Origin of the sequence: Bacillus sp. A01H (assembly GCF_045277205.1) — a bacterium.
In the GTDB taxonomy this organism is placed as follows: Bacteria; Bacillota; Bacilli; order Bacillales; family Bacillaceae_G; genus Bacillus_A; species Bacillus_A paranthracis.
Map to the genome: position 1 here is coordinate 5,112,038 of NZ_CP117702.1, position 57,671 is coordinate 5,169,708.

Consider the following 57,671-nt stretch of genomic DNA (forward strand, 5'->3'; position numbering starts at 1 on the left):
ACAGCGGCAACAGCACAATCTGCTGAGAAAAAAGTCGTTACGATGAATGAGATGACACAAACAGCTAAACAAATGAAACAAACAGTTGAAGAATTAGATCAACTCGTATCTCATTTTAAAACTGAATAGCCATTCCAAAAATATTCCTCTTCCAAGAGGAATATTTTTTTGAGCTCATTTCCTGCACTTTATGTATATATCCGTTATAATGAGAATCGATATCATTAATATGTAGGGGGTGCTACACATGTCACAACAAGCATTTGAAGAAAAGTTATATGCAAACTTAGAAGCTGTTATTGACCCTGAACTCGGTGTTGATATTATTAATCTTGGATTAGTTTATGACGTTACAGCAGATGAAAATAATAATGCTGTCATTACGATGACTATGACTTCTATCGGTTGTCCAATGGCTGGGCAAATTGTATCAGACGTAAAAAAAGTATTATCAACGAACGTACCTGAAGTCAATGAAATAGAAGTAAATGTCGTATGGAATCCGCCCTGGTCTAAAGAACGTATGTCACGTATGGCGAAAATCGCATTAGGTATTCGCGACTAAATACAGAAAGACCTGACATCCTAGTCAGGTCTTTTTCTCTTATTATTTTACGCCTACTGCATCATAAGCTTTCGTTACAGCTTGTACAGCTTTAGAGTTTTTACCATATAAATCTTCAGCTGACTGAAGTGCTGCTTGGCGCATCATCTTAAAGTCAGAGTTTGCAGTTAAATATTTCGTAAGAGCACGGTAATAAATTTTTTCTGTCGCTTCACGGCCTACTCCTGTTACTTTCACGCCGTAATGCTCCCCGCCTTCAGATACTAAGTATGCAGCTTTATTGTTAATACTACTGTTAATATGAACGCCGCCGTTATCAGCTGTTCCAGTGTAGCGTTTATTATAATGATCTGGGTAACCTTCACCTGGTTTTAATGGATTTGGAATAGACGCTGGATCTTTCAGAGAACGAAGTGCATCACCAGGTTTTCCAGGTGTATAAATGTCAGCACCTAAATCCCAGCTCTTCTTCTCAACCATGACACCCATAATATCAGATAACGATTCATTTAACGCACCTGACTCATTTTTATAAACAAGATTTGCTGTATGTTCCGTTACAGCATGCGTTAATTCGTGACCGATAACATCTAGTCCAGCAGATAATGGAATAAATGTCGTACCATCGCCATCACCATACATCATTTGTACACCATTCCAAGCTGCGTTATTCCAGCTTTCTCCAACGTGAACAGTCGAAATAAGCTTCGCGCCTTTATCATCGAAAGAGTTACGATTAAATGTCTTTTTGTAGTAATCATATACTTTTCCTGCGTTTACATGCGCATCAACTGCAGCTTTATCTTCGAAGAACTTAGATTTACTTTCAACTTCTTCTCCTGTATATCCAAGCCATTGTGAGAATAAATTAAACAAGTTTTCATCCATATTTTCTGCATCAAACGTATGGATACCTTGTCCTCGTTTACCATCAAACAAGTTGAATTGTCCTGTTTTCTCATCTTGAGCAATTTCAAATGATTGTCTAGCTCCTAGTACTCCGTAACCAAATCCTGTAATGTGATCTACAGCATTATATTTCTCAATCACATTTCCATTCGTTGCATCAACAAAATAATGCCAATATCCTGGAGCTGGCTTTGAAATCGATGCTTTCACTAAATATGCAAGATAGTAATTTCCATCTTTTTCATACACAAATAAATCTTTTTTCACACCGTCATAATTCTTTACTTTACCCACTTCTTTTTCAATATCTGCCTTTGCAATTGTTTCTGCTTGCTCTGCACTAATCTTTGCAAACTCAGGAATATTTTTATCCTCTAAATTCGGAATAACTTGTCCGAAGAATGCTTTTACATTATTCTCTTTATCTAGTGTAACTGTTTGATCTGAACCGTACACAGGAATGTTATTATGTTTCTCAACTAGCTTCACGTGTGTTGTACCGGATTCAGCATCTTTTTCTTCCCCAACGACATTAAAGTGTTTATCAATATTTCCTGCTAATTTGAACATATCTTTCTTACTCTCTAAATATTGAAAGACCGTTTCTTTTTTATCTAGTCCTTCCGGTGCTTTCCATTCTTCACCTATGTATGCAGGCGTTTTAAATTCTTGATGATATTGAATTTTTTGTTCTTCCGCTTTCGTTGTCGTTGCTCCAAATGTTCCAAATCCCCCGGCGATAACAGTTAACGCTAATGCTGATGAAATGACTTGCTTTTTCACTATAACATTCCCCATTCCCTAAAGATTTTTGACACTTTTATACAGTTCTTGGTTTTCAAGTGGATACCTTTACCTAAAATTTGAGAAAGTTTTTTCTGACAATTCTACTCAAAAAAAGAGGACATCCTATCGGACGTCCTCTTTTTTATAAACATTTTATTGCTTTTTCAATTCAATTGCTAAATAGTGTGATTGCTCTTTCGCTTCAATATGAATATCTTCTTCAATCGCTTCTGCTGCATCACGCATAACAAGTGTCTCACCATTGATTACACTACTACCTTCAATTTGTACAACATACAATTGACGGCCTTCTTTCACTGGAAAATGAATTTCTTTTCCTGCTTCTAACGATAAAGAATATAAATTCGCATCTTGATGAATTTGAATTGGTGCCCCGCCTTCTACTTGAGATACCATATGAAACCATTCATTTTCACGCTTGCTCCAATCAAATGTAAACTCACCATAGTTTGGCTTATGATCCTCACGGTCTGGTAAAATCCAAATTTGTAATAAACGTAATGTTTCATTTCCTAAATTATGCTCACTATGAAATACACCTGTGCCAGCACTCATATATTGAACATGTCCACGCTCAATTGTTCCGCGGTTCCCCATGCTATCTTCATGTGTTAAAGCACCGTCTACAACGTACGAAATGATTTCCATATCGCGGTGTGGATGCATATCAAAACCAGTTTGCGGTGCTACTAAGTCATCATTAATTACACGTAATGCACCAAAGTTCATGTTATTAGGATTATAATAATTGGCAAAGGAAAAATGAAAATGTGTATTTAACCAACCGTGATTTGCTCTTCCCATATTTTTATGATCAACTTTTCTAAACATACCGTTCACCTCATATTATCTCGAATTCAAGATTTATTTTAAAATTTTTCTCACTGTAACTTTTTTAGTAATTGTAGTAATTGATGTTGTTCTTCTACATTTAAATTTTGAAACTGCTCCGCTTGGAATGTTTCTTGAGGCGGGACGATTTCTTCATATAAAGCTCTTCCCTTTTCTGTTAACGAAATATATTTTGTAGTACCTTCTTGTTCACGACGAATCCACTCAAGCTGCTCCATTTTATTTAAAAGCTGCGTAATATTTCCTTTCGTAACAAATAGCTTATTTCCAAGCTCTTGCTGCGTTAAACGATCATGCCCTCCAACTTGAGCTAGTACATCAAACTGAGCGGCAGATACATTCCATTCTTTCAAATGCTGATTCGTCTCACGAATACTTTTGTTATAAAAACGTGATAAACGAAACCATAGGAGTAAACCTAGTCTATCTTCTGTTTTCATTTCATCACCTCGCTCGTTTTATACCATTAGTTTAGAACTAAACTTTATAAAAGTCAATTACTTATTTTTAGTAAGAAGCAAAGAAAGCACAGCGTCATTTCTCCACTATGCTTTACATTAACTTTCTATTTTTATATTCATCTAACTTCCTCTCCGCGAATTTTCTCGCATCTTTCTCAATCCATCTATCTTCGTACAATTCACTTCCAACATGCAATACTTCGCTCTTATGTTGCATTGCATGACGAAATTCATGCAGTAGTGTTTTAAGGACTTGCTCATACTCTTCCCACATACAAACAAAAATTAATTGTTTTTCTTTATGATAAAAACCACCTACCGGGAATAAAAATTCCTCTTCTTCTTCTCCTAGTGATAAAAGGACATGATTCGCATCACACGTATCACAAAAAATAACCGGTGTTTTACATACTTCAATCAGTGAAAATAAATCGTCTCTAAGCCTTTTGACATCCCAAGGAAGCTCCGAATCCAACACATACCAATTTTCCACCTGTTGATATACATTTTGAAACTGGAGTTCCATTTCTCTTTATTCCCCTTTCCAAGCATCCTTTTTCTATATGTATGCCACAATATGGTAAATATTAAACGTATTCTTTCATCCTTGAAAAAATGCCAATCAAAAAGGAATCTATATCGACATAGATTCCTTTTCCGTAATCACTTTTTCATACATATCTTTTACTTTTATTTTTTTAATTTAGTTAGTCTTCGTATCCCACTTAAAGACTTTATTTAAAAATTTATATACATTCTTTGACTCTTTCGTCAGAAGTGGACCTAAGATAGATAGTATAAGCACGTATAGTGCTGAAAATGGCTTCAAGACTGACATTAAACCACCAGCGATACCGATATTGGCCATAATGATGGAGAATTCTCCTCTTGAAACGATTGTTAATCCAATATTTGTTGATGCTTTATGAGATAATCCAGCTTGTCTCCCAGCAATCATCCCTGCTATAAAGTTTCCGATGATTGTAAGAAGGACAGCACCTAACGTTAACCATATCGCTCCGCCCAGTGAGAACGGATCAATGCTTAATCCGAAACTGAAGAAGAAAATAGCTCCGAAAAAGTCTCTAAATGGAACAACGAGATGTTCAATTCTGTCACTATGCTCTGTCTCAGAGAAAACTAACCCTAAAAGAAGTGCTCCAATTGCTTCAGCAACGTGAATTGTTTCCGAGAATCCTGCAATAAAGAATAATGAAGCAAATACTACAATAATGAAAATTTCATCTGAACTAATATTGAGCAATTTATTTAATAACGGCGTCGCCTTTCTAGCTACAATAAAGAATAGAAGCATATATCCTAAAGCAATTCCGATTGAAGTAAGGGCACCTAAGAATGAAGCGTGATCCCCTAGAACTAATCCAGAAACGACTGATAAATATACAGCCAGGAATATATCTTCGAACATGATAATTCCTAAAATTAATTCGGTCTCATTATTACCAGTTCTTCTTAAATCCACTAACACCTTTGCAACGATAGCACTAGAAGAAATCGTAATAATCCCCGCAATAATTAAGATTTCTAGTAAAGGGAATCCCATGATAAATCCGTATAATAACCCAAGTGAAAAGTTAATTAAAATATAGATCGTTCCACCAATCGCAATAGAACGTCCAGATTTAATTAGTTTTTTCATTGAAAACTCTAGTCCTAGATAGAACAGAAGAAACAGAACGCCAATCCGTCCAAGAAACGAAATTACATTTGCACTTTCAATAAATTTGAAATCGATCACACCTATTGTCGGCGCATGTGGTCCCACTAGCATCCCAAGAACAATTAGAAACGGAATGACTGAGAATTTAAACTTTCCAGCAATTACTGCCGCAATTGCAACTAATACTAACGCTGTACCAACTTCAAAAATTAACGTATCCATCTAGTCAGTCCCCCTATTCGAAAGTAACTCATTAATAATTTTTTTAATTTCTTCTCTCTCGCCTGAAACTACAAGCATATCGCCTTCTTCAATTACCGTGTCTGGTCCTGGATTAAATAGCTTTTTCATATTCTTTTTCATAACTGCAATAATCGTTACGCTATATGTTTTTCTTATTTCCAGATCGCCGATTGTTTTTCCGATTGCTGGCGCTGCATTCTCTACTTTAAACCACTCAATCGCTAAACCTTCAAAGACCATTTCAACATTTTCTAATGCTCTAGGTTTATACACCATTCCACCTAATATTGCTGCAATTTGTCTTGCCTCTGAGTCGCGTAATGAAATACTTGAGATACTTTCTTCATGGTCTGAATCAAAATGATACATTTCTCTACGTCCGTCATCATGAATAACAATTACCATCTTTTCATTACCTTTCGTAACGATTTGAAATTTATAGCCAATACCCGGAAGTTCACTTTCTCTAATATTCATCTTTAGCTCCTCCTCGAATTTTATTTAAATTTTCTGTTTTTCTATCTTTTGTTCATCCAATCCATTTTAGAAATTCTAACCATTCAGGATACCTGTGATTTGGAAATCTTTTATTGTAATAATAAGTGGCTCCTAAAAAGATACTAAAAGATGTAATGATAAAACATATATTACTTCTCATTTTCAAACTCTCAAGGCTTACTTTCCATAAAGATTCTTCTTTCAAATCATCCCCTCTTTCTCGCTTTACATTTAGTTTTTTAAAATGTAAATAATTCTAAAAATATCATCATGTAACATAATCATAACACAAAATAGATTTAAGTAACATGATTTTTTAGAAAAATTGATTCTCGTATATTTTTTGCATATAATTTTCTTATTACGGAAAAAAGGAAGTGTATTATATGGTTGATATCTTTAGCAGATTCCTTGAGGTAACGAATAATATTTTATGGTCATATATTCTTATTGCAATGCTAATCGGCTTCGGTCTTTATTTCTCTTTTAAATTAAAATTTGTCCAAATTACTCATTTCGGTGAGATGGTCGGTTTAATTAGTAAAGGATTTAATCGAAAAGAAAAAAAGAAAGATAGCATCTCCCCGTTCCAAGCATTTTGCTTAAGTGCAGCTGCACGTATCGGTATCGGAAACTTAGCTGGTGTAGCATTAGCTATCTCAATGGGCGGACCTGGCGCAGTATTTTGGATGTGGTTTATCGCTATCCTTGGAGCAGCTACTAGTTTCGTAGAATGTACGCTCGCGCAAATTTATAAAGTAAAAGATGGAAGCAGATTCCGTGGTGGCCCAGCATATTATATGGAAAAAGGATTAAACAAACGCTGGATGGGTGTTTGGTTCTCACTTCTTATTACAGTTGCGTACGGATTAATTTTCAACTCTGTACAAGCAAACACAGTAACAATAGCATTTGAAAATGCTTTTGGACTAGAGCGAACGATCGTAGGAGCTCTATTAGCTTTATTAGTTGCAGTTATTATTTTCGGTGGTATTAAGAGCATTTCACGTATTACGGAAATGATTGTTCCTCCAATGGCAATCATTTATATTGGTGTGGCTATTTTTGTTGTTATTAACAACTTTACTATGTTACCAAGCATTTTTATGGAAATATTTAATGGCGCATTCGGTTTAGACCAAGCCATCGCTGGTGGTATTGGAGCAGCAATTAAATTCGGAATTCAGCGCGGTCTATTCGCAACAGAAGCAGGTATGGGTAGCTCCCCTAACGCAGCCGCAACATCAGATGTATCTCACCCTGTCAAACAAGGACTTGTTCAAGCGTTAGGTGTTTTCGTAGACACGTTCTTAGTATGTACATCAACAGCATTTATCGTATTATGTTCGGGCCTTTACAAAGGAACAAACTTACAAGGTATCGAATTAACACAAAATGCATTAAGTTCACAAATCGGACCATGGGCAAGCACTTTCTTAGCAATTATTATTTTCCTATTCGCGTTCAGTTCTTTACTAGGAAACTACTATTATGGTGAAACAAACATCGCATTTATTAAAGAAAGCAAAACTTGGTTAATGATTTATCGCGTTGCAGTTGTCGGAATGGTATTCTTCGGATCGATCGCTGCCCTTCAAACAGTTTGGAGCTTAGCTGATTTATTCATGGGACTAATGGTATTGACAAACTTAATTGCCATCTCATTCCTAAGCAAATTCGCCTACGCAGCATTAGTAGACTATATGAAGCAAAAGAAACAAGGAAAAGATCCTGTTTTCGTTGCAAGTTCTATCCCTGGCTTACAAAATACAGAGTGCTGGGATGGACAGGATGTAGAAGAGAATAAAAAAGCTGTATAACAGCTAAAAGCGGAAGCGGCTCGTTCAGAACAAGAGCTATATATCAAACAAAATCCCTATTACTCTACAGTAATAGGGATTTTTATTTACACAGTTCATAATTTGTTCAAATTAATTCCAGCAAAAGGGTTGATTTATATGAATTCCTAGATTATAATAATTATAAATTAGTAATTGATATCACATAACAACTCAAAAGGAGATTGATCATAATGAACAAACAAGTAATCGAAGTATTAAACAAACAAGTAGCAGACTGGAGTGTTTTATTCACAAAACTACACAACTTCCATTGGTACGTAAAAGGACCTCAATTCTTCACATTACATGAGAAATTCGAAGAACTTTACACAGAATCAGCTACTCACATCGATGAAATTGCAGAACGTATTTTAGCAATTGGTGGTAAACCAGTAGCAACAATGAAAGAGTACCTAGAAATATCTTCTATTCAAGAAGCAGCATACGGAGAAACTGCAGAAGGGATGGTCGAAGCAATCATGAAAGACTACGAAATGATGCTAGTCGAACTGAAAAAAGGCATGGAAATCGCTCAAAACTCTGACGACGAAATGACATCTGACCTACTACTAGGCATCTACACAGAACTAGAAAAACACGCTTGGATGCTACGTGCGTTCTTGAATCAATAATAGACTTTAAAGCGGAGGTGACTTGCTCAGAACAGGAGGGCATTGGAGCTCCTGACGAAGAGGCGTTTTTTGCCTCACAGGAAGGCGCGAAATGACCGACTGTTCTAGTCACCGGAGCTGGATATCACCTAAAAGCGGAAGCGGCTCGTTCAGAGTCGCTTTTTTCTATGGAATGGTCGCTTTTGTTGGTACATGAAATTTATATCAGCGATTTCCCAATTATATCGGCGATTCTATCCAATATATCAACGATTTTTCAATTATATCGGCGATTCCATCCAATATATCAGCGATTTTTCAATTATATCGACTTACCGACAAATCACGACAATATCAGCGCTCCTCTCCCCCACTTTCATCAATATATTACAATCTCTTTTATGCTAAAATATAGGTAACACCCTTTAGTAACATAGATTCAAAAAAAGCTTTTCCATATTCATCATTTACTACTTAAATGGCGGGAGTGGTTCAGTTGAAAGACTACTTAATTAGAGCATTTTTTGCATTAATAACAGTTGGGATTGTCTTACTTATAGCTAATATTTTCAACATACGTATCGAGGTGAAAGACTACGCTTTCCTCGTTGTAGTAGCAATTGGTGGCGGCTGGGGTGGCTGGTACTTGTATAAAAAACAAAGTAATCAAAATGATAAAGGCATTCCAAAGTAATACGGAATGCCTCCTTTTTATTTCCGCCTATAATAAATAATGAAATTCAAACCGCTAATACAAACTATCCCAATAAACATATCAAACGACACCGAATCTCCACCTAAATTATACTCATCAACAATAAACCCAGACATAAACAACGTGATCGCGGAAACACCGATACATAGTATCGAAATAAACCAAAGCGAAAACGCATTAATCAGCTCTTTCTTCTGTATTGAAACAATTAGCATAACAAGAATAGATGCTGCTAAAATACATTTAAAAACCGGCCTTAAAAATACGAATTCCTCCATCTATTTCTCCTTTTCCCAAAACATTACACCTTAACATTAACATATTTAACCAAATTAAAAACACATGTCTTTTGAAGATAAAATGACATGTGTTTCCAAAAATCTCTATACAATTGTATTATAATAGTTGCTTCCACTTCGTTCCTAAAACAGGACGCTCGTAATTTTGTATCTTATGAATGAGTGCATCTGCCGTCTCAGCGGCAACGATTAACTCTTTATTCGATGGATTCATGAATCCCTCTTCTGCTGCACGTTCAACCATTTGCAGAATTGGTCCATAAAAATCTTTTATGTTCAATAAACCAACTGGCTTATTATGTATACCAATTTGTGACCAACATACTGCTTCAAATAGCTCTTCAAACGTTCCATATCCGCCTGGTAGTGCAATAAAAGCATCCGCAAGCTCTGCCATTTTCGCTTTACGTTCATGCATCGTTTCTACTTCAATTAATTCTGTTAACCCTGTATGAACGATCTCTCCTCGGAATAGACCGCGCGGCATAACACCTGTTACACGACCACCTAAGCGAAGAACTTCGTTTGCTACTTCTCCCATTAATCCAACGCAAGAACCACCGTATACAAGCTCATAATCATTCTCAACAAACATTTTACCTAATTCAATTGCCTGCTCTTTGAACTCTGGTCTCTCCCCTAAATTGGAACCTGCAAACACACAAATCTTTCTCATCCTTACACCCCAAAACTATATATTGTTATGATACAATGAACATTGTACAACATATTGAGGGGATGAGAAAGAAATGGATATTGTCGCATTTGAAAGATGGGTTGAGGAATTTTACGAAAAACGAAGCTGGTCACAGTATAATGCCTTTATTCGGTTAAATTTCTTAACAGAGGAAGTTGGGGAAGTTTCACGCGTTGTTCGCGCAATCGAAATCGGTCGGGATCGTCCTGATGAAAACGTGAAAACAGAAGAAGAGCTAAAACAAGAACTAAAAGAAGAACTTGGTGATGTACTATCTAATCTTATTATTCTTTCGCAAAAATATGATTTGGACTTACAAGACATTATGGACGCACACGTCACAAAGCTTTCGAAAAGGTTCGAGACATCTAAATGAGAATATTATCAATTATGGTATAATATTCTTGTCACAATACTAAGGGGGATTTTATGTTATCAAAAAAATTGCACGACGCACTAAACGATCAAATGAACTTTGAATTTTACTCTGCCCACGCTTATATGGCAATGGCTGCTTACTGTACAGCCGAGAGCTACGATGGATTCGCTAACTTTTTCCTTGTACAAGCTGAAGAAGAACGTTTCCACGCAATGAAGCTTTACAACTACATTAATGACCGCGGTGAGCGCGCTATTATTACTGGATTTGATAATCCAAATAACGAATATGACTCTGTACTGAATGCTTTTGAAGTAGCACTTGAGCACGAGCGTGAAGTAACGAAACGTATTTACAACCTATCTGATATCGCCTGGGATGAGCGTGAACACGCAACAATTACATTCTTAAAATGGTTCGTCGATGAGCAAGTAGAAGAAGAAGCTTCATTCGATAGCATTATCCAAAAATTAAAACGTATTACAAGCGATTCAAACGCATTATTTATGCTAGATGCTGAATTAGAGAAACGTACATTTACGCCTCCAGCTGAGTAGTATTTCAATCACCTTAATGAATGGATTAAGGTGATTTTTTTATTTCTTCTCTAAGTTGAATAACCCTCGCCACATCCTTTTTATAGAGCCCAGAAACCTTTTCAACAAAGTCACTATGAGTAAAAGTTCCATCTCCTTCTTCTACTATGCTCAAATATCCATGTATAAATTTCAAAAACGCTCTAGCATCTTCTCCAGTTAAACGATTAATGTTATCTATAACCTCATCAAATTCCTTTAAACTATTCTGTTCTTTCACCCTAATTCCCCCTCTCCACACTATTTATCATACCAAAATAAAAAAGCCGTTCATCCCTCTAGGCGAGAGATAAACGACCTCTTTACTATTTATTAAAGCATAACCCCAACGATAACCGCTGATAATATACTTACTAACGTTGCACCGTATACAAGTTTTAATCCGAATGATGATACAACATTTGCTTGTTTGCCATCGATACTCTTCGTTGCACCTGCGATAATTCCGATTGATGAGAAGTTCGCAAATGATACAAGGAAGATAGATAAAATACCTACTGTACGAGCTGATAAATCACCAGCTACTTTACCAAGGTCAAGCATTGCAACGAATTCGTTCGTTACTAATTTCGTTGCCATAATTTGTCCTGCTGTTAGCATCTCTGATGTTGGGATACCCATTACGAATGCTAATGGTGAGAAAATGTATCCTAAAATGCTTTGGAATGTGATTCCGAAAATTGAATCGAACACACCATTAATTGCTGTAATTAATGCTACGAAACCAATTAACATCGCCGCTACTGTTACAGCGATAGAGAAACCAAGCATAATATATTCGCCTAACATTTCAAAGAATGTTTGCTTTTTATCTTCTTGTAATTCTAAAATGTCGTCTTCTTCTTTCACGTCATATGGATTAATAATATGAACGATAATGAATCCACTAAATAAGTTTAATACAAGTGCCGTTACTACATATTTTGGATCAATCATTTTCATATAAGAACCGACGATTGACATCGATACTGTAGACATGGAAGATGCACAAAGTGTGTATAAACGATTTTTCGGTAATTTGCTTAATTGATCTTTTACTGTAATGAATACTTCCCCTTGACCAACAATCGCAGCTGCTACTGCATTATATGATTCTAGTTTTCCTAAACCGTTCACTTTACTTAATAGGAAACCGACTGCACGAATGATAATCGGTAAAATTTTAATATGTTGTAAGATCCCAATTAATACTGCTAAGAAAATGATTGGTAATAATACCGTTAAGAAGAATGGTGCTTGTCCATCATTTGCTAGACCACCAAATACGAAATTAACCCCTGCTTCCGCAAATTTTAAAATAGCGCCAAACCCATCTGCAATCCCTTTTACTAATACAAATCCGACTTTTGTATTCAGTAAGAAATATGCAAGTACCAATTGAATGACAAGCATAAGTGCAATTGGTTTATATTTAATTTTCTTGCGATCTGAACTGATAAGGAACCCTAGTACAAATACTACAAGTAAACCGACTAGAAACATTACTATTTTCATATGTGAATCCTCCACTTCTCCCACGAGTTATTGGTCGTATAACGTATAACGAATGACGTCTGACCATTGATGTTAAAAAAAATTTAAAACCCCTAAATACTATTCAACTGTTATCTAAATCAGTAAGCGTTTACATAAATTGCAATTTATTAAAGGTGGCCTCTTCTCTCCTACCATACTTGAAAGTCTGAAATTGATACCACCTACAAATCAAATTGTAAGCGTTATCTAACTGAAAAGCAATATAAATTTAAAAAGATTTTTATATGTTAATATATTCCTAATTAATTGGTTTTTCTATGCAAATTTACCATAAAAAATAGCCCTAGCTATGAGCTAGGACCATCTTTTTTATAACATAACACCAACGATAATCGCTGATAAAATACTTACTAATGTCGCACCGTACACAAGGCGTAGACCGAATGATGATACAACATTTGATTGATTTTCATCGATACCTTTCGTTGCACCTGCGATAATTCCGATTGATGAGAAGTTCGCAAATGATACAAGGAATACAGAAAGAATACCAACTGTACGAGCTGATAAATCACCAGCTACTTTTCCAAGATCAAGCATCGCAACAAATTCGTTTGATACTAATTTCGTTGCCATAATTTGTCCCGCTGTTACCATCTCTGCTTGCGGAATACCCATTACGAATGCTAATGGTGAGAAAATGTATCCTAAAATAGCTTGGAATGTAATACCGAACATAGAATCAAACAAGCTATTGATTGCTGTAATTAATGCTACGAAACCAAGTAACATGGCTGCTACTGTTATCGCGATTGTGAAACCAAGCATAATATATTCGCTTAGCATTTCAAAGAATGACTGTTTTTTCTTATTTTCTAATTTCAGTGTATCTTCTTCTTCTGTAATATCGTACGGGTTAATAATATGAATAATAATGAAACCACTAAATAAATTTAATACAAGTGCTGTTACTACATATTTTGGTTCGATCATTTTCATGTAAGAACCGACGATTGACATCGATACTGTAGACATGGAAGATGCACATAATGTATATAAACGGTGTTTTGGGATTTTACTTAATTGATCTTTTACTGTAATAAATACTTCCGCTTGCCCAACAATGGCAGCTGCTACTGCGTTATATGATTCTAGTTTTCCTAGACCATTTACTTTACTTAACAACGTACCAATAGCACGAATAAATATTGGTAAAATTTTAAAGTGTTGCAGAATTCCAATTAAAACGGCAAAGAATACGATTGGTAATAACGCTGTTAAGAAGAATGAAACCTCTCCTTTATTAACAAGACCACCAAATACGAAAACGATTCCAGCTTCCGCATATCCAAGAAGTGCGCCAAATCCATCTGAAATTCCTTTTACTAAAATATAACCAACTTGTGTATTTAATAAGAAATAAGATAAAGCTAGCTGAATAATAAGCATAATTGCGATTGGTTTATACTTAATCTTCTTTCGATCGGAGCTTATAAGAAAACCGAGTACAAATACAACGAGTAATCCTACAAGAAACATAACAAACTTCATTAATAAAATCCTCCATTTAACTCTTCATTAACGTTGAACGTCTGACTACTAAAACAAGAAATAACCCGAACTTTCCATTTCCCCTCCAAAATCTTCAATCAGATAGGAAAAATCATAAAACCTCTTGTTTTAAAGGCATTTTCCATTCTAACATAAATCACAACTCATATCCGCAATTTTCTTTAAAAAATTACATTTTATTATAAAACATCTATTAATGTTCGTCTTTTACTATCTGCAAATAGCTGAATAAAACAAAAAAATGAGCATCAAGTTTCACTTGATGCCCATTCCATTATACCGCTTTTTCTTTATCTGCTACTTGCTCTTCCCAGCACTCTGTATTTTTCAGACCTGGAATTGAATTCGCATAGAAGACTGGATCTTTTCCTTGTTTCTTTTGCTTTACATAATCTGATAATGCCGCAAAAGCGTACTTAGAAAGGAATACGATTGCCACTAAGTTAATAACAGCCATAATACCCATGAATAAATCTGCTAAATCCCAAACGATTTGAATTGTTGCTACAGAACCTAACATAACCATACCAAGTACAGCAATGCGGTAAGCTGTTAATAGCACTTTACTTCCATTTAAGAATTCAATATTCGTTTCACCATAGTAGTAGTTACCTACTAATGAACTAAATGCAAACAAGAAGATTGCAACTGCTACAAATATAGAAGCCCATGGACCGATATGTTGACTTAACGCTTGTTGCGTTAATTGAATACCATTTAAATCAGCTGCATTATGCACATCTGATAAAAGAATGATAAATGCTGTACAACTACAAATTAATAATGTATCTGTAAATACCCCTAAAGTTTGAATGAAACCTTGTTTAACTGGGTGCGTTACGTTTGCAGTCGCAGCTGCGTTCGGCGCACTACCCATACCTGCTTCATTTGAGAATAATCCGCGTTTTACCCCTAATAAAATCGCAGCACCTAATCCCCCGCCTACTACTTCTTTAATTCCGAAAGCATGTAAGAAAATTTCTTTAAATACATACGGAATTGCCGTAATGTTTGTTACAACAACGAATAATGCTACTGCTACATAAATAATCGCCATTACTGGAACAATCATTTCAACCGCGCGTGCAATTCGCTTTACTCCGCCAAAAATAATAACTGCAAGTAAACCAGCCATTACAAGACCTACTAATCTACTATCTGTTTTGAATGCCCCATCAAAAGCAGCCGCTACAGTATTAGATTGTACAGCATTAAAAATTAATCCAAAACTTACTGTTATTAATACAGAGAAAATAGCTCCAAGCCAGCGCTTATTTAAACCCTTTTCCATATAATACGCTGGGCCACCACGGAACGTATTCCCATCTTTCACTTTATAAATTTGCGCTAATGTGCTCTCGACAAATGCAGAAGCACCCCCAATTACCGCGATTAACCACATCCAAAATACTGCGCCTGGACCACCTGCTGAAATTGCAATAGCTACACCAGCTAAGTTACCAGTACCTACACGAGAAGCTGTACTCATACAAAAAGCCTGGAATGATGATACACCACTCTTCTCTTTTTGTGCTTTCCTCGTTTTCGAACTCGCCCCATCCCCAAGCAATCGAATCATTTCACCGAAGTAACGAACTTGGACAAATTTCACACGAAATGAAAAGTAAAGTCCTAACCCAATTAACATCGCAATAATGATATATGACCAAAGGACATTATTTATATCCCCAATTACCTTAGCTAAAAAATCCATAATTGCATTGCCCCCTCTTCCTAACAATAAGAAAATTATATTCTAAAAACTCTTAGTAATCAAGAACTTTATGTTAGGTTTTCTAACATAAGTAGGTTAACTTTCTTAACACATGTGTTTTTTTACGCAAAATTATAACTAGTACGCGCATTTATCCAATACTAAATCACTCATCCTATGTGACCAGCCATACCTTTAAGACAGTACGTTCCCTACAAATAATATGAGAAATGAACAAACAAAAATTATATTAACAATTACCTCTCATCCTTTTCATCCTTTACTACAACAAAAAAAGGCGAGCATCGAATTCAACTCGATGCTCGCCTTTTCATTTACACTGCTTTTTCTTTATCCGTTACCGCTGACTTATCCCAACACTCTGTATTCGTTAAACCAGGAATAGAATCTGCACGGAAGACTGGATCTTTTCCTTGTTTCTTTTGCCTTACATAGTCTGCCAATGCCGCATACGCAAATCGGCCAAGAAGTGTAATCGCAATTAAGTTTGTGATTACCATTAGACCCATAAATAAGTCTGCCATATTCCATACAACTTGAAGCGTCGCAACAGAACCGAATAATACCATTCCCACTACCGCAATACGGTAAATTGTTAACCAAGTTTTACTTTGTTTAATGAATTCAATATTCGTTTCACCATAATAGTAGTTTCCTAAAAGTGAACTAAACGCAAATAAGAAAATAATAATCGCTAAGAAGCTACTTGCCCATGGGCCAATTTGTGAACTTAATGCATTTTGTGTTAGTTCAATACCTTCTAAATTCGTTGCTTTATATGCACCAGAACATAGTACGATAAACGCTGTTGATGTACATACTAAGAATGTATCTACTAATACGCCAATTGTTTGAATAAAACCTTGTTTTGCTGGATGCGTTACATCAGCTGTTGCTGCCGCGTTCGGCGCACTACCCATACCTGCTTCGTTCGCAAATAATCCGCGCTGAATACCATATTTCATCGCAGCACCGATACCACCACCTACAGCTGAATCTAAACCGAATGCACCTTTAAAGATTTCTGTAAACACATCTGGTATTAAATAGAAGTTTTTAATGACAACGAAAATAGCTACCGCAATATAAATAAGCGCCATTGGCGGAACAATCATTTCCGACATACGTGCGATACTTTTTACACCACCAAAAATAATAACTGCAACTAATACAGCTAATACAATCCCAACAATATAACGTTCTAAACCAAATGCATTTTTAAACGCTAATGTAACTGTATTTGCTTGTACTGAGTTGAAAATTAAACCGTAACTAACTGTAATAAGGATAGAAAACCAAATTCCCATCCAACGTTTATTTAAACCTTTTTCCATATAATAAGCAGGACCACCACGGAAGCCACTGCCGTCTTTTACTTTATAAATTTGGGCAAGCGTACTTTCTACAAAACTTGAAGACGCCCCAATAATCGCAATAACCCACATCCAAAATACTGCTCCAGGTCCTCCCATAGAAATCGCTAAAGCTACCCCAGCTAAGTTACCGATACCAATACGGGCTGCTGAACTCATACAAAATGCTTGGAAAGAAGATACACTACCTTTTTTACGCGTCTTTCCAGTTAATCCATCACTCATTAATCGAATCATTTCCCCTAAATGAGTAATTTGTACGAATTTCAATTTAATAGAAAAATAAAGACCTAAACCAATTAACATTGCAATAAGAATATACGACCAAAGAATTGTATTCGTCGATGAAACGAATTGTTCCAAAATATTCATACAATTAACCCCTCCTTTTCTCCATAAAACGAATTATATTTAAAAAATATTTAAAAATCAACATTTTTCGACAATTTTCGATTTCCAAATATTAGAGGTTTCATGACTCCTCTTTTTAGCAAATGTACATACTAAAACAAAAAACAAATTCCTAAACAACCCATTGACAAAAATACCAACCTGTAACTATAATGATTACAACAGGTTGTAACAAACCTAATTACAATACATTCATTCACTTTCAGATATACACTTTAACAAAACACTTTGGAGGGATTTATTATGAAAATCGGAATTATTGGAGCAACTGGTAAAGCAGGAAGTCGTATTTTAAAAGAAGCATTGGATCGCGGACATGAAGTAACTGCAATCGTAAGAAATGCTGCAAAAATTACAGAAGAAAACGTAAAGGTTTTAGAGAAAGACGTATTCTCTCTTACATCTAACGACTTACAAGCATTCGACGTAGTTGTAAATGCATTCGGCGCTCCAGCAGGCGAAGAACACCTTCACGTAGATGCAGGAAACGTACTTATTGAAGCTATGAAAGGTGCACCAAATACAAAATTACTTGTAGTTGGCGGCGCTGGAAGCTTATTTGTAGACGAAGAGAAAACAACACGTGTATTTGAAACGCCAGGTTTCCCAAAAGAATACCTTGCAACAGCTCAAAACCAAGGTAAAAACTTAGAAATTCTGCAACAAACTAACGATATTACTTGGACATTCATCAGCCCTTCTGCACTATTCGCATTAGGAAAACGCACAGGTTCTTATACAGCTGGCAAAGACAATCTTCTTGTGAACGCAAAAGGTGATAGCTACGTAAGTTACGAAGACTTCGCAGTAGCAGCACTTGATGAAATCGAAAATCCAAAACACGTAAACGAACGCTTCACAGTTGTTTCTGAAGCTGAATAATAAAAAAAGCTCGTAAAACATAGTGTTTTACGAGCTTTTTATTATTGTACTTGTTCTAAACCATTTGGAGTAATCTTGAAGGAAATCTCTTTAAATTTCTTCGCATCTCCTTTTCCAAGTAACTCACCAGTTTTATACCAACTTAAACGATCAGATTCTGCATGATACACTTTTATCGTATCCCCATACTGGAATGGCGTACCGTTTACTTGCTCAGCAAAATTCTTTGAAGTTTCTTGTCCTTCTGCTGTTACATGTTTTTTCTCTTTTCCATTTCCATCATAAATTGTAAGACCTATATACTGTTCATTTACAAAACGGTAATGGATCGTATCATTTGTAAATGTTGCATGTAATTTCTTTTCATCATGGTTTAATGTAACAATCGAACGCGTTACATTGGACACACCTTGATATACTATACTATCTCCATATGTAACTTCTACAGGAACTTCTGTCACTTTCTTATTTCCAAAGCGATCTTTCGTTTCTACTTTCGCTGTTTGTTTACTAATCTTCGATGTATCTAGCATCCCTACAAAACCGACTACTTCTCCACCTTTTACTTCAACAAACTTCTTCGCATCTAATGTTTCACTGTTTGTTCCGATTACCACTTTTTGTGGCAACGCTTTTACTTCTTGCTGCGCTCCCATTTGTTCAAAACCGTGCGCTGTCACTTTAAAGAACACTTCGTTAACACCATACTTCGCATCAATGAATTCATTCTTTTTATACACTTTAAAACGATCAAATTCTTTTTGATAAATTTTTACTATATCACCATATTCAAAAGCCATACCATTGAATTGCGCTGCAAATTCTTTTGTATTTTCAGATGCTTTTACTGTTACTTCTTTTTTCTCTTGCCCATCTTTATCATATACAGCCATCGCCATATACTTTTCATCTTTAAATGAAGTATGCATTGGACCTTCTGAATCTGTTGTACTGAATTTCTTTTCTTCATGATTTAATGTAACAATCGATTTAATATTCGTTCCGTCGTGCCATGTACCGAAGAACATAATGCTATCTCCGTAAATCACTTCTACTGGCACTTCTGTTATTTGCTTATTTCCGAAACGATCTTTCGTTTCTACTTTTACTGTTTGTTTACCGATTTTTGTTGTATTTGGTTTCTCCGCAAATCCAACTACTTCTCCGCCTTTTACTTCAACAAAGTTTTTCGCATCTAGCTTTTCAATTTCTGTTCCGACTACTACTGTTTGTGGCTTTGCTGTTACTTCTTGTAGCATGTCCATTCTCTCAAAACCTTTTTCTGTCACTTTGAAGAATAGTTCTTTCGTTCCTTGTTTCTCACCTTGACCAATAAGATTGTTATTTTGATACCATTTCAAACGATCTGGTTCCGCATGAAATACTTTCACTACATCTCCATACTCGAACTGCATACCATTCACTTGCTTCGCAAAGTCCTTTGAAGTTTCTTGCCCTTCTGCTGTTACATGTTTTTTCTCTTTTCCTTCTCCATCGTATAACGTCATTCCCATGTATAGCTCTTTATTAAAATATTTATGGATTTGACTATCCATATCAGTCGCATGGAATTTCTTATCATCATGCTTTAAAGTTACGATTGAAGCAATGTCATTGTTATATCCCACATATGCGATACTATCTCCATACGTCACTTCAATGGTACTTCTGTCACTTTCTTATTTCCAAAACGATCTTTCGTTTCTACTTTTACTTTTTGTTCACCGATTTTTGTTGTATTTGGTTTTTCTACAAATCCAATTACTTCTCCGTCTTTCACTTGAACAAAGTTTTTTGCGTCTAATGTTTCACTGTTTGTTCCGATTACTACTTTTTGTGGCAACGCCTTTACTTCTTGCAACATATCCATTCTCTCAAAGCCTTTTTCTGTCACTTTGAAGAATAGTTCTTTTGCCCCTTTTTTCTCACCTTGACCAGTAAGGTTATTATTTTGATACCATTTCAAGCGATTCGGTTCTGCGTGGAATACTTTCACTACATCTCCATACTCGAACTGCATACCATTCACTTGCTTCGCAAAGTTCTTTGAAGTTTCTTGCCCTTCTGCTGTTACATGTTTTTTCTCTTTTCCTTCTCCATCATATAACGTAATCCCCATGTATAGCTCTTTATTAAAATACTTATGAATTTCGCTATCCATATCAGTTGCATGGAATCTCTTCTCTTCGTGCTTTAAAGTTACGATTGAAGCAATATCATCGCCATATCCTGCATATGCAATACTATCTCCATAAACCACTTCTACTGGAACTTCTGTTACTTGCTTATTTCCAAAACGATCTTTCGTTTCTACTTTTGCTGTTTGTTTTCCGATTTTCGTTGTAGTTGGTTTTTCTACAAAGCCAATTACCTCTCCGTCTTTCACTTCAACAAAGTTTTTCGCTTCTAGCTTTTCTACTTCTGTTCCGACTACTACTGTTTGTGGCTTTGCTGTTACTTCTTGCAATGATTTTACTCTTTCAAATCCATTTTCAGTAATTTTGAAGAATAATTCTTTTATTTCTTTGTTTTTCCCTTCTCCCACATATAAACCTTTTTGATACCAATGTAAACGTGAAGACTCTGCATGATATACTTTCACCACATCACCATATTCAAATGCTAGCCCATTTAATTCCTTGGCAAAAGCTTCTGTATTCTCCAAGCCTTTTACCGCTACATTTTTCTTCTCTCTTCCTTCTTTATCGTACAGCGTGAACTCAAAATACTTTTCATCTTTAAAGTAATCGTGAATTAAATTTTTTGTATCTGTTGCACTAAATGTTTTCGTACCATGATGTAGAGTTACGGTTGACTTCAAGTCTCCCCCCCAGGTATAGTTCAATCCATATACAAGTAGGCTATCCCCATATCCAACATTCACTACAACTGGAATGAAATTCTTATTTCCTTTTCCATCTACAATTTCTACTTTTACAGTTTTTTCTCCAACTTCAGGCTTATCTTGCATAATCACACCTGTTGTCTTTACACCTTCTCCTAAATTCTGTACAAGTTCCTTTGCTTTTTCCTCATCATATGTAGTACCGATTACTATATTTTGTATTTTTTCATTATTTGGCTCGCCATATGGAGCTTCGTATAACTCAATTTGTTTTTCACGAATTGGATTACTATCTGTAGATAACCAAATTTCTTTTTCTAATTTTGGTAAATTTAATTTTGCAATTTTTTCTCTTGTAGCATCATTTGCACTTAATCCCCATTTATCAAAGAAAGGAATTAAATTTTGTCCTGCCACTTTTGACGTCATATAAATAAACATCTGCTTTTTCTCTTCATCCGATTTAGGCCGTTCCGTATCATGTAACAAACGATACATTTGATGTAAATTCGGATAGAATTGATCCCCATAGGCTAAATGCAACTGCCAAAACATAACTAATTTCTCAAATTCATTCATCTTTTCTTGTGCATCCGGTTTACCTAAATAAGCAAATGCAGCTTCATAGCGCCCCTCTTGCTCTAACCTTGTTTTATGCCCGAATGTAGTTTGAACTGCCAAAGAATAAATATTAACGGTTACTTCTCCAAGTCCATCCCATAACCAAGTTTCTTGTTGATGTTGATGTCCAACTTCATGCCAAGGCCCCCATCCATCATTAGTTAACTCTTCTAGATTTAGTACTGACCCTAAATTGCCTTTACTATAAGCTGTTCGATAATAAGTCGCATACATATAATCGTCTGTATACCAGTCTTCAACAAAATGAATGGAATGTTTACCTTGATTCGCAACACCCGCACCATCTTTTGATAAACCTGATATCTTATGTTCTATATTAATTATTTCATCGTGCTTCTTTAATAGCGCAGCTGGATCTTCTTGCTTCAAATGTTCCGCCACAGTTTCAGGATGCATAGTTAATAAACTATTTTCTCCCTTCATTTCTATTGCATATGGATCAGGGTTTTCTGCCAACATACGCTTCCAATCTTTTGTCGTATGCTTTCCTAAAATAAATAAAGGATTTGGTGTACCACCTTTTTTCACTTTAGCGACTACTTCTCCTGTGTTGTGATAATTGTAAAAGTATAATAGTCCCCCATTTGAAGAAGAAATTTTATTCTCACCAGGATGTAAATTGAATTGTTTAGGTTCTTCCTTTTCATAAGAATATGTACCAATATAAGCTTTAATCTGTTGAGTCCCTTCTACTTGAATAACTACTTCTTCATCTGGCTTTACATAAATGCCCGTTGGTTCATAAGGAGAAAAACTCATTCCCCGCTGATGCAACTCACGCATCCCTTCTACATCACCTTTTGGCAGCAATTGGTACACTCGCTCTTCTTGCTGTTTCTCCTTGTCTTCAACTGCCATCTCTGCATACACCTTAGGTAATTCAAGTCCATATGGCGTTAACAACGTAGCTAAACAAATACCAGCTACTAATACCCTACTCTTTTTCTTCTTCGACATAATCTGTGTCCCCTGTTCCTTTATTTAGAAAAACCATCCTATATATTTATTTAATGAAAAATCCTATTATTTTTATAAAAACATGTAATAAATAGACGAATACCTCGCGCACCTGTATCTATTACTACCGCATTTCCCTCCATGTATTCGCTTTCTTACTTTGTAAAATTTTTATGTAATATGTCCTCCTCACTTCTCTCTATTTGTGATGAGTTCTATTCGTACATAAAAAGAGAATAGCAAAAGATATCATTATAGTATTGTCATCTATACATCTAAAAATAAAAATAGCAATAGAATCTTACATTTTCTTCATATATGACCATCTATAGGTGGTTTTTCCAACTGAATTGTACATGCTTTCTACTTTGTTTGATAGCCTTTTCAATTAGAATAATGTTACAATTTTGTGAATTTAATCAGTTAATCTTAACGTTCGGATTTTATTATATTTGAATATCTTTCACAACATAAAAACAATGTTTTATTTGGTTAATAATTATCTTAATATAATTTCATGTTTCATAGATAAAAAGCATTGGTGTTAACCAATGCTTTTTTATCTTACCTTTTATATTGATTTGGTTTATGCGGTTCGTTTGGAGTATGTGGTTTATTATTATCATGACCATTTCCTTTTTTCCAACTTACTGATAACTCCGGACTTGTTTCTTCTTCACTGCGCTCAAGTAATACAACTGCATTTTGAATTGTTGGTGTACCTTTATGCGCAATGCCTTGTAGCTTCGTTAATTTCCCGATTACTTTAAAGCTAAATCCACCAGCTGGTGTTTGTTTCGGAACTAAAATGCGGAACTTTTCTCCTACATTCAATTCCGTTTTTGCTTCGCCTTTTTCATTTACAAATTTCGCTCCCGCTGGTGCACCTGTTGCTTGCACTTTATACGTTCCACTTTTTGCATTTGTTTCTACTGTATATAAGCCTGTTTCAAAGAAATCATTTTTCAATACTGCTTCTTGTTCTTCTGTAGGAGTTACACTCATTGTAATTTCTTGTAACTCTTCACTAGCACTTGCTTTTGCAACGATATCTTTCGTTACCTTTTCTACATTTTTATTGCGGAAATCTAAATCATTAATATCGATTTGTTTTAACGCATTCCATACTGCAAGCTGCGTTGCATAATGAGCTTCTCTCCAATCAGAAACACCTAATTCTTGCGGGCTCTTTTGTGGATATCCATTTAATAATACACGGTATACGTTAATATCCACTTTCCCCATTTCCGGTAAATCTTGACCGCTTGGAGATTTTAAATCTACATTTAAGCAAAAAGCAATTTTGCCATCTGCCGTTTTAATAAGCTCTGTTCGGATTGGTTTCTTCTTAGACTTACTGTAACTCCAATCCATTTGATACTTTGTATGGTCCATGACTTCTGCGAATGCTTTTTGAAGCGGGAATAACACAAATAAAACACTTAAAAACATAGCTAAAAGTTTGAACGATTGCTTTATATTCATGTTTACAGCCCCTTATAACAAACTTGATACTAAGTAGTATTTATTTAGAAACTATTTTTATGCAAAAAAAAGAGTGCTTTTACGCACTCTTCTTTCTTACCCTAATCTTAGAAATCGAAGTTATCAGGATCTGGACCAACGCGGTGATTTTGGTTTAACGCATCGATTTTTTCCATATCTTCTTTCGTTAATTCAAAGTTAAATACATCAGCATTTGCAATGATACGGTGTTCTTTCGTTGATTTTGGAATTGTAATTACTCCATTTTGAAGATCCCAACGTAAAATCACTTGCGCTGTTGTTTTGCCGTGTTTCTCAGCAATCTCTTGTAATGTTTCGTTATCTAATAATTGACCTTGCATTAATGGTGACCATGCTTCCATTTGAATACCTTGTTCTTTACAGAAAGCTTGTAGTTCTTTTTGTGTTAAACGAGGGTGGTATTCTACTTGGTTAATCATTGGTTTAATTTCTGCATCTTTCATTACATCTTGTAAGTGATGGATTTGGAAGTTACTTACACCAATTGCACGTACGCGCTTTTCTTTATAAAGTGTTTCTAACGCTCTCCACGTATCTTTATATTTTCCTTCTGAAGGCCAGTGAACAAGATATAAATCTAAATAATCTAGTCCTAATTTTTTTAGGCTCTCTTCGTATGCAGCGATTGTTGTTTCATATCCTTGGTCTGCGTTCCACACTTTTGAAGTGATGAATAAATCTTCTCTTGAAATACCAGTTGCTTCGATACCTGCACGGATTCCTTCACCTACAGCTTTTTCATTTCCGTAAATTGCAGCTGTATCGATGCTGCGGTATCCTGCTTTAATCGCTGATTTTACAGCTTCTACAAGTTCTGGTCCTTCTTCTACTTTAAATACACCTAAACCGAACCAAGGCATTTCTACACCGTTATTTAATACTGCTTTACTTTGTAAGTTTTTCATTTTATTTTCTCTCCTTTTATTTTACTTGATCTCTTTTTTCTAATGTCATGCTCCACGCTGTTAAAATCACAGCGGCTACTACCATAAGACCGCCTACCCAAGCAGTATGGATTAATCCTAACGAATTCGTTACAAGGCCACCTATATAAGAACCTAAAGCGATTCCTCCGTTAAATGCGGCAATATTAATTGCTGAAGCAACATCAACCGCACTCGGAACAAAGCGCTCTGCCAATATAACTACATATACTTGTAGCCCCGGAACATTCATAAATGCGAATAGTCCCATGAAAATAATTGTGATTAATCCAGCTACTTTAAATGGCGCTGTAAATGTTAAAACAAATAGTATAATCGCTTGAATTAAGAACATGTAAAATAGCGCTCGGATCGGATTATGATTCGATAATTTTCCGCCAACCATATTCCCTATCGCAATTGCAATGCCATACACTAATAAAATGATGGTAACGGTACTTGCTTCAAACCCTGTTACTTCTTGTAATAGTGGTGATAAATACGTAAATGTTACGAACGTACCGCCGTATCCAAGTGCAGTAATAATGAAAACAAGTAACAGTCTTCCATTTTTAATTAGTTTGAATTGATCACGAAACGATACAGGTACACCATTTTTTAAATTAGATGGGACGAGTATACTGTTTGCGATAAAAGCAATAATTCCAATTACGACAATCGCCATAAATGACGCTCTCCAGCCAAATTGTTGACCGATAAACGTTCCAATTGGTACACCTGTAATAGTCGCAACTGTTAATCCAGTAAACATAATCGCAATGGCGCTAGCACGTTTATTCTCTGGGACGATTGCGGCCGCAATTGTAGATCCTATCGACATAAACACACCATGTGCAAACGCAGATACAACCCTTGCGATAATTAATATAGGGAAACTTGTTGCTACTGCCGCGATCCCATTACCAATAATGAAAATAACCATAATCCACATTAATAATGTCTTTCTCGACATACTAGCCGTTAGCGCTGTTAAAACAGGAGCTCCTACTGCCGCACCTAATGCATATAGGGAAACAGTTAAACCAGCTGTTGTAACAGAAACATTTAAATCTTTTGAAATAGATGGTAATAAACCGACACTAATAAACTCGGTCGTACCAATCCCGAACGCACTAATTGCTAGTGCTAATAAAGCAAACATACTTCTTCGATTCGTCTGAACTTCCGAAGATGGTACTGTATATGAACTCAATTGAATTCCTCCTTATTACAAGAAATCCAATCATAATAGTGCGATAAAAAGGCCCTTTTATCTTCTAAAAAAAATATTTAATCTCTACAAATGCTATTATGAATGGTTTCATTCTTTTTTTGAAGAACGCACTTTAAAGTACGATAGGCACCAAAAAGTAACATAGTCACTTTTGAGTACCGTACTACTCATTTGCCTCTTACATGTGCTATTATGAAACATATTTAACATGATAAAAAGTACGTACTTTAAAGTGCTATAGGTACTAAAAAGTAACATTTGTATGATTTAACTTATTTTACTCACAATGGGAGGGTTTCATATGAAGCAATACAATATTCCTGTAGAGGCAACTTTAGAAGTTATCGGCGGCAAATGGAAAGTTGTTATCCTTTGTCACTTAACGAAAGGTACAAAGAGAACGAGTGAATTAAAACGCTCAATGCCTGGTATTACACAAAAAATGTTAACACAACAATTACGTGAATTAGAAGACGACGGCGTTATTCAAAGAAAAGTATACAACCAAGTCCCGCCAAAAGTAGAATATTCTCTTACTGATTACGGTTGGTCTTTAGAATCCATTCTTGATTCTCTTTGTTCTTGGGGCGAATGCCATCTTGAAAAAGAAGGTAAGACATCGATGCTAATTGCGGAAGGTGAATAATAGGAAAAAGGAAAAAACGAACATGAATTTGTTCATTTTTTCCTTTTTTTCTTATTATATATGTACATTTCTAACTGAAACAAAATATTTTATACGCTTTCATACCTTGTCAGTACTACGTTATACGCTCGATATGAAATAATTAGGAATCATTTTTATGTTAACATAGGTGTATATAGTATATAATATAGGATATATATTATATACACTTTCCGGTAACGGAGCTTTTCCATTATGCGGACAAGCCATATATCGGACAGTTCATAAATAATAAGTAAGACGTTATGGTTTTAGATTTATGTTTGCAGCTTACTTGCTGTCATAAATTTAAAGGCATTTTATTGTGTTTTGTGAAACTTTGTATAAAGTTTCGTAACCGTTTACTATCTTACTTATCAAAAATAAGAGTATTGCTATCGTAAAGGAGAATTGGAGATGCCAGAAACTATGACTCAAACAAAGCCAGAACAAGAAACTGTACAAATTTCTGCTAGCCAAGGACAACTTGATGTACTTGATCAGTTGTTAAAACCTGAGGTACAAGAATCATTAACAACACTAGTAGAACAGCTTCCAAAGCTAACTGAGCTTGTTAACATTTTAACTAAGTCTTATGACTTCGCTCAAACTGTTGCTACTGATGAAGTATTAAAAAGCGACACTGTTGGTGCAATCACAGAGCTTGTAGAACCTGTAAAAGATACAGTGAAAAGCATGGCTGCTACTGCAATCGAAGCGAAAGATCGTGCTGACGAAAGCAACGAAGTTATCGGCCTATTCGGTCTTTTAAAATTACTAAAAGATCCACAAGCACAAAAAATGTTCCGCTTTGTGAACGCATATCTTCAAATTAGTGCAGAACGTAACAATAAATAAGTTAACTTATAACAACAATTAGTAAAGACGGGGGATATCATACTATGTCAAAACAAATTGTCATCTTAGGCGCTGGTTATGGCGGTCTTCTTGCCGCTTTAAACGTACGTAAATATTACAGCAAATCAGAAGCACAAGTTACAGTGATTAACCAATACCCAACACACCAAATCATCACTGAACTACACCGCCTTGCAGCTGGTAACGTGTCTGAGCAAGCAGTTGCAATGCCACTTACAAAGCTTTTCAAAGGTAAAGACATCGATCTAAAAATCGCAACAGTTGAGTCATTCTCAGTTGATAGCAAAGAAATTAAACTAGCTGGCGGCACTACTTTATCTTACGATGCACTTGTAGTTGCTTTAGGAAGTAAAACTGCTTACTTCGGTATTCCAGGACTAGAAGAAAACAGCATGGTATTAAAATCTGCTGCTGATGCAAACAAAATCTACAAACACGTTGAAGATCGTATTCGTGAATACGCGAAAACGAAAAACGAAGCTGATGCTACAATCGTAATCGGTGGTGGCGGATTAACTGGCGTTGAGCTAGTTGGTGAGCTTGCTGACATTATGCCTAAACTTGCAAAAAGCCACGGCGTAAATCCAAAAGAAGTTAAACTTCTTCTTGTTGAAGCAGGTCCAAAAATCCTTCCAGTATTACCAGACCACTTAATCGAACGTGCAACTACTAGCCTAGAAGCACGCGGCGTTACATTCTTAACTGGTCTTCCTGTAACAAACGTTGCTGGCAATGAAATCGACTTAAAAGACGGTCAAAAACTTGTTGCTAACACATTCGTTTGGACGGGCGGCGTTCAAGGTAACCCACTAATCGGTGAATCAGGTCTTGAAGTAAACCGTGGTCGTGCAACAGTTGATGCATACCTACAATCTACTTCTCACAAAAACGTATTCGTTGCTGGAGACAGCGCTGTTGTCTTCGCTCCAGACGGACGTCCATACCCACCAACTGCACAAATCGCTTGGCAAATGGGTGAGTTAATTGGATACAACTTATACGCAGCACTAGAAGGCAAAGCATTCGAAGAGTTCGCACCTGTAAACTCTGGAACACTTGCTAGTCTAGGACGTAAAGATGCGGTTGCTACAATCGGAGCAAGCAATACTCCACTTAAAGGCTTACCAGCATCATTAATGAAAGAAGCAAGTAACGTTCGTTACTTATCACACATTAAAGGTCTATTCAGCTTAGCTTACTAATCTGAATATAAGCCCGAATCATGCCCTGCATGGTTCGGGCTATTTTTATCCCACTTTAATGGGCAGTAAGACCCCCCACCTCAAAATTCAGCGAAAGCAAAGCAGTTAGGTGGGGGGCGGGCTGCCCATTAAAGTCCGATTGGTGAGGGCTGATAATCAGTGGGGATGAGGAAAACCCCCACTGATTAAAGTTTCACTTTATCCGTAATTTTCTCTAACTTATTTATTCGGCAAAAAAATTATATACCCTTTAAATTTATCTAAATATACTGACTTTTTATAATGAAAGCTGTCCCGTTCGGAACAGCTCTTATTGTCGCTTTTTGTCAGTAAATCGATATATCGGGGAAATCGCTGATATATTCGGATTTGCGCTGATATATTTTGAAAATCGCCGATATGTTTCGAGTTACGGTCGATATATTCAAAAAATCGCCGATATAACTTTTAAACCTTCTTCATTATCCTAACTTCACAAGGCTGTAGTTCTTCTTCCCTTTACGAATAATAATAAATCGTCCATCAAATGAATTCTCTACCGTAACATCCGTACCTACATCCGTTACTTTTTCGCCATTCATAGAAATAGCTCCGTTATTAATATCTTCACGCGCTTGTCGTCTAGATGGTTCAATTCCTAAATCAACTAGCCATTCTACGATGTTTTTCGTCTCTTTTGAAGACTGGAATGTTGGCATTTCTTTAAAGCCTTGCTCAATTTCATCAGCTGTTAACGATTTAATATCTCCGCTAAATAACGCTGCTGTAATTTTCACAGCTTGTAGCAATGCTTCCTCTCCATGAACGAATTTCGTCATTTCTTCCGCTAATACTTTTTGCGCTTCACGTTTATGAGGCTCTGTTTCTACCTTCACTGCCAATTCATCGATGCGCTCTTTCGTTAAGAATGTAAAGTATTTCAAGTATTTAACGACATCACGATCATCTGTATTCACCCAGAACTGGTAAAACTCAAATGGTGTTGTTTTTTCAGGATCAAGCCAAACTGCACCACCTGCTGATTTACCAAACTTCGTACCATCTGATTTCAATAATAACGGAATCGTCAATCCAAATACTTTTGCTTCGTGCCCTTCTAACTTACGAATTAAATCTAAGCCACTCGTAATATTTCCCCATTGGTCACTACCGCCAATTTGCAGTTGAACATCCTCTTTCGTGTATAAATGATGGAAGTCCATCGCTTGTAAGATTTGGTACGTAAATTCTGTGAAAGAAATTCCTGTATCTAAACGACTTGCTACGATGTCCTTTGCTAACATGCTATTAATGCTAAAGTTTTTCCCGTAATCACGTAAAAACTCAATAATATTTATTTCATGTGTCCAGTCGTAGTTATTTACCATCTTCACTTCGCTATTTCCGCCAAAATCAAATAGCTTTTTCATTTGCGCTGTTAACGCATCCACATTATGTTGAACTACTTCTAACGTTTGAAGTTGGCGCTCTGATTGACGCCCACTCGGATCACCAATTGTTCCTGTTGCTCCGCCAATTAAAATAACTGGATGATGGCCAGCTAACTGGAATCTTTTCATCATCATAAACGGAATCAAATGTCCGATATGCATACTATCACCAGTCGGATCAACTCCGCAGTATAGCGAAATCTTTTTCTCTTCTACTAGCTTACGTAAACCTTCTTCGTCAGTCTGTTGATTAATGGCACCGCGCCATTCTAATTCATCAATAATGTTCATCTTTTGTCATCCCCTTTATTTTTTAAAAACAAAAAATCCCTATGTCTATGACATAGGGACGATGATTCACCGTGTTACCACCCAGTTTGTATAAATAGCATAGCTACTCATACCACTCTTAGCAATAATATCGATTGCCAATCCGCTTAGCATTACCTAAGATACTCCAGAGTGTAATTCGCAAATTTGTTTGTGCTAGGTTCCAGCATCCCCTAGCTCTCTCATTAACAGTGACAAACTGCTACTGGGCTCTTTCAACGTATGTTATTTGTTAAATTATTAGCCATTATATTGAATTGAAAACAAATTGTCAACAATACCCAAATATTATTTTAAAATAATTCGCAGTTTCATACGTATATGTTATTCTTTATCTTCTCCAATAATCCTTACTTCACGCTCTAACTTCACGCCAAATTTCTCTTCAACTGTTTTTTGTACGAAGTGAATTAAATCGATGTAATCTTGTGCTGTTCCGTTATCAACATTCACCATAAATCCAGCATGTTTTAGAGAAACTTCCACTCCACCAATTCGCTTACCTTGTAACCCTGAGTCTTGAATCAATTTACCAGCAAAGTTATTTGGTGGGCGTTTAAATACACTACCACATGAAGGATATTCTAGAGGCTGTTTTGACTCACGTTTAAACGTTAAATCATCCATTTTTGCTTTAATTTCTTCATGTACACCTTCTTCAAGTTCAAATCTCGCTTCAAGAATAATGTAATGATTGTTCGCAAATACACTCTTACGATATCCAAATTCAAATGCTTCTTTCGTCAAAGTACGTAGCTCTCCATCACCTGTCATTACGACAGCTTCTGTTAATACATACGAAATTTCACCGCCGTATGCACCTGCATTCATATATAATGCTCCGCCAACTGAACCTGGAATACCACAAGCAAACTCAAGCCCTGTTAAGTTATGTTCTAATGCAATACGTGATACATCAATAATTGCTGCACCGCACTGTGCTACAATCGTCGTTCCTGTTACAGTAACACCTGTAATATGAATTAAACTTACTGTAATCCCGCGAATTCCACCATCTTTAATAATAACATTCGATCCATTTCCTAAAAACGTAACTGGAATATTATATTTGTTCGCATATTTAATAACTTCTTGAATTTCATCATAATTTGTCGGCGCAACGAACACATCTGCTTTTCCACCAACTTTAATATGCGTATGATTCTTTAACATTTCATCTTGTTTCACATGACCTTCAGGCAATACCGTACTTAAATATTCATAAACCTCTTGCATATTCATTTTACGATTCCTCTATTTCTATATTCTTTTTATCCCGTTATACGGGCCCATAATATCCCCACATACATGAACGAACTTAAAGTGGTGGATACAGTGTACCCAAAATCAATTCGAGACACCTATTAACCTCTTAATTTATAAGAGGTGCCACTCATATTAAAATATATATTGCATAATAAAGCAACCCAAATGGGCTACTAAACTTGACATGTCATCAGAAAGACAACAATTTGTAAAATATATTACTTTTTCAAAACACTACCCTTCAGTATCTTACTATACCACACGAAAATAAAGTGGTATTTTTTTGTAATCTTTACTTTATTTTCATCAACAAAAAAAGATGCTTTTACATAGGTAAAGGCATCTTTTTCATTACTTATTTTAAATTACTTTTCGTTCTCTTCTTTTTCTTTATCAAACCATAATAGTTCATCGTTATCCACTTCACCATTATAATTGATTAAGATTTCTTCTCCTGCTTTTATATCTTTATAAGCATAGAAGTTAAATGTATGATTCTCAAAGACAATATCATACGTCGCATTCGGTGTATATGAATGATTGAATAACATGCCGTATCCTAAAAGGATTGCCGTATGATTAATCCCATACTCAAATGCGTAGTCAGCAAGTAATGTTTTCTCAATGTGTTCATGCTGTTCATTCGGATAAGAGATAACTGGCGCTGCGTGTATCAACTCACCTTTTTTAATATCACGAGTTGCAAATACACCTCTATTAAATTCTCCATCACTAAGTTCAGAAGTCTTAACTTCGATCATATACGTCACCTATTTAATTCTTTCTTTGAAGTATTTTAATTCCGCTATTAGCTGAATTTCATCTTCTTAAGCTTGGCAGAAAACGAGCAGAAAAGCAATTAAAATCCGAGCAAGTCTTCGTTTAAATGAAAAAAGGGCACAAACGTTGTGCCCTTTTTAAGTGATATTACTTTTCTAAAATATCTTCTAACAATTTCACTTGCTCGCTAACAGTATGTAATGTCTTCACAGATGTATCATTTCGATGTTTTTCTTCTTCCACACTTGCTAACACTTCTTCTGTAGCCGCAGAAGTTTGCTGGATTACATTGGAAGCATGTGTAACATCCTTTACGATATTCGTCGTTTTAACTTGGAAACTTTCTTGATGACCGACGATTTCTCTCATTACATCATTAATTTCATCAATAAATTTCCCTAAATCCGTTACATTTGTTAAAACACTTACTAGCATTTCATTACATTCTTCTTGTACTCTTTCTGATTTCTCTACTTGCACTTCTACCTTACTTGCTTGATTACTAAAATCCTTCAAAATCCCTTGAATTCTTCCCGCAGAACGATTCGATTCTTCGGCAAGCTTTAATACTTCATTCGCTACAATCGCAAATCCTTTTCCATGCTCACCTGCTCTTGCAGCTTCAATATTTGCATTTAAAGCTAGCAAACTCGTCTGACTTGAAATATTCGTTATTACATCTACAATCTCATTAATTTGTTTCGATTGCATCATTAAATCTCTAAATATAATTCCTGATTGTGAAACAACATCATTTAAACTTTTCATATTTGCTTCAAAGTTTCTTAAAGTATGTACACTACCCTTTGAAATTTCTAAGCTTTCATCAATACGAATCGATGCATTTCTTACTTGAGAAATGATTTGTTCAATATTTCCCTCCATATCATTCAATACTTCTACCGAACGATGCATCATCTCTGATTGTGATTGCGTACCAACTGCTACCTCTTCAAAAGCGAAATTGATTTCACTCATTGACTCCATCGATGTATTCATATTTTGTCTTAAATAATTGAAATTACGATCTAGTTTTACAACCGTTTCCTCAATAAGTCTTTGCGTTTCTTCTAATTCCTGAGCTTTTCTCATTACTTCTTGCTTCTCATCACTTAAACGAGCTAGCAAGTTAGAACCAATTTTCGTGACGCCCCACATAGCGATTGTTACGATTGCTAACAAGCTTGCGAAATTTGCAGCTTCAGATGCAGCTGTATAAGCAAAAAATTGCTCTGGCCAATAACTACAAAGAATAAATGTGATTACAACTGCCACTCCGCCTAGAATTACAACGAGACGTTCACTTAAATAAATAAGTGAAACGGCTAGTGTAAAATAGACCATTTGAAATACAGCTGGGCTTTCATTAAAAGCTTGTACCATAATGAAAGACATCATAAGCAACATAAATGTCATGATATATTTATACGTCGTTTCCATGCTTTTTATAAAAGTAAGAAGTGTTCCAAATACAACGACAGAAATGCCACAAACCCAAAACGCGATTGCTCTCTCTGTAAAAATATATCCGTAATACCCAATTGCGATGATTCCAAGGAAGAAACTACAAATCGTAATAAACAGCAATAAATGATTTTTCTGTGATTCTTTCTCAAGGTTAGAAAAACAAGTTTTCTTTAACCATTCCATATATAGTCCCACCTTCTGCACTTAATTACTTCAGCTTAAATACCGCACTCACTGGGTTATGATCACTATTTTCAAACTTTAAATCTTTTCCTTGCACATTTACAATCTCAACATTCGGTGAAACGATAAAGCCATCAATAATCGTGACGAAGTTTTCACCTTCTACATATTTCTTCACATCGTCTCTCACTGTCATAACAGACGGGTCTACAGCCCATTTAAAGCCACCATCAGTAAAGTCCTTCGGTAACTCTACTAACCACTCAGGACGCTCCTTCACAAACTTCGGATCACTTAATTGAACATCAGAAACTAATTGATTCCAATCTCCGCCCATTATTACGTAATCACCATTTTTATAATGCTTGTTCATATATTCTTTTAAAAACTCTACTTGCTGTTTTCTAATTTTCCCGCCTTCATCGTACGCAGACAAATGTAAGTTTACGAGTCTAACATGCTTTCCATTATTAACAGGGATTGTATGTTCAACAATCGCCCGATCTAAATCAAATAAACGCTTCGGCCAAGGCTCCATTCCAGGAAGCTGGAATCTCTTCGCTTCTTGAACAGTGTATTTAGAAAATGTACTTAATCCAGCCTCCGCATATCCCATTGGATTTGTTATTGGCACTGGAACCCATTTCGTATCGTAGTTCTTGCCAAATGACGAAACATAATCAGGTAATCCTTTTTTCAAAAATTCATGTTCATTCACATCAAATGATCGAAGTGATTTTATATCAACTTCTTGTAGTAGCGCAAAATCACTATTCTCATTTTGTAAAAACGAAAGCATATTCTTTAGGTTAACTTCCGTTTGCTCTTTACTACTTGAACCAGATCCCTTTCCCCCATCCATAAAGAAATCTTGCTCCTTATCTAATCCAGCATATCCAATATTAAATGTTGTAACTTTAAATTCATTTCCTGTCGCTAATACGCGCTCTTTATTATTTTCCACCTTCAAACTTACACTATCCGCAGGCTGTTCTTTAGTAAGTGTCATATACCCTAAAAAACCACCTACAACTCCCAATCCTACTAAAATACATATAAGTACTATTTTTAACAATTTCTTCAAATAAACGCCCCTTTTCTAAAACACACAACTTAATTTTCCTTATTTTCAGTTAACTAAAACCGAATGACAGACATAACAAATATTTTATCATATCAAAAACCTTATATCACTATATTTAGTTTATAAACAATAACTCTTGCTCTTACATTATCAAAAATACAAAATCCCCTAACTCCTTCACTGGAAATCAAGCGCAATGTTTAGTACACTATATGTAATAATCATAGGCGATGGAGTTCGCCATAAACGCTGCTTAGCTAATGACTCCTACCAGTATAACTACTGGTAGGAGTCTATTTTTTTGAGCAAGCTATTTAAAGAGGTGAGAAAATTGATTTATATTATCGTCGGCATTGCCGGTATATTAGGGGCCCTTTCTCGTTATTATTTAGGTCTTACGATTCATGAATCTTGGCATTATACATTTCCACTAGCTACATTACTGATTAACTTAGTCGGCTGCTTCTTATTAGCGTGGCTGACTACGTATATCGCTAAGCTCAACATCTTATCTTCAGATGTAATCACAGGCATCGGGACAGGATTCATTGGTTCTTTTACGACGTTTTCAACATTTAGTGTAGAAACTATTCAATTGATCAATCATTCCGAGTGGAGCATAGCCTTCTTATATGTATCATGCAGCATACTTGGTGGCCTCATTATGTCTGGACTTGGCTATACACTAGGTAATTTCTTACTTAAGAAACATCTTACGGAAGGTGATCACTTATGATAGAAGCTTTATTAGTCGCAACAGGAGGATTTTTCGGTGCAATTACGCGATTTGCAATTAGCAATTGGTTTAAAAAAAGAAATAAAACTTCCTTTCCAATTGCTACATTTCTCATTAATATAACAGGAGCGTTTTTACTCGGATATATAATTGGCAACGGAGTCACTACAGGTTGGCAATTATTATTAGGTACTGGATTTATGGGTGCATTCACAACATTCTCGACGTTTAAACTAGAATCTGTTCAGTTTCTCAATCGTAAAAGCTTTAGCACATTCCTTTTATATTTAAGCGCTACTTACATAGTTGGTATCCTCTTCGCATTCCTTGGAATGCAGCTAGGCGGAATATAAAAAAGAAAGCGACTCTTATCAGTCGCTTTCTTTCATAAGAAATAAGTCCCACCATATGGAATGGAAAAGAAACTAGCTGGATACACATCATAATTCACACTTTGCATCGGAAATTGTGAGTATGGCATATACTGTCCTTGCATCATTTGTGCCAAATATGCTTGTTGCTGCATTTGAATCGCTTGATTCATAGCATGAATGGTCTCCTGCGCCCCAGCGAGCGTAATAGCTGCTCCCACTTGTCTACCACTATAAAAATAATGATTCATTATGATTCAACTCACTTATTATTTTTCTTCCATATCGTATGTTTCTATTTCATGGTGAGTGTTTTATTCCAATTAACGAGTTCCCTACTATAGCTCTTCCAAACGGTTATTTTGTGCCAAAGTATGCCTTTTGGAACATACACATTCTTATCGCATTATGATAGTTACCGTCAACGAAAAACTCGTCTAACAGTTCACCTTCTACCATAAATCCAACCTTTTTATAAACATGTACCGCTTTTTCATTTTCCTTATCCACCACTAAATAAATCTTATGCATATTTAATACAGAAAAAGCATAATCCATCGCTAAACGCGTCGCTTCCGCTGCATAACCATATCCTTGATAATTTGGATCAATAATAATTTGGAATTCTGTTCTACGGTGAATATAATCGATTTCCACTAACTCGACTAATCCAACCATTTCATTGTCTTTTTCAACGATAAATCGGCGTTCACTTTGATCATGTATATGTTTATCGTATAAGTCTTGTAGCTCCACAAATGCCTCATACGGCTCTTCAAACCAATATGACATAATATGTGCATTATTATTAAGTTCGTGTACAAACTTTAAATCTTCTCGCTCTAATGGACGCAATTTCAATTCCTGATTCATTTCTATAACCTCCAAGTAAAAGAAACCTCTTCACTTAATTTCTCAATTTTTTTCAATTTCAAACGCCCTAATTTTATTGTAAACCTTTAAGTAACTTGAAGGTCAAGATGTAAAAAAGTAGTGCAAACTTATGTCTGCACTACTACTCTTTTCTCAAATCTCTCATATTTGATATGTATAAAGCAATAACTAAAACAAGAATCGCTCCTGCGTATAATAACGTCTCCATCGGTTCCTCATGAGACACAATAATCAATCGAATTAACGCCGTGATTCCAATATAAATAAAATAACGTAACGGAAAATGGTAGTTCGACTTAAAATACTTAATAATCAATGCAATGAACTCAAAGTATAAGAAATAGACGATGATACTTTCAACTAATTTATATGACGTATACTTCTTCGCTGAAAATATGTATTGAATAAAAGTAATCGTCTCATTAATTAAAAAGATAGATAAGACAATGGATAATATAATTAGCGCTATATTTAATATCCACTGTAAAACACTCGCGATAAAATGATCAATATTGAATGATTTCATTTTCTCATTAAACTCCCCTTCGTATAAGTACTTATTCATTATAGCAAAATTATAATTGGAGGTGGGTTAAATCATAGGTTCGTCCTTTGTTGGTGCCGGTGTGTGGGATGTTCATTGTTTGGAGGAGTCTTTTAACCGCAGAACTAGATTGCATATTAAGAAAATCCCTCAACTTGCTATTAGTAGTTATCATTCCAAACAGAAGTGTGTAGTCTTGTAAAGCACGTAAATGAGCATTTTTAGACGTACTATTACAGTTTGAGCAGCGCCATCCCTGTTTTTCTTTTAACATTGCCATTGTAAAACATTCCTCACATTGCACGCCCTTTAGCAATTCCTCTTTTTTCACTTTATATTGTGCAAGAATATTTTGTCGCTGCGGAATGTGCTCATTCATAATTTGATTTATAAGTCCATCTACATTATCAATTACGTCTTCTTTATATTGACTTTCCATTTGTTTAATTCTATTAGGTAAATTTGCACCGTGGATAATTTTATTAGGAAGCATTTCATCTGAAGTTTTAATAATTGTACGAGGAGAACTAATTACAACGAGAGATTCAATCGGAATATTATATAAACCATGCAAACTCAGCCATTTTCTCAGCTGCATCTCTTGCCGTTTCACTTGTAAAAGCGGATCTGGAAAACCCTCTTCTGAAGTACCATCTGCGATTCGAATGAGTTGATTAAACTTTGCATCAAAAATTAACGTACCAATGATATTTTTTATTTCAAGAAAAAGAAGAAAACATGAGGAAACTATGAGGGCATCAATTTGAAAATAATGTTTCTGATCAAACAATCTGATGTCATGTAAAATGCTATATTTTGTTTCAGATAGAAAACTAAGCGGATATTCAATTGCCTGCTCTCCTTTATAGCCAGCCATAAATTTCGCTAGACTTTCAACCACCACATTCCTTTTTGGATGATGAGCAGGCAATCTTCTAAGTAAAGCTTCTAATTGAAGCAAATGTACGGACATTTTCCGTTCTTTCACAATCATCTTTATTCCCCCCCAAAATATATCAGCGATTTTTCAAATATATCAGCGCAACTCAAATTATATCGGCGATTTTCGAAATATATCGTCGCAACCCAATTTATATCAGCGATTTTCATAATATATCGACTTACCGACAAAAAACGACACAACATACACACATAAAATCCTATACACAGTATAGCATCACATCTAAAATCGCACTGTAAACATAATATGAATCCGCCCATTTAATTACGCCGTTTTTCAAAATGAGAGATTTACATTCACCTCATGTAAAAGACCTTTTTATAAGTATGAAAAAATTTTAGGAATTAGTTTATCTTTTTTTAATGTTTTATTTAGAGGCAGTTTATACTCGAGTATTAACATAATAAACGTAGTAACTATTACTATAATCACAAACCGTACAACTTACATTTATAAAATGAGGAGACGATAAAAATGAATAAAAAAACGAAAGCACTATCATCTATATTGCTCGGACTCACAATCGCACTAACAGGGTGCGTTGGTACGAAAGCCGAAGAAAATCATAGTAAGCCGAAACAAGAACAAGCTGCTAAAGAAACAAAAAAGGAAAACAAGTTAACGAAAGGCCAAAAAATGGCTAACATTCTTAGCGACACAAATTGGCAAGGTACACGAGTATTAGATAAAGATAAAAATGACTTAACAAAAGAAAATGCAAACTTCATTGGTCTTGCAAAATATGATGCAAAGTCTGGAAGATATGAATTTTTTGATGCTAAAACAGGTGCAAGTCGTGGCGATAAAGGAACTTTCTTTATCACAAATGATGGGAAGAAGAGAATATTAATTTCAGAATCAATGAAATATCAAGCTGTTGTTGATATGACAAAGCTAAATAAGAATATATTTACTTATAAACGAATGGGGAAAGATGCTAACGGTAAAGATGTAGAAGTTTTCGTTGAACATGTTCCATATAAAGAAAAAGAGCTTTCTTTCACTGATCCGGACAAGCAGCTGAACACGACTACAGGCGATATCGTTAAAAACGTTGATGGAGATAAGATTTTAGGTGGAACCCTTTGGCACGGAACAAAAGTATTAGATGAAACTGGTAATGACGTAACACAATTTAATTCGAATTTTATAAGTCTAGCAAAATTCGATGACAAGTCTAATAAATATGAGTTCTTCAATAGCGAAACAGGCCAAAGCCGCGGTGACTATGGCTACTTCGATGTGTTGCACGAAAATAAAATAAGAGCTCATGTTTCAATTGGAAATAATAAATATGGTGCGGCTCTTGAACTTACTGAACTAAATAATAAGAAATTTACTTATAAAAGAACTGGTAAAGACCAAGCAGGGAAAGACATCACTGTATTTGTTGAACATGAACCTTATACAGGTGATATGAAACCAAAATTTAGTTTTTAATTTGTTTGATTAAAAATCTATATTTGATATTTAGAACATGAAGAAGCATAAGCTGACCAAAACGGTCAGCTTATGCTTCTTTTTACATGTAACAACCACTACAGCTCTTCAATTACCTTCGTTAGCTTTTGAAGCGCTGATAAAAGATTTGTTAATTCTTCAGATAAAAAAACTGCTGCCTACAAAATATAGACAGCAGCTACAGTATACATTTTATAACTAATAAACAGCAATCGGCCCATAAGGACCTTTAATAATTTCTATTCTTGTTTCAAAAATATCTGTCAAAAGTGTTGAGTCCATAACTTCTTCTACTGTTCCAAAAGCAGCAATTTGTCCATCTTTCATCGCACAAATTTTGTCAGAGTATTTAGCTGCAAAATTTATGTCATGCATAACAGTCAAAATTGTTCTTCCAAATTCATTAGCCGCACGTCTCAAATGCTCCATCATTTGAACAGAACGAGCAACATCAAGGTTATTTAGCGGCTCGTCCAAAAGTACATATTCAGTCTCTTGGCACAATACCATCGCTACATATGCCCTTTGTCTTTGACCACCAGAAAGCTCATCTAAATATCTATTCTCTAAATTCGTTAAATCTAGGAAGTCGATATATTTAGAAATAATAACTTCATCCTCTTTCGTTAATCTTCCCTTTGAATAAGGAAAGCGCCCAAATCCAACTAATTGTCTAACAGTAAGCCTCGTTACAAAATGATTTTCTTGTCGCAATATAGTCAAAACTTTTGCTAAGTCTTTTGATTTGGATTCAGAAACATCCATATTTGCTACTTGGATTTGACCTTCATCCATATCTAAAAGTCTTCCTATCATCAAAAGTGTCGTTGACTTTCCAGCGCCATTTGGTCCGATTAAAGAAGTAAAGCCTGCTTTTGGTATTTCAATATCCAAAGGTCCTATTTTTACCTTATCCGTATAGAACTTTTTAACATTATCAATTTTTATCATAAAGCCCTCTTCCTTAAAACTATAGTTAAGAATATAATTCCACCAAATAATTCAATAATAACTGAAACTACACCTTGAGCATGGAATACATGATACATTAAAAAGTATGCGCTCGTCATTATTAAAAATCCGATTGCAAAAGCCATTGGGAAAATATATCTGTGATCATACGTCGATGCCGCCTGATAACTCAAAGTTGCTACTAAAAATCCATAGAAAGTAAGTGGCCCAATTAGAGCTGTTGAAATAGACATTAAAATAGCTACTAATACAAGCGTATAAATTACACTAGGTTGATATTTAACTCCAAAAGAAGTAGCAACATCCTTTCCTAGCGACAAAACATTCAAATTCTTAGAATGAGCAAAAATTAATACTGCTACAATTATGATCATCGGAATTACAATAGGAAAATAGGCAGGATCTGCATGATTAACAGAGCCAAATAATTTCGCTTGCAAAATATCAAACTCTGAAGGCGCAAGTAGTTTTCTCATGAAAGTTGACATAGAATTTAGTCCAGTGCCAATGATAATCCCGACTAAAAGCATAAGTTGTAAATTCCCGTATTTACCGGAAAGTAGCCATCCATAAAGTATCAAACTCATGAGGACCATAACAACGACTTGAAATAAAAATGATCCAATTCCATTAAAATTGATCAATGCACTAGCACCAAAGAAGAATATTGTGCTCGTGTGAATTGCTGAATAAAGTGATTCGAAACCTAAAAGCGAAGGAGTAATAATCTTATTATTCGTAATGGATTGGAAAGCAACTGTCGACAAGCTATGGCAAACAGCTGCAATAATCATTGCAACAATAGCTACAATCCTTCTCTTAACAACTGGGATAAAAGAAGGTGAATCTATCGGAACTGGATTGTTATACACTAAAAGTCCATATGAAGAAAGGAGGCCTAAAGCAATCAATGTTATCAGTACAATCCAATAACGTCTTGCTTCCTTCTTAGAACGAAAAGCGCTAGCTGATCTACTTTCATTATGAAGGCTAGAATCGACTTCGACATTTTCTTTATTTCTATAATCTAATGTGATCATCGTAGCCTCCTTGGTTTTCTTTTTCTCAATAAAATAGTAATAAACACGACTGCTCCTACTGATGCAAGTATTAAAGAAACAGGTAATTCAAAAGGTTTTATAATTGTTCGAGAAATGATATCACAGGCAGTTATTGTCCCCATTCCGATCAGACACACCCAAGGTAAATTACTTCTAAGATCATCACCTCTAAACATGGAAACAATATTTGGAACAATTAACCCTAAGAAAGGTAAATTTCCAATAACAGCTGCAACAATTCCAACGGCAAAAGAAATAAGGGCCGTTCCAAAAAGAACAATTCGGTTGTAATTAACTCCAAGGCTTGTTGCAACATCTTCTCCTAGTCCAGCTAAAGTCAATCTATTCGCATACATAAAAATAAGCAAAGTAACGATAACAATCAGCCATAAATATTCGTATCTTCCCACCTGAATGTTAGCAAATGAACCTACAAACCAAGTTTCAATACTTTGCGTCATTTGAAAAAGGAGTCCCAAAAAAGTAGACACTGCAGAAATAACTGCTCCAAGCATCAATCCAATAATCGGGACAATTAAAGACGAACGGAGCTTAACTCTTCTTAAAAATAGAAAGAAAATCATAGTTCCTATAAAAGAAAAAATGATTGCACCAGTCATTCTTTGAACTAAAGTTGGGGCAGGAAATAGTAAATACACAAAAAGCAGGCCTAAGCCTGACCATTCAATAGTCCCCGTTGTAGTAGGTTCAACAAATCGATTTTGTGTAATAAGTTGCATGACGAGCCCTGCCATCGCCATTGCAGCTCCAGTAAGCATTAATGCAACTGTTCTCGGAACACGAGTGATGAAAAACATCTCCATTCCGTCCTCTTGTCCACGTATATCATAAACGCCAGTAAACAGTGATATAATCCCTAAAATTATAACAACTATAATCGCTATTATAAAAGATTTTGTCCATAATTTATTGTGATTATAAAACTGGGGTTGAGAAATATTCTCAACCCTAGAAATTATATTTTTTGACACTGCTTCGTACTCCTTTACACTACTTAGCTAAAGTTTTTGCAAGATTTCCAAATAACTCTATATAAGTTTGAATTGATTCATTTGTGTAAGTATCTGCTGGTGCATAAATAACTTGTTTTTTAGAAACAGCAGTTGTGTTTTGAAGAGCTGGTGATTTAGAAATAACATCCTGAGCAGGAGCTGACTTAGCTGCATCAGATGTTGCAGCATCACGATCTAATACGAACAGCCAATCAGGATTTGTTTGTGCAATAGCTTCAACAGAAACGTCGTCACCTTTATGACCTGCAGTAGAATTAGAAACTTCTAATGCTGGAGTCCAACCGAAAATTTCATACATTGGTCCCCAAACACGGCCAGAGTGCGGCGCAGCAAAACCGATATTACCACCAGTAACGATAACACTCATAACTTTATCTTTTCCGTTATAAGCAGATTTTGCATTTTCAATAGATTTATCAAAATCAGCTACTAATTTTTTAGCTTCTTTCTCTTTATCAAAGATTTTTCCTAAAGTAACAGTAGAATCTTTAAGTCCTTTTACTAAGTTTTCTCCAGGCTTAGTAGCCTTCTCAGAAACATCAACATTAAGATCAATAACTGCTGCATTTGGTACTAATTTTTTGATTTCTTCGTAATGGCTAGCAAATCTTTGACCAACAATTACAAGGTCAGGGTTTGCAGCGGCAATAATTTCAAGATTTGGCTCACGGTGATTCCCAATATTTTGAATTTTTTCATCCTTTTTATATGCTGAATCAGCAGGCATGATATCCTTTGGAGCAGCCGCTAATTTAATTCCCCAATCAGCTAAAGTTTCAAACGTTCTATTATCTAAAGCAACTACATTCTTTGGATTTACAGGAACAGTAACTTTTCCATGCGCATCAGTGATTTCAACCGTTTTTGGCTTATCACTACCATTATCTTTAGTAGCCTTCGAAGTTTCTTTACTTGAATCTGAGCAAGCTACTAACATTAAAGTGAAAATTGCTAGAATACTTACTAATTTTAAAAGCATAGTTTTTTTCATACGTATACTCCTTATTATGTAATTTATTTCGAAAATGATGACTTCCAAAGATTGAATTAGATAATAACTGCTATTCACCTAAATCAATATTGATAATCATTTTCATTTGAATATCCTGTAAATAAGTATAGTCATTAATTATGTGAAAATCTTGTGAATGGTGTGAGTTAATAAAATTAAAAATAAATTTGATACGGTCTCAACTAATGCGCAGCAGATCCATCCCCCACACCTTATAAAACATGGTTTTTACTGCAAAAAAATGACTATTTCCTGATAGCAATCTTCTTTTTATAGTTTCTGTCTTTTCATATTTCACAGAAACTACTTTATGATCTTATTTTTATCATTCAACCATTGAATAGCCTCTGCCATGTATTGTTTGAATATATCTATTTTTCTTCTCACACTTTAACTTTTTTCTTACATACCCAATATATAAGTCTACTACATTTGGATTTACGACTACGTTATGTCCCCAAACTTGGTTCAAAAGCATTTCACGGCTCAATATTGTATTTTTATTCTTGATTAAAAATACAAGTAAATCGTACTCACGCTTCGTAAGCGAGAGATTTTTACCACCTTTTTTCACAATATTGCTAGATGCATCAACAAAGAGATCTTTAAACTGATAAAAGGTTATCTCATTTTGCTGGTTACAGTTACTTCTCCTTAAAATAGCTTGCACCCTTGCTACTAATTCTTCTTTCGCAAATGGTTTTCTTATATAATCATCAGCTCCTGCTTGTAACCCTGCTACGCAATCCTCGCTAGAAATATTGTCGGTCACAATAATGATGGGTGTCATTTTAACAAGTCGTATTTTCCTGCAAATTTCTGGTCCAGATATGCTTAATGAATCCCAATCTAATATAATAATATCCCAATCTTGTTCATATGCTATATTTAAACCTTCGTTTTCATTGTGAAGTTTTAAAATGAAATGGCCTTCTTCCGTTAAACCGCTTACGATTTTCTTTGCTAAAGACCGTTCATTTTTAATTACTAACACCTGCCTCACCGATGGTTCACCTCTACTTCAATATAACTTAGTCACATAAAAAATTATTTAAGATTTATAAATATTAAACCCCTAAAAAATCCATTAAAACAGTTTATTAGGAGAACTCTATATAATCTTACAATAGGTATAGATAGAAACACAAAACATATTAAGATTTGAATAAAATGAATTTTCAATTTAGCTCAATCGGACTTTTACAGACATCTCGGCAGATAATAGGATAAAAGAAAATATAACAAAAGCACTTATCCATAGAATAAGTGCTTTTGTTATATTTTCGCGATTGTATGATATTGATTTCCTTTAGGGAAATGTATAGTCACTTTTGTATATTCATTCTCTTTCGATTCGATAGAAATATCATGCCCTAATTTATGAGATAAACGTTTCGCTAAATATAACCCTAATCCCGTTGACTTCGTATGGACTCTCCCGTTCGCTCCTGTAAAACCACGCTCAAATACACGCCCAATATCTTCAAGCTTAATACCAATTCCATTATCTTGAATAATGAGTCGCTTTTCTGCTTTGTCTTCTTCCCCAATAAACTTAATTTCTCCATGCGAATCAGTATACTTCAATGCATTTGCCACAATCTGATCGACAATAAAAGATAACCATTTTGTATCACTCTCTACTAAAAGTTGCAAGTTTGTGCGTTCAAATTGAATGCGTTTTGAAATAAATGTCTTAGCATATTTCTTCATACTAGCACCCGTAATCGCCTCTAGAGAAACTTCTTGAATGAAATAATCTTTTGAGAAGGAGTCAAGCCGTGAATAATACAAAGCTTGTTCAACAAAGTGATCTATTTTTCCTAACTCATCTTCTAATTTATCAATTAAAATATCCGCTGGTTTGTTGCTACGCATCAATAGTTGACTAGCAGCAATCGGTATCTTAACTTCATGAATCCAAGACATAATAAAATCATGATATTCTTTCTTTTCCTCATGCAATACGTACATTTTCTCTTGTTGCTCTAAATACAGTTTTTTTAATATATCCGTATACATTTCCTGTTCATATGTGTGTGGATTTGGAATTGCAATAACTGTATCCTGCTCTAAATGAAGAGCAATATGAAGTTCTTTATAAAATCTTTTATGATAAAAATACCCGATTATAAGATAGATAAGAATAAAAATTGCACTTACAACATTGATATATATAAGATTTGCTTTTGTATTACTTAATCCCTCACTTAAATAAATCATGGTAGAAATAAATAACATAATCAAAAAGTAAAGAAGCATAAAATACCGGCGTTCTTTTATGTAACGAAAAATACTCATGTAATAATGTAACCTTGCCCTTTCTTCGTATGGATAAATTCCTCTTTTCCAAGTTCAGCAAGCTTCTTCCTTACACGAGCGACGTTTACTGTTAATGTATTATCATCAACAAAACTTTCATTTTCCCAAAGTTTACGCATAATATTATCTCGACTTACAATCGATCCTATATTCTGCATTAATATCTGTAAAATTTTAAACTCATTTTTTGTTAATTCCAATATTTGATTATGATAGGTTACTTCCCCGCTCTGTAAATTTAATACGACACCTTCATATTCAACAACATTTGTTTCCGTTTGTGTATAAGAATATGTACGTCTCATAAGAGCCTGAATTTTAGCAACTAAAACATCTGTATAAAATGGTTTCTGCATAAAATCATCTCCCCCCATATTCATAGCCATTACCATATCCATAGGATTATCACGAGATGACAAGAAAATAATTGGTACTTTCGATACTTCACGAATTTTTCTACACCAATAAAATCCATCAAAATAAGGAAGATTAATATCAAGTAAAACAAGTTGCGGAGATTGCGCCAAAAAATCGTTTAAAATATGTTCAAAGTTTGTACTCATCCATACTTTAAATCCCCATTTCTCTAACTCATCGGCAACCGTTTCACGAATGGTTGGTTCATCTTCAACTAATAAAACTTTCATAAAAAGTTTGCCTCCTAGCACTATTTTAACCTTACAAGTTTGTAAGGTTTGAATTATAATTTGTAAGGTTGTCCTATGGTTTAGGGTATAAAATTACCATACAATAAGCTTATCATACAATAGAGGAGGATCCATATTGAACCCCGTATTACAGGCAAAACACGTAAGGAAGGTCTTTAGTAATAGAGGTAACATATTTACTGCCCTCCATGATATTGATCTAACAATTTTTGAAGGTGAATTCGTTGGCATAATGGGTCCATCTGGATCTGGAAAATCTACTTTATTAAATATATTATCAACAATTGATATACCAACCACTGGAGAAATTATTGTTGATGGAAAAGATGTTATAAAAATGAAAGATGAACAACTTACTGCATTCCGTATTGACACATTAGGCTTTATTTTTCAGGACTACAATTTACTTGATACATTAACGATAAAGGATAATATACTTTTACCACTTGCTTTAAGAAATATAAATGCACAAGAAATTGATGCACGCGTAGATGAAGTTGCAACAATGTTTGGCATTCAAGAACTGCTAAATAAATATCCGTATCAAATTTCTGGTGGACAACAACAGCGTACTGCGGCAGCGAGAGCTATTATAGGAAAACCGAAATTAATTTTAGCTGATGAACCTACAGGCGCACTAGACTCTAAATCAGCAGCTGATTTACTACACAGCCTACAAGCGTTAAATAAAAAACAACTTGCCACCATTTTGATGGTTACGCATGATCCCTTTGTAGCAAGTTATTGCAAACGCATCCTCTTTATTAAAGATGGAAAACTCTTCACAGAACTTGTAAAGGGCGAGATGCCACAAGAAGAATTCTCCCAAAAACTATTACGTATTCTTTCTGCTCTTGGAGGTAGCGGGCATGACACCATTTAGTATCATCAAAAAAAACTTACAAAGAAATCTTAAAAATTATGTACTATACTTTGCATCTATGATACTTAGTATTGTCATTTATTTCATTTTTGTATCCTTACAATATAACGATTATATCGTAGAACAAACAAATACAGCCAAAGGAATTGCAGATGTTTTTCAAGCTTCTTCTGTTATTCTAATCATTTTTGTAGCAATATTCATCTGGTATTCAAACTCATTTTTCACAAAGAAAAGAAAAAAGGAAATTGCACTATATTCCTTACTAGGTGTTCCAAAACGGCAAATTGGTACCATGTTATTTTATGAAAATCTCATCATAGGAATTATTGCACTCATTATAGGAATGAGCATCGGGGCTTTACTCTCAAAGGTATTTTCCATGTTACTTTTAAAAGTAATGCAATTATCAACCACTATTTCATTTTCTTTTTCTTTAGAAGCAATAATACATACCACGCTTGTATTTACCATTATTATTTTAATAACATCTTTTCACGGTTATAGCATCATTTACAAGTTCAAATTGATTGAATTACTTCAGGCTGAAAGACAAGGTGAGCTCATTCCAAAAGGATCCATATGGACCGCTTTATTAGGAATTATTTTAGTTATCTCTTCTTACTGGTTCGTACTTCAACCTATTTTCTCTTCTACATGGCTGGATCATAAGACACGGAATATGTGTATTATTTTAGGTGGTTCTATAATCGGTACATATTTCATATTTCGTTCTTTTACTGTTTTTTTATTACTTGGCTTACAGAAGAATAAAACACGCTATTACCGCGGGATTAATGTGGTTAGTGTATCTCAACTATTAGCACGCATTCAAGCAAACGCAAAAACACTAACTGCCATTGCACTATTAAGCGCAGTCACACTATGCGGAATCGGTGCTTCTTATAGTATGTATTATAAAAATAAAGTAATGATTGATAAAACAGAACCGTTTAGTTTTATGTATGTAAAAACAGATTCACAAGTAGATCAACAAATTGAAAATACAATAAAAAATTCTAATCATACAATAAAAGAGAAGATTACTATTCCTTTAATAAAAGTAAAAGCGGATTTACAGGTGAATGGTCTCATGCCAATTAATTTTGAAAAAAATCCTAATGAGTTAAATTTATTATCTGAGAGTACATTCAATATGCTAGCCGATAAGACTAATAAGGATATAAAAGTATCCCTTCAAAATACAGAAGTGGTTGCTCTCGATGCAAATAAAAGTCATACGTTTCAAACTGAATATAAAAACGGCAAAGTAGACCTGCATCTTTCAAATAATGATTATTCATTGCAATTTGTAGGAAAAATTCAAGACAACATCCTAAATGATTCATTACACGAATTCACTATCGTCGTGCCCGACCAAATTTTTTATGATATGAGCAAACAACAAAAACCTTATATGCTACAAGCATATAAAGTATCCGATGACAAAAATACAGAAAAGTTAACGAAAGCAATTCAAATACTCCTTAAAGATATCAATTTAATATCCAAATACGGTGCTTATAAAAGTGCTGTGGAAGCCACAGGATTAGTCATCTTCGCTGGTGTATTTTTAGGACTCGTCTTTTTAGCTGCAACTGGAAGCATTATTTACTTTAAACAATTAACAGAAGCAACTATAGATCAAGACAAATATATCATTTTACGTAAATTAGGTGTAAGTAAGCAAACCATTTTTAAATCGATTGCAAAACAAATTGCCTTTATATTCATTTTGCCACTTACTGTCGGTAGCTTGCATAGTATTGTCGTTTTAAAGGCACTTTCTAATACACTTGGCATAGATATTTTCATTCCAGTTTTAACTACCATTGTCGCATATACATTGATTTATTTTGCTTACTATATACTGACAGTAAAATCCTACAATAACATTGTGAATAAATAAAAAAAGCATCTCAACAGATGCTTTTTATTTATTTGTTCTTTTTAAAAGTTATCACATTATACGTTTTACTCATTTTCTCATAGAATAAACGCTTATCTCGTTTGAAAATATGCAATGCAAAATGCAATAAGATTAAACCATTGAAAATAAAGAATAGTAAAAGGAAAATTATCTCTAATTGCTCATTTAATACTCTAGAAGCAATTAAAATATAATTGATACCACCAATCCCGTAATATAACAGGCCATAGCGTTTACATAATTCAATGAAAGTAATTCTCTCTCCTTGCCCTTTTACTCTAAAATGAAGAATCCATTTCCCAATTGTTTTCCCATTTGTGAAATAAGGAACAACAATAAAATAAACGAATATCCAAACGAAGCCAAGTAAAAGCTCGTCCAATTTTTCAGCAGGGTTAAATATAAATGCTATGGAAACTTTCACATTGAATATTAAAGAAGTCACAATCCCAATAACAAACCAATCCATCCAAAGAGCAAGGAAGCGTCGTGTCATACGAACTGGTTTATTTTCAAAATCAACTTTTTCATCCATCGCATGTACATCTGGTAGGAAATAAGTAAATATTGGTGCAATCATATATCCTGCAAATCCACCAAGCGTATTTAAGAATAAATCATCAACATCAAATAAACGATATGGACAATTATACAATCCATAGAATCCTGTTAATTGTGTAACTTCGAAGAATAAGGAAACAAAAAATGTAATAATAACAGTTTGTAACAGATTACGACGGAAATAATATCGTAAATAAACGCCTAATGGTAACAATAAAAGAAAATTAAATGCTACCTGTAAAAATGCACGCTCTTTCAAAATTCCAATGTATGACATTGGATTTGCAAAATTCACCTTTGTTTCTCTCAAAATGTCCATGATTGAAGTAAAAGGTGTTATTTGATAATGCTGTGTTCCTGGACGTTGCATACTACACGTATCAAACGTAGCCGGAAACGGTAAAATAATTAAATAATAGGCCGCCATTGAAAATAATAATAAAGAGTACAAAACAAACATACGTAAATAATTAATATACCCATGCTTCCGATACTGCCAAATTAAAAAAGGAATTAATAAAATAAACCCAGCGATTGGAAAGGTAATTATCGCTGTCTTAATCGGGAATAAATAAGCACCCAATTTCTTCACCTCCAAAATATACAACATTCGCTATTATAACAAATTTTTCTTTTTATTCCATTTTCAGTTTTATTTGTTTTTTCATTCAATTTATTTGGTTTTCAAGTTAACTTATTACTCATCAAAAAGACCCTAAAGAATTACTACTTACCAGTAATTCTTTAGGGTCTTTTCATGTATGCAAAAAAACATCTACATGAAGGTTCCTTACAAAAATGTAAGATTCCAGTTAGATACATCGATGTTTGCAACTTTTAATCACTTGTACACTAACAATAGTTAACCAAGCAACACTTCGACATTAATCTGCTGTCATCGCAAATTTAATACATGCACTAAAAATCATTATAGAAAGGATAGGTAGATTATGAATGTAATAAAACAAAGCTTACCTCAAAAAAATCGAATTGTTGATTTAGATGTCATACGAGGTTTTGCCTTAATTGGTATTTTCTTAGTGAATATAGCTGAATTTAGTCAGAGATCGGGTGCTGGACAATTAAGCGATGCTAATTGGATTAACATTTTAGCAACAGGGAAGTTTTATGCTATCTTCTCTTTACTTTTTGGAGCAGGTTCAGCTCTTTTCTTAAGCCGTGCGAAAGCCAAAGGGCAACCTTATTCCTTGTATATACGTCGTATGATTATATTAGTTGTCATTGGGCTCTTACACGCTAGTATTTGGTCAGGAGATGTACTTGTTCCCTATGCAATTGTAGGATTAGTGCTACTATCACTTCATAAAATTCCTGGTAAATGGTTATTAGGCATTTCTCTAACCTTCCATGTAATCGGAATTATTGTGAGTATTATGTCTTATGATTATTTGTACGGAGGGAACTTGAATGTACCTCCACTCTTGAATGTTCTTCAAGTCATTACTACGTTAACAGGATTTCTAATTTATTTTATTGAGGGTTTTTCACTCATGCAGATGGATATTTTCACAAAATTAAGGAAGAATCCAAAGCTTCATACAATACTTTTAATTGTAGTAGGCAGTATTTCAATCACTGGAGTAACTTTCCAATTTCTCACAGAAGGCGCCAAACTGTCATTCATCATATTGACCATTTTACAGCCTTTCCTAGCACTAACTTATATTTTAATTTTAATGGCTCTGTTAAAAAGTAAACTAGGAAGCGTTGTACTCCATCCGTTACAAGCCTATGGAAAAATGGCCATGAGTAATTACTTGGGACAAACTTTTGTAGGAATTTTTATCTTACCATTATTCGTCAAAAGCATGGATCTCGCTTTCCTTATGATTAATGTCTGCCTATTAACATGGATTGTTCAAATTATACTGAGTAACGTTTGGTTAAAATATTTTAATTTTGGACCTATAGAATGGATTTGGCGCTGCTTAACTTATTGGAACTTAGTGCCTATCCGAAAAAATAATAGAAAAAATAACATATAGGAGGCTATAAAAATGCAAAGACCTGTTGTAGACGTAAAAAATGTTCAGAAAGTATATGGTAAAAAAGGTGAGAATCAATCATATGCCTTAAAAGGTGTATCATTTTCAATCCGAGAAGGTGAATTTGTCGGTATCATGGGACCATCTGGATCTGGAAAAACAACATTACTAAATGTAATTTCTACATTAGATAATGCAACGGACGGAAAAGTTGAAATTGCTGGAACTGATATTACAAAAATGAAGCAAGGTGCACTCTCTGATTTCCGCTCCAAAAAATTAGGATTTATTTTTCAAGACTTTAATCTTTTAGAAAATTTATCAATCTATGAAAATATTGCATTGCCACTTTCCTTGCAAGGTGTTCCTTCTCGAAAGATTGGACCAAAAGTAACGAAAGTAGCAGAGATGTTAGGAATTTCATCATTACTGCAAAAGTATCCTTCAGAAGTATCTGGTGGACAAAAGCAACGTTCTGCTGCTGCACGTGCACTCGTTCATGAACCAGCGATTATTTTAGGAGATGAACCAACAGGAGCACTTGATTCTAAAAATGCAACGAGCCTTTTAGATGCAATGAAAAGTCTTAATGAAGAGCAAAATGTTTCAATTATGATGGTTACCCACGATCCATTTAGCGCAAGTTACTGCCAGCGCATTTTGTTCATTCAGGATGGAGAGCTGTATAAAGAACTACATCGTACAACAAACCGTGAAATGTTTTATAAAGAAATTTTAAATGTACTTGCTGATTTGGGTACACAAAAAGCATAAGAAAGGAATTTACAACATGTTACTCAAACTTTCCATGTCAGGACTAAAAAGTAAAATAAGAGACTACATTGTCTTATTAATTGGGCTTGTTATGTCCATTTCAATCTTTTACATGTTCCAAACACTAGCAATGAATGATTCATTTATTAAAGCAAATTCGATGATTAGCTCTATTGGGATCATCTTCCAAGTTGGTTCATTTTTATTGGCAACTATCACGTTTTTCTATATCCTATATGCCAATTCATTTTTACTGTCATTAAGACAAAAAGAGTTCGGTATGTATATGATGTTAGGTGCGAAAAAATATAAAATTACGCTACTCATGTTTATGGAAACTTTAGCTATCGGGATCACTTCACTTATTATTGGGATTGGAATCGGTATCGGACTTTCTAAAGGAATTGGACAACTTCTTATGAAAGAATTAGAATTTGCTTCCGATGGATACCACGCTCTTTATATTCCATCTATTCGTGTAACAGTAATATTTTTCTTCATCCTGTTTTTCTTAGCTGCCATTATGAATATAGCGAAACTATCTCGCATTACAATATTACAACTCGTTCATTCTGAGATGAAAATAGACAAGCCTTCCGTAAAAGGGATTAAAACATTCTTTGTAGCAGTAATTGGTGCTGGTTCATTAGCAATTGGATATGCAGCATTAATAAATATAAAGGCTTTATCATTAGCTGGATTTCCTATCGCTACAGTAGCAACGACATTAGGAACATATCTTATTTTCATCTCTTTATTACCGCTAACTATTAGATTACTGAAAAAAATTAAACCATTAAATGAAAAAGGATTAAACTCATTTACTTTTTCTCAATTAAGCTTCCGCGTAAATGATTTAACAAAGGTATTAGCAACTGTAGCAATGTTAATTGCACTTGCAGTTGGAGCAATTGCTGGCGGAATGGCTTTTAAAAACAATATTAGCCTAACTACTGATATTGCTAGCCTATACGACGTATCAGTTCATAATCCAACAGCAGATGAGAAAAAAATATTAAACAAGATCAAATTTGAAGAAAAAGCGAACTATCGCTACAAAGTAGATCAAAAATTCGTTTATTACTTGAAAGAAGACTTAGAAAAAAATCGCCCTCTTGTTCAAAATGGTTTCGGGCAAAAGAAAGTCGGTCAAGTAGAACGAACTGCAAATGAACTTCCAGTCGGAGCAATTGTAAAGAAAGGTGCAAATGATACAATTGGTGGTCTTGCTCTTTCTGAAGAATGGAAGAATGCATTCAAAGAAATACAACCTGAATACTTATACAAACAACAACATATAAAAATTGTAGACCAAAAAATGTACAATCAAATAACAACAAAGGAACAAAATGTTGTAATTGGAAAAACAAATGATTTCGCAGCGTATAAGAAAGAATGGAAAGAACTTGATCAATTACAATTAGCAAAATATAAACATATAACTAAAGATCAATTAAATAGTAAATTTAGCTTTTACGAAATTATGTACACTTTCACAAGTGGTACAGTCTTTATGGGCTTTTTCTTAGGAATTGCTTTCTTAGCTATGATGGCAAGTTGCTTAATGTTCAAAATCCTATCTGGTGCAACGAAAGATACAAAGCGCTATCAAATGTTACGTAAAATAGGAGTTCGTCGTGAGCTATTAGCGAGATCAATCTATAAAGAGTTATTATTAGTATTCTTATTCCCAGCTACCATTGGTATCTCCCATGTAATTGTTGGTATGAATATGTTCTCTTTCATTTTGATTGACCCATACTTCCGCATTTGGGTTCCACTGGCAATTTTTGCGGTGATCTATACTATTTACTACTTAATTACAGTTCAATTGTACAAAGGTATTGTACTTCCGAAAGAAAGATAATAAAAAAGCTGGTGACATGCTGTCATCAGCTTTTTTATCCCCTATATCCATCATCCATCTACTATGCTAATATATGTACTTGATTCTATTTTTAATTTTCAACACCTGAGTTGAATAAATGAAAGGAGCTATGTTATTGCAACATGTGAAACAACTACTGAGAAATTTTTTATATTTTTTCTTCAGTAAACAAATTGAAAAGTTTCTAACCTATAATTTAAGAAAAAAAACAAATACATTTATTCGTATCGCTATTTATATTTATTTGGGAACCAAAATTATTTCCCTACTCTTTAATTTTAAGACATCTTACGGAGTAGGGCTCTTTAATATCGGCTGGCTTATAAGCATGTCACTCTATCTATATTTCGCTAAAAATATTTACTTCGAAATGAAACAAGAGCATCAAAAAGTGAAAGAGCTAACCTTCTTTTCTCTCTTTGACTCCAATAAAGATTTACCTTATCGAAGATATATTTACAAGTGTTATACAAAAATATTGTATAGCTTGCTTATCGCTGCATCAAGCTTCAATAGCTTATTACAAATTAATGCATCCATCTCACCGTCTATTTCAGACCTAGTCTCTAATGTGATGCATATGATTTTACTTCTAAGTGCAGTCACAGTAACCAGCCTTTATCTTGCACTACAATGGACAAATATATTAATGACAATACTATTAATACTCTCTTCTGTTATCACTGGAGCGATAATAAGTACTGGTTTATTATCAACAATAGGCAGTTTAACTCATTTTAATCTTTTAAATAACTTTTCCATCATTTTAACAATTTTCATTGGCATTATTGTTCAAATGGGAATTGTATGGATACGCCCTCCCTATCAGCTAAGTCGTACAGAAAATGCTTTTTTTATATCCAATTCAATGATTGCTACAACGCTATTATTACTAGTTATTTTTATTCAAGATATTTCTGTACTAACTGGCGGAGAAACGAATTTAGAAAAGAAAGCTCAATTAGCCTTATTACCTTATACAATTGGTGCAACCATTAATTTTATGTATATAAAGTTTAAATCTAATCGTATCGCCCAAAAAGCAGAAAAAAACATGCTAGAAGTTATTTATTTGTTAGAAGAAAATGATATCAATCGTCTTTCTCCTACACAAAAACAAAAAATAGTTACTAAAATCAAGAAATGTGTCTATTACGGTGGCACATCCTTCCGCTTACTTCTCCTTATGAGTCCAGAAACGAAACGATTTATAAAAAACATGAAGTTAGATGAGAGAACTCCATAAAAGCATCTATCTCCGGCCTCGGCTATTCTTTCAATAGAATAGCCTTTTTTCATACTTCTGTAAGATTCCTTACAATACTGTAAGCCAATCGTTAGTTACTTCGATGTTTCCAATCTTACATTTTATATAAACTAAAAGTAGATAATCAATCAACAATAAAAACACTTTTAAAGGAGCGAATTCTCATGAAAGAAAACCAAGACTTATTATTCAACCAAATTGTTACCGTTTCTTGCTTAGGCGGCTTCGTTTTACTATCTGGTGTTGCGGCTATTACTAAAATTGCTCAACAACTTTTCATGTAATATATCTTCATTACTACTTTAAATTT

The 57,671-nt window shown here is 34.7% G+C and carries 54 protein-coding genes, 1 pseudogene, 1 riboswitch and 1 other annotated feature (1 of these 57 cut by a window edge); of the genes and pseudogenes, 21 read left to right on the forward strand and 34 right to left on the reverse strand.

Annotated elements, in window-relative coordinates:
* Both PSR14_RS27300 and PSR14_RS27305 read left to right on the forward strand, forming a co-directional pair.
* Positions 1–129 carry the final stretch of a methyl-accepting chemotaxis protein gene (locus PSR14_RS27300; protein WP_000008428.1) on the forward strand. It extends 1,563 nt beyond the left edge of the window, so only the last 129 of its 1,692 coding nucleotides appear in the window; its start codon lies off the left edge, out of view; its stop codon occupies positions 127–129.
* Between the two features lie 118 nt (positions 130–247).
* The gene (locus PSR14_RS27305; RefSeq protein ID WP_000082521.1) at positions 248–565 is read left to right on the forward strand and encodes a metal-sulfur cluster assembly factor; all 318 of its coding nucleotides are present in this window, start codon (positions 248–250) and stop codon (positions 563–565) included.
* A 42-nt stretch (positions 566–607) separates the two neighbouring features.
* Here the strand turns inward: PSR14_RS27305 and nprB are convergent, their stop codons facing one another.
* The 6 genes from nprB to PSR14_RS27335 all read right to left on the reverse strand — a co-directional run bounded on the left by nprB (position 608) and on the right by PSR14_RS27335 (position 5,995).
* Positions 608–2,257 (reverse strand): neutral protease NprB, encoded by a 1,650-nt coding sequence (gene nprB / locus PSR14_RS27310; protein WP_139264481.1) that lies wholly within the window; start codon positions 2,255–2,257, stop codon positions 608–610.
* 156 nt (positions 2,258–2,413) lie between these two features.
* The gene (locus PSR14_RS27315) at positions 2,414–3,112 is read right to left on the reverse strand and encodes a pirin family protein (RefSeq protein WP_000488945.1); all 699 of its coding nucleotides are present in this window, start codon (positions 3,110–3,112) and stop codon (positions 2,414–2,416) included.
* A gap of 50 nt (positions 3,113–3,162) precedes the next feature.
* A complete protein-coding gene (locus PSR14_RS27320) occupies positions 3,163–3,573 on the reverse strand; it encodes a MarR family winged helix-turn-helix transcriptional regulator (protein ID WP_000845457.1) in 411 nt (136 codons plus the stop codon).
* A gap of 112 nt (positions 3,574–3,685) precedes the next feature.
* Positions 3,686–4,120: a DUF3920 family protein gene (locus tag PSR14_RS27325; protein WP_000422823.1), complete on the reverse strand. Its 435-nt coding sequence runs from the start codon at positions 4,118–4,120 to the stop codon at positions 3,686–3,688.
* 177 nt (positions 4,121–4,297) lie between these two features.
* The gene (locus tag PSR14_RS27330) at positions 4,298–5,497 is read right to left on the reverse strand and encodes a cation:proton antiporter (protein WP_000380208.1); all 1,200 of its coding nucleotides are present in this window, start codon (positions 5,495–5,497) and stop codon (positions 4,298–4,300) included.
* Positions 5,498–5,995, reverse strand: a complete 498-nt coding sequence (locus PSR14_RS27335; protein ID WP_001026068.1) for a cation:proton antiporter regulatory subunit — start codon at positions 5,993–5,995, stop codon at positions 5,498–5,500. It lies immediately after the preceding gene.
* 407 nt (positions 5,996–6,402) lie between these two features.
* Between PSR14_RS27335 and PSR14_RS27340 the strand changes: the two genes are divergently transcribed.
* The 3 genes from PSR14_RS27340 to PSR14_RS27350 all read left to right on the forward strand — a co-directional run bounded on the left by PSR14_RS27340 (position 6,403) and on the right by PSR14_RS27350 (position 9,162).
* Entirely contained in the window at positions 6,403–7,836 is a 1,434-nt protein-coding gene (locus PSR14_RS27340; RefSeq protein ID WP_000227570.1) for a sodium:alanine symporter family protein, read from the forward strand.
* A gap of 212 nt (positions 7,837–8,048) precedes the next feature.
* Positions 8,049–8,489, forward strand: a complete 441-nt coding sequence (locus tag PSR14_RS27345; RefSeq protein ID WP_001041890.1) for a Dps family protein — start codon at positions 8,049–8,051, stop codon at positions 8,487–8,489.
* Between the two features lie 475 nt (positions 8,490–8,964).
* The gene (locus PSR14_RS27350) at positions 8,965–9,162 is read left to right on the forward strand and encodes a hypothetical protein (protein WP_000656322.1); all 198 of its coding nucleotides are present in this window, start codon (positions 8,965–8,967) and stop codon (positions 9,160–9,162) included.
* Positions 9,163–9,179: 17 nt separating this feature from the next.
* Here the strand turns inward: PSR14_RS27350 and PSR14_RS27355 are convergent, their stop codons facing one another.
* Together PSR14_RS27355 and PSR14_RS27360 are read right to left on the reverse strand one after the other, a co-directional pair.
* Positions 9,180–9,461: a hypothetical protein gene (locus PSR14_RS27355; RefSeq protein ID WP_000390889.1), complete on the reverse strand. Its 282-nt coding sequence runs from the start codon at positions 9,459–9,461 to the stop codon at positions 9,180–9,182.
* A gap of 118 nt (positions 9,462–9,579) precedes the next feature.
* Positions 9,580–10,143: a TIGR00730 family Rossman fold protein gene (locus PSR14_RS27360; protein WP_169509303.1), complete on the reverse strand. Its 564-nt coding sequence runs from the start codon at positions 10,141–10,143 to the stop codon at positions 9,580–9,582.
* An 88-nt stretch (positions 10,144–10,231) separates the two neighbouring features.
* Here PSR14_RS27360 and PSR14_RS27365 point away from each other — a divergent pair, with 88 nt between their 5' ends.
* Positions 10,232–10,555 carry a MazG nucleotide pyrophosphohydrolase domain-containing protein gene (locus PSR14_RS27365; protein WP_000355737.1) on the forward strand — a complete coding sequence of 108 codons (324 nt, stop codon included), beginning with the start codon at positions 10,232–10,234 and terminating at the stop codon, positions 10,553–10,555.
* Between the two features lie 53 nt (positions 10,556–10,608).
* Positions 10,609–11,115, forward strand: a complete 507-nt coding sequence (locus tag PSR14_RS27370) for a ferritin (RefSeq protein WP_000949389.1) — start codon at positions 10,609–10,611, stop codon at positions 11,113–11,115.
* A gap of 25 nt (positions 11,116–11,140) precedes the next feature.
* On the opposite strand, the gene PSR14_RS27375 is transcribed toward PSR14_RS27370, so the two are convergent.
* The 5 genes from PSR14_RS27375 to PSR14_RS27395 form a co-directional block, all read right to left on the reverse strand.
* A complete protein-coding gene (locus tag PSR14_RS27375) occupies positions 11,141–11,374 on the reverse strand; it encodes a hypothetical protein (RefSeq protein WP_048557411.1) in 234 nt (77 codons plus the stop codon).
* 92 nt (positions 11,375–11,466) lie between these two features.
* A complete protein-coding gene (locus tag PSR14_RS27380; RefSeq protein WP_000706846.1) occupies positions 11,467–12,648 on the reverse strand; it encodes a NupC/NupG family nucleoside CNT transporter in 1,182 nt (393 codons plus the stop codon).
* 351 nt (positions 12,649–12,999) lie between these two features.
* A complete protein-coding gene (locus PSR14_RS27385; protein WP_000673861.1) occupies positions 13,000–14,181 on the reverse strand; it encodes a NupC/NupG family nucleoside CNT transporter in 1,182 nt (393 codons plus the stop codon).
* Between the two features lie 295 nt (positions 14,182–14,476).
* On the reverse strand, positions 14,477–15,916 hold the full coding sequence (locus tag PSR14_RS27390; protein WP_000346385.1) for a sodium:alanine symporter family protein: 1,440 nt from the start codon (positions 15,914–15,916) through the stop codon (positions 14,477–14,479).
* Between the two features lie 335 nt (positions 15,917–16,251).
* Positions 16,252–17,682 (reverse strand): sodium:alanine symporter family protein, encoded by a 1,431-nt coding sequence (locus PSR14_RS27395; protein ID WP_001022943.1) that lies wholly within the window; start codon positions 17,680–17,682, stop codon positions 16,252–16,254.
* A 282-nt stretch (positions 17,683–17,964) separates the two neighbouring features.
* Between PSR14_RS27395 and PSR14_RS27400 the strand changes: the two genes are divergently transcribed.
* The gene (locus PSR14_RS27400; RefSeq protein ID WP_000689898.1) at positions 17,965–18,603 is read left to right on the forward strand and encodes an NAD(P)-dependent oxidoreductase; all 639 of its coding nucleotides are present in this window, start codon (positions 17,965–17,967) and stop codon (positions 18,601–18,603) included.
* A gap of 41 nt (positions 18,604–18,644) precedes the next feature.
* On the opposite strand, the pseudogene PSR14_RS27405 reads toward PSR14_RS27400, so the two are convergent.
* From PSR14_RS27405 to PSR14_RS27420, 4 genes and pseudogenes are all read right to left on the reverse strand, one after another.
* A pseudogene (locus PSR14_RS27405) lies at positions 18,645–23,047 on the reverse strand (putative mucin/carbohydrate-binding domain-containing protein).
* Between the two features lie 564 nt (positions 23,048–23,611).
* Positions 23,612–24,532, reverse strand: a complete 921-nt coding sequence (locus PSR14_RS27410) for a thioester domain-containing protein (protein WP_098487428.1) — start codon at positions 24,530–24,532, stop codon at positions 23,612–23,614.
* 107 nt (positions 24,533–24,639) lie between these two features.
* Positions 24,640–25,479 carry an aldo/keto reductase gene (locus PSR14_RS27415; protein WP_000793541.1) on the reverse strand — a complete coding sequence of 280 codons (840 nt, stop codon included), beginning with the start codon at positions 25,477–25,479 and terminating at the stop codon, positions 24,640–24,642.
* A gap of 16 nt (positions 25,480–25,495) precedes the next feature.
* The gene (locus PSR14_RS27420; RefSeq protein ID WP_162837239.1) at positions 25,496–26,659 is read right to left on the reverse strand and encodes an MFS transporter; all 1,164 of its coding nucleotides are present in this window, start codon (positions 26,657–26,659) and stop codon (positions 25,496–25,498) included.
* A gap of 373 nt (positions 26,660–27,032) precedes the next feature.
* Here PSR14_RS27420 and PSR14_RS27425 point away from each other — a divergent pair, with 373 nt between their 5' ends.
* From PSR14_RS27425 to PSR14_RS27435, 3 genes are all read left to right on the forward strand, one after another.
* The gene (locus tag PSR14_RS27425; RefSeq protein WP_000816344.1) at positions 27,033–27,377 is read left to right on the forward strand and encodes a helix-turn-helix domain-containing protein; all 345 of its coding nucleotides are present in this window, start codon (positions 27,033–27,035) and stop codon (positions 27,375–27,377) included.
* A 435-nt stretch (positions 27,378–27,812) separates the two neighbouring features.
* A complete protein-coding gene (locus PSR14_RS27430) occupies positions 27,813–28,253 on the forward strand; it encodes a DUF1641 domain-containing protein (RefSeq protein ID WP_001115309.1) in 441 nt (146 codons plus the stop codon).
* A 44-nt stretch (positions 28,254–28,297) separates the two neighbouring features.
* Positions 28,298–29,476, forward strand: a complete 1,179-nt coding sequence (locus tag PSR14_RS27435) for an NAD(P)/FAD-dependent oxidoreductase (RefSeq protein WP_000043204.1) — start codon at positions 28,298–28,300, stop codon at positions 29,474–29,476.
* Between the two features lie 461 nt (positions 29,477–29,937).
* Here PSR14_RS27435 and tyrS read toward each other — a convergent pair whose 3' ends face one another.
* The 5 genes from tyrS to PSR14_RS27460 form a co-directional block, all read right to left on the reverse strand.
* On the reverse strand, positions 29,938–31,197 hold the full coding sequence (gene tyrS, locus PSR14_RS27440; RefSeq protein WP_001021076.1) for a tyrosine--tRNA ligase: 1,260 nt from the start codon (positions 31,195–31,197) through the stop codon (positions 29,938–29,940).
* 51 nt (positions 31,198–31,248) lie between these two features.
* Positions 31,249–31,464, reverse strand: a binding site (T-box leader).
* A gap of 96 nt (positions 31,465–31,560) precedes the next feature.
* On the reverse strand, positions 31,561–32,478 hold the full coding sequence (murB, locus tag PSR14_RS27445) for a UDP-N-acetylmuramate dehydrogenase (RefSeq protein WP_001057091.1): 918 nt from the start codon (positions 32,476–32,478) through the stop codon (positions 31,561–31,563).
* A 389-nt stretch (positions 32,479–32,867) separates the two neighbouring features.
* A complete protein-coding gene (locus PSR14_RS27450) occupies positions 32,868–33,263 on the reverse strand; it encodes an SET domain-containing protein (protein ID WP_000573649.1) in 396 nt (131 codons plus the stop codon).
* A 166-nt stretch (positions 33,264–33,429) separates the two neighbouring features.
* A complete protein-coding gene (locus PSR14_RS27455; RefSeq protein WP_000455054.1) occupies positions 33,430–34,932 on the reverse strand; it encodes a DUF4077 domain-containing protein in 1,503 nt (500 codons plus the stop codon).
* 25 nt (positions 34,933–34,957) lie between these two features.
* Positions 34,958–36,016: an endonuclease/exonuclease/phosphatase family protein gene (locus PSR14_RS27460; RefSeq protein ID WP_000734841.1), complete on the reverse strand. Its 1,059-nt coding sequence runs from the start codon at positions 36,014–36,016 to the stop codon at positions 34,958–34,960.
* 217 nt (positions 36,017–36,233) lie between these two features.
* Positions 36,234–36,293: riboswitch (Fluoride riboswitch) on the forward strand.
* A gap of 54 nt (positions 36,294–36,347) precedes the next feature.
* Here PSR14_RS27460 and crcB (PSR14_RS27465) point away from each other — a divergent pair.
* The gene (gene crcB / locus PSR14_RS27465) at positions 36,348–36,752 is read left to right on the forward strand and encodes a fluoride efflux transporter CrcB (protein WP_000639336.1); all 405 of its coding nucleotides are present in this window, start codon (positions 36,348–36,350) and stop codon (positions 36,750–36,752) included.
* The gene (gene crcB / locus PSR14_RS27470; protein WP_098487426.1) at positions 36,749–37,105 is read left to right on the forward strand and encodes a fluoride efflux transporter CrcB; all 357 of its coding nucleotides are present in this window, start codon (positions 36,749–36,751) and stop codon (positions 37,103–37,105) included. Before crcB (PSR14_RS27465) ends, crcB (PSR14_RS27470) begins: the two co-directional genes overlap by 4 nt.
* A gap of 32 nt (positions 37,106–37,137) precedes the next feature.
* Here the strand turns inward: crcB (PSR14_RS27470) and PSR14_RS27475 are convergent, their stop codons facing one another.
* From PSR14_RS27475 to PSR14_RS27490, 4 genes are all read right to left on the reverse strand, one after another.
* Positions 37,138–37,377 (reverse strand): DUF3947 family protein, encoded by a 240-nt coding sequence (locus PSR14_RS27475; RefSeq protein WP_033671843.1) that lies wholly within the window; start codon positions 37,375–37,377, stop codon positions 37,138–37,140.
* Between the two features lie 103 nt (positions 37,378–37,480).
* Positions 37,481–37,996 carry a spermidine N1-acetyltransferase gene (speG, locus tag PSR14_RS27480; protein WP_001071086.1) on the reverse strand — a complete coding sequence of 172 codons (516 nt, stop codon included), beginning with the start codon at positions 37,994–37,996 and terminating at the stop codon, positions 37,481–37,483.
* A 142-nt stretch (positions 37,997–38,138) separates the two neighbouring features.
* Positions 38,139–38,543, reverse strand: coding sequence for a phosphate-starvation-inducible protein PsiE (gene psiE / locus PSR14_RS27485; RefSeq protein ID WP_000834704.1), 405 nt, complete (start codon positions 38,541–38,543; stop codon positions 38,139–38,141).
* A 49-nt stretch (positions 38,544–38,592) separates the two neighbouring features.
* Positions 38,593–39,555 (reverse strand): nuclease-related domain-containing protein, encoded by a 963-nt coding sequence (locus tag PSR14_RS27490; RefSeq protein WP_046198744.1) that lies wholly within the window; start codon positions 39,553–39,555, stop codon positions 38,593–38,595.
* Between the two features lie 441 nt (positions 39,556–39,996).
* Here PSR14_RS27490 and PSR14_RS27495 point away from each other — a divergent pair, with 441 nt between their 5' ends.
* Positions 39,997–40,962 (forward strand): DUF4822 domain-containing protein, encoded by a 966-nt coding sequence (locus PSR14_RS27495; RefSeq protein WP_001036619.1) that lies wholly within the window; start codon positions 39,997–39,999, stop codon positions 40,960–40,962.
* A 219-nt stretch (positions 40,963–41,181) separates the two neighbouring features.
* On the opposite strand, the gene PSR14_RS27500 is transcribed toward PSR14_RS27495, so the two are convergent.
* The 7 genes from PSR14_RS27500 to PSR14_RS27530 form a co-directional block, all read right to left on the reverse strand.
* Positions 41,182–41,934, reverse strand: a complete 753-nt coding sequence (locus tag PSR14_RS27500) for a siderophore ABC transporter ATP-binding protein (RefSeq protein ID WP_000590068.1) — start codon at positions 41,932–41,934, stop codon at positions 41,182–41,184.
* Complete coding sequence (locus tag PSR14_RS27505; protein ID WP_000631129.1) at positions 41,931–42,995, reverse strand: iron chelate uptake ABC transporter family permease subunit; 1,065 nt, start codon at positions 42,993–42,995, stop codon at positions 41,931–41,933. The genes PSR14_RS27500 and PSR14_RS27505 overlap by 4 nt, the downstream gene beginning before the upstream one ends.
* The gene (locus tag PSR14_RS27510; RefSeq protein ID WP_000041830.1) at positions 42,992–44,008 is read right to left on the reverse strand and encodes an ABC transporter permease; all 1,017 of its coding nucleotides are present in this window, start codon (positions 44,006–44,008) and stop codon (positions 42,992–42,994) included. Before PSR14_RS27510 ends, PSR14_RS27505 begins: the two co-directional genes overlap by 4 nt.
* A gap of 19 nt (positions 44,009–44,027) precedes the next feature.
* The gene (locus PSR14_RS27515) at positions 44,028–45,041 is read right to left on the reverse strand and encodes a siderophore ABC transporter substrate-binding protein (RefSeq protein ID WP_073541912.1); all 1,014 of its coding nucleotides are present in this window, start codon (positions 45,039–45,041) and stop codon (positions 44,028–44,030) included.
* A gap of 346 nt (positions 45,042–45,387) precedes the next feature.
* Positions 45,388–46,065: a response regulator transcription factor gene (locus PSR14_RS27520; RefSeq protein ID WP_001250241.1), complete on the reverse strand. Its 678-nt coding sequence runs from the start codon at positions 46,063–46,065 to the stop codon at positions 45,388–45,390.
* Between the two features lie 272 nt (positions 46,066–46,337).
* Complete coding sequence (locus PSR14_RS27525) at positions 46,338–47,363, reverse strand: sensor histidine kinase (RefSeq protein ID WP_074541098.1); 1,026 nt, start codon at positions 47,361–47,363, stop codon at positions 46,338–46,340.
* Positions 47,360–48,031: a response regulator transcription factor gene (locus PSR14_RS27530; RefSeq protein ID WP_098487425.1), complete on the reverse strand. Its 672-nt coding sequence runs from the start codon at positions 48,029–48,031 to the stop codon at positions 47,360–47,362. The genes PSR14_RS27525 and PSR14_RS27530 overlap by 4 nt, the downstream gene beginning before the upstream one ends.
* 136 nt (positions 48,032–48,167) lie before the next feature.
* Between PSR14_RS27530 and PSR14_RS27535 the strand changes: the two genes are divergently transcribed.
* The gene (locus PSR14_RS27535; protein ID WP_001070313.1) at positions 48,168–48,935 is read left to right on the forward strand and encodes an ABC transporter ATP-binding protein; all 768 of its coding nucleotides are present in this window, start codon (positions 48,168–48,170) and stop codon (positions 48,933–48,935) included.
* Positions 48,922–50,844, forward strand: coding sequence for an ABC transporter permease (locus PSR14_RS27540; protein ID WP_000187481.1), 1,923 nt, complete (start codon positions 48,922–48,924; stop codon positions 50,842–50,844). Before PSR14_RS27535 ends, PSR14_RS27540 begins: the two co-directional genes overlap by 14 nt.
* A 28-nt stretch (positions 50,845–50,872) precedes the next feature.
* Here PSR14_RS27540 and PSR14_RS27545 read toward each other — a convergent pair whose 3' ends face one another.
* Complete coding sequence (locus PSR14_RS27545) at positions 50,873–52,009, reverse strand: VanZ family protein (RefSeq protein WP_086707189.1); 1,137 nt, start codon at positions 52,007–52,009, stop codon at positions 50,873–50,875.
* A 367-nt stretch (positions 52,010–52,376) separates the two neighbouring features.
* On the opposite strand from PSR14_RS27545, the gene PSR14_RS27550 reads away from it, so the two are divergent.
* The 5 genes from PSR14_RS27550 to PSR14_RS27570 all read left to right on the forward strand — a co-directional run bounded on the left by PSR14_RS27550 (position 52,377) and on the right by PSR14_RS27570 (position 57,645).
* Positions 52,377–53,432, forward strand: a complete 1,056-nt coding sequence (locus PSR14_RS27550; protein ID WP_001100769.1) for a DUF418 domain-containing protein — start codon at positions 52,377–52,379, stop codon at positions 53,430–53,432.
* A gap of 12 nt (positions 53,433–53,444) precedes the next feature.
* Positions 53,445–54,206, forward strand: coding sequence for an ABC transporter ATP-binding protein (locus PSR14_RS27555; RefSeq protein WP_001189526.1), 762 nt, complete (start codon positions 53,445–53,447; stop codon positions 54,204–54,206).
* Positions 54,207–54,222: 16 nt separating this feature from the next.
* Positions 54,223–56,073, forward strand: a complete 1,851-nt coding sequence (locus PSR14_RS27560) for an FtsX-like permease family protein (RefSeq protein WP_000924824.1) — start codon at positions 54,223–54,225, stop codon at positions 56,071–56,073.
* Between the two features lie 130 nt (positions 56,074–56,203).
* The gene (locus tag PSR14_RS27565) at positions 56,204–57,340 is read left to right on the forward strand and encodes a hypothetical protein (RefSeq protein ID WP_033671959.1); all 1,137 of its coding nucleotides are present in this window, start codon (positions 56,204–56,206) and stop codon (positions 57,338–57,340) included.
* 185 nt (positions 57,341–57,525) lie between these two features.
* Positions 57,526–57,645, forward strand: coding sequence for a DUF4027 family protein (locus PSR14_RS27570; protein ID WP_000662451.1), 120 nt, complete (start codon positions 57,526–57,528; stop codon positions 57,643–57,645).
* Positions 57,646–57,671 lie beyond the last annotated feature (26 nt).

What these genes read in the sequence shown, in the direction of transcription:
- PSR14_RS27305 (WP_000082521.1), top strand. Translation starts at nt 248, where the DNA reads ATGTCACAACAAGCATTTGAAGAAAAGTTATATGCAAACTTAGAAGCT.
- PSR14_RS27315 (WP_000488945.1), bottom strand. Translation starts at nt 3,112, where the DNA reads ATGTTTAGAAAAGTTGATCATAAAAATATGGGAAGAGCAAATCACGGT.
- PSR14_RS27320 (WP_000845457.1), bottom strand. Translation starts at nt 3,573, where the DNA reads ATGAAAACAGAAGATAGACTAGGTTTACTCCTATGGTTTCGTTTATCA.
- PSR14_RS27325 (WP_000422823.1), bottom strand. Translation starts at nt 4,120, where the DNA reads ATGGAACTCCAGTTTCAAAATGTATATCAACAGGTGGAAAATTGGTAT.
- PSR14_RS27330 (WP_000380208.1), bottom strand. Translation starts at nt 5,497, where the DNA reads ATGGATACGTTAATTTTTGAAGTTGGTACAGCGTTAGTATTAGTTGCA.
- PSR14_RS27335 (WP_001026068.1), bottom strand. Translation starts at nt 5,995, where the DNA reads ATGAATATTAGAGAAAGTGAACTTCCGGGTATTGGCTATAAATTTCAA.
- PSR14_RS27340 (WP_000227570.1), top strand. Translation starts at nt 6,403, where the DNA reads ATGGTTGATATCTTTAGCAGATTCCTTGAGGTAACGAATAATATTTTA.
- PSR14_RS27345 (WP_001041890.1), top strand. Translation starts at nt 8,049, where the DNA reads ATGAACAAACAAGTAATCGAAGTATTAAACAAACAAGTAGCAGACTGG.
- PSR14_RS27355 (WP_000390889.1), bottom strand. Translation starts at nt 9,461, where the DNA reads ATGGAGGAATTCGTATTTTTAAGGCCGGTTTTTAAATGTATTTTAGCA.
- PSR14_RS27365 (WP_000355737.1), top strand. Translation starts at nt 10,232, where the DNA reads ATGGATATTGTCGCATTTGAAAGATGGGTTGAGGAATTTTACGAAAAA.
- PSR14_RS27370 (WP_000949389.1), top strand. Translation starts at nt 10,609, where the DNA reads ATGTTATCAAAAAAATTGCACGACGCACTAAACGATCAAATGAACTTT.
- PSR14_RS27380 (WP_000706846.1), bottom strand. Translation starts at nt 12,648, where the DNA reads ATGAAAATAGTAATGTTTCTAGTCGGTTTACTTGTAGTATTTGTACTA.
- PSR14_RS27385 (WP_000673861.1), bottom strand. Translation starts at nt 14,181, where the DNA reads ATGAAGTTTGTTATGTTTCTTGTAGGATTACTCGTTGTATTTGTACTC.
- PSR14_RS27390 (WP_000346385.1), bottom strand. Translation starts at nt 15,916, where the DNA reads ATGGATTTTTTAGCTAAGGTAATTGGGGATATAAATAATGTCCTTTGG.
- PSR14_RS27395 (WP_001022943.1), bottom strand. Translation starts at nt 17,682, where the DNA reads ATGAATATTTTGGAACAATTCGTTTCATCGACGAATACAATTCTTTGG.
- PSR14_RS27400 (WP_000689898.1), top strand. Translation starts at nt 17,965, where the DNA reads ATGAAAATCGGAATTATTGGAGCAACTGGTAAAGCAGGAAGTCGTATT.
- PSR14_RS27410 (WP_098487428.1), bottom strand. Translation starts at nt 24,532, where the DNA reads ATGAATATAAAGCAATCGTTCAAACTTTTAGCTATGTTTTTAAGTGTT.
- PSR14_RS27415 (WP_000793541.1), bottom strand. Translation starts at nt 25,479, where the DNA reads ATGAAAAACTTACAAAGTAAAGCAGTATTAAATAACGGTGTAGAAATG.
- PSR14_RS27420 (WP_162837239.1), bottom strand. Translation starts at nt 26,659, where the DNA reads ATGTTTGCTTTATTAGCACTAGCAATTAGTGCGTTCGGGATTGGTACG.
- PSR14_RS27425 (WP_000816344.1), top strand. Translation starts at nt 27,033, where the DNA reads ATGAAGCAATACAATATTCCTGTAGAGGCAACTTTAGAAGTTATCGGC.
- PSR14_RS27430 (WP_001115309.1), top strand. Translation starts at nt 27,813, where the DNA reads ATGCCAGAAACTATGACTCAAACAAAGCCAGAACAAGAAACTGTACAA.
- PSR14_RS27435 (WP_000043204.1), top strand. Translation starts at nt 28,298, where the DNA reads ATGTCAAAACAAATTGTCATCTTAGGCGCTGGTTATGGCGGTCTTCTT.
- tyrS (WP_001021076.1), bottom strand. Translation starts at nt 31,197, where the DNA reads ATGAACATTATTGATGAATTAGAATGGCGCGGTGCCATTAATCAACAG.
- murB (WP_001057091.1), bottom strand. Translation starts at nt 32,478, where the DNA reads ATGAATATGCAAGAGGTTTATGAATATTTAAGTACGGTATTGCCTGAA.
- PSR14_RS27450 (WP_000573649.1), bottom strand. Translation starts at nt 33,263, where the DNA reads ATGATCGAAGTTAAGACTTCTGAACTTAGTGATGGAGAATTTAATAGA.
- PSR14_RS27455 (WP_000455054.1), bottom strand. Translation starts at nt 34,932, where the DNA reads ATGGAATGGTTAAAGAAAACTTGTTTTTCTAACCTTGAGAAAGAATCA.
- crcB (WP_098487426.1), top strand. Translation starts at nt 36,749, where the DNA reads ATGATAGAAGCTTTATTAGTCGCAACAGGAGGATTTTTCGGTGCAATT.
- speG (WP_001071086.1), bottom strand. Translation starts at nt 37,996, where the DNA reads ATGAATCAGGAATTGAAATTGCGTCCATTAGAGCGAGAAGATTTAAAG.
- psiE (WP_000834704.1), bottom strand. Translation starts at nt 38,543, where the DNA reads ATGAAATCATTCAATATTGATCATTTTATCGCGAGTGTTTTACAGTGG.
- PSR14_RS27490 (WP_046198744.1), bottom strand. Translation starts at nt 39,555, where the DNA reads ATGATTGTGAAAGAACGGAAAATGTCCGTACATTTGCTTCAATTAGAA.
- PSR14_RS27495 (WP_001036619.1), top strand. Translation starts at nt 39,997, where the DNA reads ATGAATAAAAAAACGAAAGCACTATCATCTATATTGCTCGGACTCACA.
- PSR14_RS27500 (WP_000590068.1), bottom strand. Translation starts at nt 41,934, where the DNA reads ATGATAAAAATTGATAATGTTAAAAAGTTCTATACGGATAAGGTAAAA.
- PSR14_RS27505 (WP_000631129.1), bottom strand. Translation starts at nt 42,995, where the DNA reads ATGATCACATTAGATTATAGAAATAAAGAAAATGTCGAAGTCGATTCT.
- PSR14_RS27515 (WP_073541912.1), bottom strand. Translation starts at nt 45,041, where the DNA reads ATGAAAAAAACTATGCTTTTAAAATTAGTAAGTATTCTAGCAATTTTC.
- PSR14_RS27525 (WP_074541098.1), bottom strand. Translation starts at nt 47,363, where the DNA reads ATGAGTATTTTTCGTTACATAAAAGAACGCCGGTATTTTATGCTTCTT.
- PSR14_RS27530 (WP_098487425.1), bottom strand. Translation starts at nt 48,031, where the DNA reads ATGAAAGTTTTATTAGTTGAAGATGAACCAACCATTCGTGAAACGGTT.
- PSR14_RS27540 (WP_000187481.1), top strand. Translation starts at nt 48,922, where the DNA reads ATGACACCATTTAGTATCATCAAAAAAAACTTACAAAGAAATCTTAAA.
- PSR14_RS27550 (WP_001100769.1), top strand. Translation starts at nt 52,377, where the DNA reads ATGAATGTAATAAAACAAAGCTTACCTCAAAAAAATCGAATTGTTGAT.
- PSR14_RS27555 (WP_001189526.1), top strand. Translation starts at nt 53,445, where the DNA reads ATGCAAAGACCTGTTGTAGACGTAAAAAATGTTCAGAAAGTATATGGT.
- PSR14_RS27560 (WP_000924824.1), top strand. Translation starts at nt 54,223, where the DNA reads ATGTTACTCAAACTTTCCATGTCAGGACTAAAAAGTAAAATAAGAGAC.
- PSR14_RS27565 (WP_033671959.1), top strand. Translation starts at nt 56,204, where the DNA reads ATGTTATTGCAACATGTGAAACAACTACTGAGAAATTTTTTATATTTT.
- PSR14_RS27570 (WP_000662451.1), top strand. Translation starts at nt 57,526, where the DNA reads ATGAAAGAAAACCAAGACTTATTATTCAACCAAATTGTTACCGTTTCT.